This is a genomic window from Streptomyces sp. AC550_RSS872, assembly GCF_019049285.1.
GTDB lineage: Bacteria > Actinomycetota > Actinomycetes > Streptomycetales > Streptomycetaceae > Streptomyces.
Genome location: NZ_JAGMUL010000015.1, coordinates 284372 through 341842 on the forward strand (window position 1 = coordinate 284372; position 57471 = coordinate 341842).

Consider the following 57471-nt stretch of genomic DNA (forward strand, 5'->3'; position numbering starts at 1 on the left):
TCGCGGCCGTCCTGTGGACCGCCCTGCTGCTTCAGGCGTTCGGGGTGGCCTGGCCGTCGGCCGTGCTCTGTCTGGCCGCGGCCGGCCCAGCCGGGGCGGTGCTCCTCCTGGACCTGCCGCCAGGACCGGCAGTACTGCCCTGGGCCTGCGGTGCGGCCGCCGTCGCTCTCGCGGCCTGTGCGATACGCCTGCTCGGCAGGCCCTCCCCGCACTCCTGACCACGCGCACGACCCGCACGACACGCACGACACGCACAACCCCCATCGGACCGCAGACCCGCGCCCCGTCCGCGCCGGGTCTCCCGTCCGACGACCACGACGAAGGGACCAAGAGTTGACCTCCGCACCGCTCGCCGCCGTCACCGGAGCCGAAGGCTTCATCGGCTCGCATCTCACCGAGGCGCTCGTCGCCTCCGGCCACCGCGTCAGGGCCATGGCCCAGTACAACTCCTTCTCCTCCTACGGCTGGCTGGAGACCCTGCCCGCCGACGTCCTCGACCAGGTGGAGATCGTCCTCGGGGACGTACGCGACCCCGGCTCGGTGCGCGGCCTGCTCGACGGCGCCGACTGCGCCTACCACCTGGCCGCGCTCATCGCGATCCCGTACTCCTACCAGGCCCCGCACAGCTACGTGGACACCAATGTCACCGGCACGCTCAACGTGCTGGAGGCGGTGCGCGCGCTGGGAACCCCGCGGCTGGTGCACACCTCGACCAGCGAGACGTACGGCACCGCGCGGACCGTGCCGATCACCGAGGAGCACCCCATCAACACCCAGTCGCCGTACGCCGCTTCGAAGGCCGGCGGTGACCGGCTGGCCGACAGCTACCACGCGAGCTTCGGCACTCCCGTGGTGACGCTGCGGCCGTTCAACACCTTCGGCCCGCGTCAGTCGATGCGCGCCGTCATCCCCACCGTCATCGCCCAGGTGGCGGCCGGGCAGCGCACCATCACGCTCGGCGATCTGCGCCCCACCCGGGACTTCACCTTCGTCGAGGACACCGCGCAGGCGTTCCTCGCGGTCGGCACCGCTGAGGCCGAGCGGGTCGTGGGCCGCACCTTCAACGCCGGGACCGGCGGGGAGATCTCCGTCGGCGACTTGGTCGCGCTGATCGGCAAGGTCATGGACACCCCGCTCGACGTCCAGGAGGACTCCGCGCGCCTGCGGCCCGCGGCCTCCGAGGTGATGCGGCTCGTCGCCGACGCCACCCGACTGACCACGGCGACCGGCTGGCGGCCCGGCAGCACGCTGGAGGAAGGGCTCGCGCGCACCGCGCAGTGGTTCACCGACCCGGCCAACCTGGCCCGCTACAAGACCGGCATCTACAACATCTGACCCGACCGGCACGTATCGCAGGAGGTATGCCATGCACGCAGTGATCCTGGCCGGTGGAAAGGGCGTCCGGCTACGGCCGTACACCACCGCGCTGCCCAAGCCGCTCGTCCCCATCGGCGACCAGCACGCGATCCTGGAGATCGTGCTGCGCCAGCTGTCCAGCGCCGGCTTCACCCGCTGCACCATCGCCATCGGCCACCTGGGCGAGATCATCCGCGCCTACGTCGGCGACGGCACCCAGTGGGGCATGCACGTCGACTACGCCACCGAGGAGAGCCCGCTCGGCACCATGGGCCCGCTGCTCACCCTGCGCGACCGACTGCCGGAACACTTCCTCGTCATGAACGGCGACGTCCTCACCGACCTCGACTACGCCGACGTACTGCGCACCCACCAGGCGTCGGGCACGCCTCTGACCATCGCCACCTACGCCCGCAAGGTCCACATCGACTTCGGCGTGCTGACCACCGACGCCAGCCGGGTGGTCGCCTTCACCGAGAAGCCCAGCATCGACTACCGGGTCTCCATGGGCGTCTACGGCGTCTCCCGCACCACCCTCGACGACTACACGCCCGGGCTGCCGCTGGGCTTCGACGAACTGGTGATGGACCTGCTCGCCGCCGAACGCCCGCCGCACGCCTACGAGTTCGACGGCTACTGGCTCGACATCGGCCGCCCCGACGACTACGACCGCGCCAACGCCGAGTTCACCAGCCGTAAGTCGCTGCTGCTCAAGGGGGCCTGAGCGGCCATGCGCATCCTCGTACTCGGCGCCACCGGCTACCTGGGCACGCACCTCGCCGAGCACCTGCGCGCCCTCCCGGATGCGCGGGTCCTCGTCGGCGGTCGCTCACCCGCCGCCGACGTCACCGCGGACCTCGCCGCCGACCGCCCGCAGGACCTGGCGGCGGCGCTCGCCGAGGCCGCGCCCGACGCCGTCGTCAACTGCGCGGGCGCGACCGGCGGCGACGCCGTCACCCTCGCGGAGGTGAACGCCCGCGGCCCCGCCGTGCTGTGCGCTGCCCTGCGGGACGTGGCGCCCGAGGCCCGCCTGGTCCATCTGGGCTCGGCCGCCGAGTACGGGCCTGCCGAACCCGGCGTACGGGTGACGGAGTCGGCGCCGACCCGGCCGGCCGGACCGTACGGTGCGACCAAGCTGGCGGGCACGGTGGCGGTGACCGCTTCCGGGCTGGACGCGGTGGTGCTGCGGGTGGGGAACCCGGTCGGCCCGGGCGCCCCGCCCACCGGGCTGCCCGGCAGGGTCGCCGCGCTGCTCGCCGCCTCGCTCGCGGACGCCGGCCACGGCCCGGAGGCGGACCTGCGTCTCGGTGACCTGTCCGCTCACCGCGACTTCGTGGACGTACGCGACGTGGCCCGGGCGGCCCGGCTGGCGGTGACCGCCGAGGGACCGCTGCCGCCCGTGCTCAACATCGGCGGCGGCGACGCCCGTCCGGTGCGGGAGTTGGTGCGGGCGCTGGCGGACGCGGCCGGGTTCCGGGGCCGGATCGTCGAGGAGGCGACCGGCGGATCCGCCCGGTCCGCGCAGGTGTCGTGGCAGTGCTCGGACATCACGGCGGCCCGCGCCGCCCTCGGCTGGACGCCTGCCCACACGCTGGACGCCTCCGCGGCGGCTCTCTGGGCGGCCACCGGCCGACGAATCCGCCCCGCCGAGGGGGTACCGGCGCGGTGAGCCTGCTGATCCCGCTGTACGTGCATCCGGCCGAGGACCCGGCCGCCTGGCACCGGCTCATCACCTGCGCCGCACGCACCTACGCCGTCGTAGTGAACCCCGCGAACGGACCCGGCCCGGCCCCGGATCCGGCGTTCGTCGCGGCGGCGGAGGCGCTGCGCGCGGCGGGAGCCCGGCTGCTCGGCTACCTGGACACGGACTACGGCGCCCGCGACCCCGACGACATCACCGCTGATCTGCGCCGGCACCGGCAGTGGTACGCCGTCGACGGCTGCTTCCTGGACCAGGTGCCGGCGGCACCGCACGGCCTGCCGGACTGCCGCCGACTGGTCCGCTCCGCGCGGCGGCTCGGCGCCTCGACCGTCGTCCTCAACCCGGGCGTCCATCCCGCGCCGGGGTATGCCCGGCTCGCCGACCTGACGGTCACCTTCGAAGGACCCTGGTCCCAGTACGTGTCGGACTTCAGCCGCCCCTCGTGGACCACTCGCGTGCCCGCCGAACGGCTGTGCCACCTCGTCTACGGTGTGCCCGAACCGCTCGTGCCGCTCGCCCTGCGAACCGCGCGGGAGCGGGGTGCGGGCGTGTGCGGACCGGTGACGGGAGAACCGCCGAACCCCTGGTCCCGGCTGACGCCCGCGCTGGCGGAGGCGGACCGGTGAGGCGGGCCGTGCCGGCCGCCGTCGTGGCCGCCCTGATCACCTTGGCGGCGTGCTCGGGCAACCAGCCTCCCACCCCTGTCCCCGCCACGGCGCCCGCCCCCGACGCGCGGTGGCAGCCGCGCCCCGGGCTCGCATGGCAGTGGCAGCTCGATGGCAAGGTCGACCCGTCCGTCGACGTACCCGTCTACGACATCGACGGATTCGAGAACACCGCCGACGACGTGGCACGCCTGCACCGCGACGGCCGCAAGGTGATCTGCTACGTCAACGTCGGCGCCTGGGAGGACTTCCGCCCCGACCGACGCGCCTTCCCGCGCTCGATCCTCGGCAGGCCCAACGGCTGGCACGGAGAACGCTGGCTGGACATCCGCCGCCTCTCGCTCCTGCGCCCCCTCATGGAACGCCGGTTCGACATGTGCCGGGACAAGGGCTTCGACGCGGTGGAGCCGGACCTGGTCGAGGGCTACGGCAACGACACCGGCTTCCCGCTCACGGCGCGCGACCAGCTCCGGTACAACCGCATGATCGCCGCCATCGCCCACGAGCGCGGCCTCGCCGTCGGCCTCAAGAACGACCTGGCCCAAATCCCTTATCTGCTCGACGACTTCGACTTCGCAGTCAACGAGGAGTGTGCGCAGTACGACGAGTGCGCGCTGCTCGAGCCCTTCATCTCGGCGGGCAAGGCGGTCTTCCACGTGGAGTACGCGGAGCCCACGGCCCGGTTCTGCCCGACGGCCCGCAAGCTGCGCCTGTCGTCGATGCGGAAGAACCCGGAACTGGACACCTGGCGCAGGCCGTGCTGAGGAGCGGACCGCAAAGCGGCGCTCTACTGCCAGGTCGCGGTGTCCGGGTCGATGCCGTGGGCGCGCGCACTGGCGTCGACGGTCCGGCGGAACCATGTGGCGAGGCCGGGGCGGATGCCGTCGTAGTGGGCGGCGAAGCCAGGATCCGCCTCGTACATACGGCCGAGACAGACCTGCATCTGCCGGGTGAGGGGGAAGAACGAAGCGAACACCTCGCGGTGCCGCTCGACGAGTTGACCGGCTTCCGGGCTGCCAGGTGCGACGCCGGCGTCCATCGCATCCGCGAGGGTGCGGTCGAGGTCGGCCACGGCTTCGGTGACGGCCTGCCATTCCTGCGGGCCGCGAGCGGCCGAGAGTTCGGCGTACTGCTGCCACTGCGTGGTGTCTCCGTAGCGCTTACGGGCCTCGGCGGGCCAGTCCGGGTTCCACTCTGGGCCGAAGACCGCGGCCTGCTGCTCGACGGTCAGCAGCAGGCCGCGCTCGTGGGCGTCGATCATCCGGTCCAGCCCGGCACCGAGCTGCTGGAGGCGCTCGATCCGCTCGGTGACCTGGGTGCGCTGCGCGCGCAGCGCACCGGCCACGTCCGCGGTCGAGTCGTCCAGGACGGCCCCGATCCTGTCCAGGCCGAGACCGATCTCACGGTAGACGACGATGCGGTGCAGGCGCTCCAGATCACCGGCGGTGTAGAGCCGGTACCCGCCGGCCGTGCGCAGCGACGGCCGCGCCAGACCGATCTCGTCCCAGTGGTGCAGGGCGCGGACCGTCACGCCCAGACGTGCCGAGACCTGACCGACGGTCAGGCCGTCGGCGTCGGTGACATCAGACATGGTCCTCATTGTCGCCGGGACCGAAGCCGGGTGGGGTGATCCCGACGGCCGCGAGGTTGCGCGCCTCCTCGCCGGCCGGATCGAAGGGCTTCGCCGCGGTCATGACGATCCGTGCGTTCTCGGGGGTGATGACCTCCACGTCGCGGGTGGTCCAGGGAGTGTCCCGTGGACCGTCTACCGAGCCCGGGCGCACCGCACGACAGGACTCGACAAGGGAATCGACCTCGCTCAGCACGCACGCGAAAGTGAAGCTCATCGCCGGTGCCTGCTCGGCAATACGCTCCGCCTTGACGAGGAGTACGTCCTGGAACGCCCACCGGCGCAGATGCACCAGCGTGCCGGGGATGCCGAACAGCTCGAAGAACCCGAGCCCTCGAGTCCAGAAGTCCACCGACGCCGCCAGATCACTCGTGGGGATCGTCACGAACGCCGGCATTCCGTAGATGCCGCGGAACGGCTCCGGCGCCACCGCATCCGGGCCGGGAGCGGGCACGGGGCTCATCTCGAACGCGTTGTAGTAGTCGCTCATGCACCCCACGATCCGGCCTCACGCAGCGTGAGGGTCAAGTCGGATGCGGGCTCTTCGCCGACACGGCGTGGATCAGGTCCGCGAGCAGACGAATTCGTACGGGTAGTCCCGCACGTGCTGCTGCCACTCGGTTCGGGTGAGCTCCCGGCCGGCACGGGAGCAGATCGTCCTGATGAGGTCGTCCGGGTCCGCCTGCGCGGGGATGGTCCACTGCTGGATCCTTCCGTTGCTACCGATCGTCAGCAGACCGCGGTTATCGGGGCTGAAGGCGACACGGCTGATGCCGTCGGTGCTCGCGGTGAGCGTGCCGGCCGGCCGCCCGGCCGTGGGGTCCCAGAGCCGGACGGTGTTGTCGGCACTGGCCGTGGCCAGGGTGCGCCCGTCGGGGCTGAAGGCGACGCCGTGAACGGTTCCGGTGTGGCCCGTCAGCACGAGGGCCAGGCGGGGCCGGGTCCGCTCGGTGACGTCCCACAGGCGGACGGTACGGTCGGCGCCGGCGGTGGCCAGGGTGCGCCCGTCGGAGGTGAACGCCATGCCTCGGACGACATCGGTGTGGCCGCTCACGGCGGACGCCGGCCGGAGAGGGGCCGGATCGGTGACGTCCCACAGGCGGACGACGCCGTCGGTGCCCGCCGTGGCGAGGGTGCGCCCGTCGGGGGCGAACGAGAGGGCGGTGACCTTCTGTGTGCCCTTCTGCCTGAGCCGGATGACAGGACTGCCGAGGTCGGAGATGTCCCAGATCCGGACCATCCGGTCGTCGTCGACAGCGGCGAAGTGGCGTCCGTCGGGGCTCAACGCCACATGCTCGATCCTGCCCGACGCGGTAACCCTTGCCCGGCGCTTCGCCGTGGCCACATCGGCGAACTCGACGTCGTGGTCGGTCGTGGCGGCCAGCGTGCGTCCATCAGGGCTGAACACCATGTGTCCAACCGTTGCGGAAGCGCGGTAGACGGAAGTCAGGCTCGGCTTCTTCGGCCGGCTGATGTCCCAAAGGAGCACGCCGGCGTCCCTGTCGGCGACGGCCACCGTCCGCCCGTCCGGACTGAACGCGACGGCCGCGGCGCGTTCCTTTCCGAGGGAAATGGTGGCGGCCACCACCTCGCCGTACCGGCCGATGGCGGCGATCATGCTGTCACGGGCTTCCGGCGTCCCGGCGATGCGCCAGCCGGCCACCGAGAGCAGTCCGGCGAGTTCGGCGTCCTCACCGACCAACTCGCTCTGTGCGGCGACCCGTTGGGACACGGCTCTGCGGTGTTGGCCCTGCGCCTCCTCCTTCAAGGAATACGCCGCGCAGGCGGCGACGAGGGAGAAGGCCAGGAGGACGGCCAGGACGGAGGACAGAACGGCGAAGGACCGCCGTCGGCGGCGCGCCGACCGGCGCAGCTGCGCCGCCCGGGTGAGGGACGCCCTGAGGAAGGCGCCCTCCGCAGCGGACAGAACCCCCGGGTCCACCCCCTCCCGCACCCGGTCCAGGCGCGAGCCCTGATACAGGAAGTCGGGGTCCTGCTTGTTCTGCGTCCATTCCTGCGTCGCCTCGGCCAGCTGCGTCAGCAGTCCGATCTCAGCCCTGCTGCTCTCCAGCCAGGCGTTCAGACGGGGCCATGAGCGCAGCACCGTCTCATGGGTGATCTCCGCGGTCTCCTCGCTGACGGAGACCAGCCGGCTACGGGTGAGCGCCGTGAGGGCGGCACTGACGTCCTCAGGGGGCCTGCCCGTGTCCAGCTCCGACAGTTGAATACGGCGGCGTGTGATGACCCCGTCGCGGGGGATGGTCACCATCCGGCGCAGGATCAGCATGGCGGCCGTCTGCTGACCGGGCGTCAGTTCCCGGTACGCGGCCTCGGCACTCGCCGCGATGCTGTCGGCGAGCCCGCCGATCGCGGCGTAGGCGCGATGGGTCAGCCGGTTGCCCTCGCGGTGCTGCCAGGTTTGCAGCAGGGCGTGGGAGAGCAGAGGCAGCACCGCGGGCGCGAACCCGCTGCCGGTCTCCGCTGAGCGCAGGTCGGCCAGGATGTTGTCCACCAGGCCGACTTCGATGAGCAGGCCCGCCGCAGCGGCCGGGCCGGTGATGGTGGACCGCAGTTCGGACTCGGTCAGCGGCCCCACCACGAACGTGCCGGTCTGCATGACGCGGGCCAGCGGGGCGTAGGAGGCGCAGTGCCCGAAGAAGTCACCCCGCACACTGAGGATCACCACGGCCGGCGGGGCGCCTGCGGCGGCCGCACCCGCCATCGCACCGAGAGCGCTGATGAACGCGTCGCGCTGGAGCCGGTCAGGACAGCTGGTGAAGACCTCCTCGAACTGGTCCACCACCAGGACGAGCCGCCGGGAGCGCAGCGCCGGCCCGCCCGCGTCCGCGGCGCCCGGCCGGGCCGCCAGCGCCTGCCGAACGAGCAGCCGGGCCCTGTCCGGCTCGGCGTTCGGCTCGGCCAGGGCAGCCACGGCCTCGCCCTCCTCCAGGCCCGCCAGGGCGGCGAGCCCGGACGCCAACTGCTGGAGCGGTGCCGCACCGGGCGCCATGACCAGGTGAGGCCAGTCCCGCGACCCGGGGCCCAGGGCTCCTTTGGCCAGTTCGGGCAGCAGTCCGGCCCGCAGGAGTGAGGACTTGCCGGCCCCGGACGGACCCGTCAGTACCAGTATCCCCGCGCCGTTGACCGTCTCGGCGACCCGCGCGACGAGTTCGGCCGTCGCCTTCTCCCGGCCGTAGAAGACCCCTGCTTCCTCCGGGCCGTAGAAGCCCAGCCCCTGATACGGGCAGCGGTCGCGCCACTGCGCGGGCCTCGGATCCGGCTGACCCTGGGCAAGGTAGGCAACGCGCGCCCATGCCGCATGCCAGTCGGCGAGTTCGGACACCGCCACCTTGCACGCCGACAGGTACGCGTCGACGAACTCGAGCGGAGGCAGGCGACTCGTGCGGCCGAGTGTGTCGGACAGGGTGCTGCGGCGCAGGACGTGCCCCTGTCGCTGCGCCGAGCTTTCCAGTTCGCGCAGTGAAGGGCCGCCTGCCCGAAGCCGCTGGGTCTTCAGCGCCGCGTGGAAGTCCTGTACGGACATCACCGCACTCAGCGTCGGCGCCTCCCCGGGGGGTAGTTCCACACCAACGCCCCCCGCCGAACCGCCTGCGCCCCGCGCGTCCTTCGTCGGAGCAGGAAGGTCCGGCGCGGTGGTCGCCCGGGCGCCGACCTCTCCCCAGCGCTTCCGCCATGCGTCCAGATCGCCACCGCAGGCCTGGACGAAGGCGGCCGTGACCTCCCAGCTCGGAGCCTTGTGGCCACTGGCTGCCTGCGACAGCGCACTCGCCGAGGTATGAGCCCGCCGAGACAACTCCCGGTACGTCAGCCCCGCATCGTTGCGCAGCCGCCGCAGGCCCGCCGCGAAGTCCGCGAGTGGGCCTGCGTGCGGATCAATCGGATTCTCGGGGCGGGCCACAGCCCACTCCCCTCGCGTCAGTCATGCCAACGCTCCTGAGGCGCTCAGACGGCCCGCGGGCCGCCGACCCACCCCAGCCGTCGGCAGATGTCCTCGGTGAGCAGAGCGCATGCCGCGACGGCACTGATCGCGGCGCTCACCTCGTATCCGACGCACACCAGCACGATGAGCACGGCGAGGACCACCACAAGCACGAGGGGACGTACATGCGCACCCCACGGCCGCATGTTCTGGGAACTCTGGGATCGGGACATAGCGGGACGACCTCCTGGATGACTACTGGTCCAATGCCGCTCAACTCTCAAGCAGCGATGACTGGTTGCCCCCGGTCGGTCACTGTGAGCGACTGTTCCATGGTGGTGCCCTGATCGGTCCGGCGTCGACGCCAACCTGAGAAAATGACCCGTCAGAAGGGATTCGTGAACAACACCGCCGAGCTGCCCGCACCCCCGATGCCTCCGGACACCCGGCTGAACAACTGACGCTCCTCAGCTGCCGAACACCGGACACGGCTGCGAAACGCCGTGAACAAGTGTCGGTTCTCCCAGGTCAGAGTGCGTGCGGCATTGTTCGTGCGTCCGGCTTGATCGAAGAGCGTCCGCAGGACTTGGCAGCCCCGGCGCCCATGGCGACCGTGAGAGAACAGCGTTCAAGCCACAGACGACTCCGCTGGTCCAGGCCGCTCGCTCACGAGATCTCCCGTTGCCCCGGGAGATCTTGGCGTACGTCCCAGCCGTGCGCACGGAGAGGCCTTCTTCCGCGCCCGTGTCCTCGCCGGGACGTCCGGTCTGGAACACGTGCGGGCACTCCGTCGCGTCAGGCCCCTTTGGCGTCCGAGCCGTTGCCGTCGAGTGCTGCCCGGATCCGGCGGAGCCATTCCGTGCCCAGTCGGCGCCCGTTCGGGAGCCGGTCGTCCCGGTCCCAGCGCCATGTCGTGATCATCGCCAGGACGAGGAGCCGGCTCTCGCGCAGCAAGTCCTGATCGACACCCGGATAGTGCGCGCTGATTTCCTCGGGCGCGTGGGCGAGGTCGAATTCGACGGGGCCCCGGCAACACGTCTCGAGGTCGATGAACAGTGGCCCGTTCTTCGTGCCGAGCAGGTTGCCCGGGTGCGGCTCGCCGTGCAGGAGTTGCTCGGCGCCGCCGCGCTCGCCGACAGCTCGTTTCAGGCTGCGTAACGTGTCGCCGAGCAACTCCCGGTCCGCGTCGGCGAGCGCGGGAGTCTGCTCGCGGTCGGCCACCAGTCGTCGAGCCTGCTCGACCCGGTCCGTGAAGTGCGGCGTCGGGACATCGAGCTTGCGCATGCCGACATGCAGCCGCTCGAGCGCGTCGGCGTAGCCGGCTGGTGAGATCTCTCCGGGTGTCACGGGCTCGTAGTAGGTCCACAGCGTGACCACGAAACCGTCACGCTCATGGACGCGTGGCTCCACCCGAGGATCGAGAGCAGCCACCGGACACCCGGACTCGACCAGCCGCTGAGCAAGGTCGACTTCGAGCTGTGCGACCTGATTCCCGACGGGGGCCACCCGGGCCAGGACGTCACAAGGCAGCAGACGCAGAGTGAGCTTGTTCGAGTCGTGAAGAACGACCGCGCCGTCGGCCGTCAGGCCGGCCGACGGCGCGGTCGACATGGCCGCAGCCACCGCCCGCGACACCTCTGACACCTGCATCGTGCCGGGCCTTTCTCCCCTGAGCGCTGCCAAGACTCACCGAGCGGTACGACCCGCGCACCCTACCGAGGTGCGGTCGGGGCGGGCTGCTGGAGTGGCTCGGGGAGGGCGTGTTCGGCCCAGATGACCTTGCCCTGGGGGGTGTACCGGGTGCCCCAGCGCTCGGCCATCTGCGACACCAGGAACAGTCCCCGGCCGCCCTCGTCCGTCGTCGCGGCGTACCGCAGATGCGGTGAGGTGCTGCTGCCGTCGGCCACCTCGCAGATCAGGGTGCGGTCGCGGATCAGCCGTACGTGGATCGGGGCGGTGCCGTAGCGGATGGCGTTGGTGATGAGTTCGCTGAGGATGAGCTCCATGGTGAAGCCGAACTCCGACAGGCCCCACGCTTCGAGGCGCTGGGACACGGCGTCGCGCATACCCGAGACGGCGGCCGGGTCCGCTGGTACGTCCCATTCGGCGATCCGGTCCGGTGGCAGCCCCCGCGTGCGGGCGACGAGCAGGGCGACGTCGTCCTTGGGACGCCGGGGGAGCAGACTGTCCAGCACGTCCTGGCAGGTCTCCTCGGGCGGTCGGCCGGGGTGACCGGTGAGCGCCTCACGCAGCAGTTCCATTCCCACGTCCAGGTCGCGCCTGCGGTCCTCGATGAGACCGTCGGTGTACAGGACGAGCTGGGTCCCCTCCGCGAGGCACACCTCCGCGGTCTGGAACGGCAGGCCGCCGAGCCCCAGGGGCGGACCGGCCGGCACGTCCGGGTAGACGACCGTTCCGTCCGGCCGGACCAGCGCGGGCGCCAGATGCCCCGCACGTGCCACGACATACCGGCGCGTCACGGGGTCGTAGATCCCGTACAGGCAGGTGGCGCCCACGACGCCCGCCGCGCTCTCTGCTGCCTCCTTCTGGTCGATGCTCCCGACCAGGTCGTCCAGATGGCTCAGCAGCTCGTCGGGCGGCAGATCGAGGGCGGAGAAGTTGTGCACGGCGGTCCGTAGCCGTCCCATCGTGGCGGCGGCGTGCAGACCGTGGCCGACCACGTCGCCGACGGCCAGTGCCACCCGGCTCCCCGGCAGGGGAATCACATCGAACCAGTCGCCGCCCACACCCGACTGGGCGGGAAGGTAGCGGTAGGCGATGTCGAGGGCGTTCTGTTCGGGCATGGCCTGCGGCAGCAGGCTGCGCTGGAGGGTGACCGCCAGGGTGTGCTCGCGGGTGTAGCGGCGCGCGTTGTCGATGCTGATCGCGGCACGGGCCACCAGCTCCTCCGCCAGCGACAGGTCCTCCTCGTTGAAACGCTCATGCTGTCGTGCGCGCCAGAAGTTGGCCATGCCCAGCACGACGCCCCGGGCCTGGATGGGAGCGGTGATGAGGGAGTGGATGCCGTAGTCGATGATCGCCGTGGCGCGCACCGGGTCCTGCACGCGCCAGCCCGCGGCGGTCGGCAGGTCGCTCACCAGCTGCGAGCGGCCGCTGCCGTAGCCGCGTGCCTGGGGCGTGGAGGGCAGATAGTCGAAGAGGCGGCCCTGTTCGGAGAGCGGATGGTCGTCCCGGATGCCGCACACGGCCGCACGGCGCATGTCCGTCGCCGTGGGGGCCGGCTCCTCGCCGTGCAGGACCGCGTCGGCGAGGTCCACGGTGACGAAGTCCGCGAAGCGGGGAACGGGGACCCGCGCCAGCTCGTCGGCGGTGCGCAGCACGTCCAGGGTGGTACCGATGCGGAGCCCGGCGTCGTACAGCAGCCTGAGCCGCTCCCGTGCCACCTCCGCCCTGCCGGTCACCGCCTGGAGCTCGGTGGAGTCGCGCAGCGTCACCACCGTTCCCCGGGGGTCGCCCTCGCGGTCCGTGGGCCGCTGGTTGACCGCGAGCAACCGCTCTCCCGCGAGGTGCACCTCGTCGGTGGCCTCGCGCCCGGAGGCGAGCAGGTCCTTCGTCCCGGGATCGAGGCCCGGCAGTTCCGAGACGAGCCGTCCCTCGACGTCCGGCGGCAGCTCCAGCAGCCGTCTGGCCTCGTCGTTCGCCAGGATCAGCCGCCCGTCGGCGGCCACGATCAGCACTCCTTCCCGCACGGAGTGGAGCACCGTGTCGTGGTGCTCGTACATCAGGCTCATCTCGGCCGGGGCCAGACTGTGCGTCTGCCGTCGCAGCCGCCGGCCCACCAGGGCCGTCACACCGGTGGACAACACGAGCGCTCCGGCCCCGGCGCCCAGGATGATCGGCAGTTGCCGGGCCAGCTGGCTCTCGACGTTCTTGACCTTCATCCCGGCCGAGACGAGTCCCACCACCTCGCTGTCGGCGTTCTCGATCGGGACCGTGGACTGCACCTCGCGACCGAGCGGGCCGTTGACGCTCTCCACGTACGTCCTGCCCTCCAGCGACGGCCCGATCTCGCCCACGAACCGCTTTCCGATCCGGTCCGGCAAGGGGTGCGTGTACCGAATGCCGTCGGTGTCCATGACCACGATGAAGTCGACGCCGGCGGCCTTGCGTGCCGCCTCCGTGAGCGGCTGGAGGATCTTGCTCGGATCCGGGGTCCGCAGTGCCGCGAGGACGCCCGGTGCGTGCGCGAAGGTCTGCGCCACGGCCGTGGAGCGGCGCCTGGCCTCGGCGCTGGTGTCCCGCTCCGACTGGAGGATGAGGGCGAAGACCCCGCAGGCTACGAGCAGCACGACCAGGGTCACCTGGAAGACCAACACCTGCCCGGCCACGCTCCGCGTGCCCTTGCTGATGAGGCGCTTCACCGAGAGGTGCGGAAATCGGGCGAAACGGTTCGCCATGCGACCTTTTTAACACCGGTGATCCCAAGTGGCCAGGCCCGCACGCTCGACCTCGGCTCGGATGTCCGGTGCGTGATTTCCCCGCGCCCGATGTCTGCTTAGGTCGATATGATGCATTTTGTGATCATGTCTGGGTGGCTGTCGCGCCGCCGTCCTGCCTACGGCGGCCGATGGGAAGCCGCCCGGCTGTCACCCGTGGTCCTCACCGTCATCATCGTCGCCCTGGCGTCCTCGACCCCCAGAGACATCGCCTTCAGCCGCCTTCTGCCCGCCGCGCCCGCCCTCGCCGCCGCGATGTGGCCCGTGCTCCCCACGATCCTGTTGGGGATGTTCTGCTTCCTGTTCATGATCGTCCTCAGTCTCTTCCACACCGACCTCGGGACGCAGTACACGGCCGCCGCGATCATCGCGGTCACCCTGGCGGCCGCATACGGCAGCCATGTCCGGCTGCAACGAGAGGAGATCCTCTTCCAGGTCCGCCTCGTCGCCGACGCCGCCCAGAAGGTGCTGCTGCGCCCGCTGCCGCGCCGCATCGAGGACGTCGAGATCGAGTCGCTGTATCTGGCGGCCCAGGAACAGGCCCGGATCGGCGGCGACTTCTACGAGGCGATCGGCACACCGCACGGGGTCCGGCTGCTCATAGGCGACGTACGGGGCAAGGGCCTGTCCGCGGTCGGGGCCGCCTCGGCGGTGATCAGCTGCTTCAGGGAGGCCGCGTACGACGAGCCCGACCTGCAAGGCATCATCCACCGCCTGGAGACCACCATCACGCGCCACAGCGACGCGTTTCCCACCCAGGACCAGCCCGAGCACTTCGCCACCGCCCTCCTCGCCGAGATCCCGCACGGCGGCGGCCACATACGACTCCTCAACTGCGGGCATCCCCCGCCACTGATCTCCCATTGCGGAAAGGTCCGGGTCCTCGAGCCCACCCTCCCCTCACCACCCCTCAACCTCGCGGCCCTCATCGGTGACCGCTACTGGGTCGACATGGTCTCCTTCACCCCGGGTGACCAGCTCCTGCTCTACACGGACGGCGTGTCGGAGACCCGGGACCACACGGGCCAGTTCTTCCCCCTGCCGGACTGGATGCGCCGGCAGGGCCTGGAACAGCCCCGCGAACTCCTCGACCGCCTGCACCGGGATCTGCTCCAGCACAGCGGTGGAAGGCTCGACGACGACATCGCGGCGCTCGCGCTGAGGTGCTCGGGCGCGCAGGACCGGGGAGCGGTGGGCATCGAGGGCTGAGAGCCCGGCTGCGCCCAGCCTCCGCTCACCCGGGCAGCGTCTGGGTGACGCGCCACAGCCGCCGCGGTAGGTCACCCTCCTCGAAGGCGTGGACCTCCTGAAGGCGCCAGCCCTGCGCGAGGGAGTCGACCAGTTCACGGGAGAAGAAGTGGACGGCGAAGCCGCCGTGCTCCCAGATGTCGTCTCCGTGCCCCGCCCCCGTCCGGTAGTGCGCGTCCTCGGTGTGGCGGACGGTGTACACGAAGACGCCGCCCGGTCTCAGGACGCGGCGCACTTCGGCGAGCAGGGCGTGGATCTCGTTCGTGGACAGCGCCATGCAGAGCAGCATGTGCGCGAACACGCCGTCCACCGAGGAGTCCGCGAGCGGCAGCGGCTCGCGGACGTCGTGGACTGCCGTCGTGACCCGTTCGGCCAGGCCTTGGACGCCAGCGGCCTCGCGCAGTTGCTCCAGACCCACCGGGCTGAAATCGGTGGCCAGCACGGTGAAGCCCTCGCGTGCGAAGAACAGCGCGTCACGACCGTGCCCCGCACCCAGCTCGAGCAGGTCTCCGGTACGGGCGGCCCGGAAGACCGCGGCGGCGTGGACGGCGGGTTCGGACGGCTTCTCGCCGTACATGCCCGGATGTTCGCCGTACGTCTGCTGCCAGTGCTCACGCTGGACGTCGGCCAGTTCCTGCTCGGACTCCGGCATGCGCTCACCTCGTGTTGGTGCGGTCGCCGCTGTCCGGGCGCTGCGGATGGGAGGCCAGGACCGCGGCCTGGACGCGGCGGCGATCAGGGTGAGGATGTCTCGCTCGCGCGGCGACAGGCCGGCCGGCTCGGGTGCGACGGTCGGTGTCCCGGCGGGGTCGGCGCGCAGTGAGCGCATCAGGCGGGCCGTGGTCGCCGGGGCCGGCATGGACTGGCCCGAGGTGACCGTACGGACGGCCGGGACCAGGGCGGAGCCCCTGATCTGTTTCCGGACGGCCCGAGGCGCCGGCCATGACGGCATCGAGCAGAGAGTCCTCGTCGTCGAACGAGGACAGCATCAGACAGGCCGGCTCCGGCATCAGGCCGCGCAGCTCGCGGCAGACCGTGATGCCGTCGCCGTCCGGGAGACGTACGTCGAGCACGGCTACGTGGGGGCGCAGCGCCGGGCCGCGGGAGAGGGCGTGCTCGACGGTGTCCGCGTCGCCGACCACGGAGACGTCCGGCTCTGCGTCGAGCAGGCCGGTGATGCCGCGTCGTACGACCTCGTGGTCGTCCAGCAGGAACGCGCGGATCGGGTCCTGCTCCGTGAAAGGGCCTGTCTCGGTCATGACGATCCCTCGTTCCCCGGTGCCCCCCGGTCTGCGGACCACGGAATGCTCATGCTGCCGATCATCGCTCGCCGGGGCCGGACGCACCAGGGCCGACCGGCCCCACTCGCACTTGAGACGCGCCCTCACCGGCCCACCGCCAGGACCCCGGCGGCCTCTCCTGGCCACGGGAATCACGGCCGTGTCCCGGACCCGCCCCGCGAGCCCGACCACTCCCTCGCGCACAGGGACGTCGCCCGCCGAACCCGGCTCCGGGAAGACGTAGGGCACGATCTCGCGGCGAACCTCCTCGGCGATCCCGCCGTCGCAGCGCAGGAACACCTTCAGCGGGTCGGCTCTGCCACTTCCGCCTCACGGTCACCGGCAACGGCGTCGGCATCCCGGCCGACGGGGGCACCACGCTGGTGTGGTGGGCGCCGGTGCACCATCGTCACCACCCGGTCAGCAGCAGATGGTTGAGGAGCAGCGCGAGCAGCGCCTGGGCGATGAGCCACGCGCGGGGGCGGGCGAGGAACGCGCACGCCGGGAGCAGCCACAGCGCGAAGGGCAGCCAGATCCGTTCCGTCTCCGCCTTGCTCATGCCGGACAGGTCCGCGACCAGCAGGGCGAGCAGAGCGGCGGACAAGAGGAGGGCGAGGCGGGCCTCGGCGGCCCGGCCGGGGGCGCCGTCACGGGCACGGACGAGCACCGCACCGGTCCGGCGCAGTCCCACCGCCGTCGCCAGGCCCGTGATGAGCACGGCGCAGGCCAGGTTGGCCCACACCCAGTAGCCGTAGGGACGGGTGCCGCCCACGCCCTGGTGGTAGCGCGTCACCAGGAGCCGGTACGCCTCCCACCAGTCGAACCCGGCGAGCGTGAACAGTGCCGGGACCACGGCCAGTCCCGCGAGCAGCGGCACCAGCAGGACGGGCCGCTTGCGGAGCCCCTGTCGGCCGAGCCACAGCACCGCCGCCCCGATCAGCGCGACGAGCGTGAGGCCGTACGACAGATAGCAGGTCAGGCCGAAGAGCAGACCTGACGCCCCGGCCCGCCACAAGGACCGTCCGGTCACCGCCAGTGCCAGCAGCGCCACCGCCCATGCCGCCACCGCCGCGAAGTACGCGTCGGCCGAGGTCCCCATCCACACGGCGGCCGGCGCCAGCACGAGGAAGGGCGCCGCCCTGCGCGCGAGTGCCTCGTCGGCCAGAGCGCGGATCGTGACCAGCACGGCCACACAGGCCGTCGCCCCGACGGTGATGCACCACATCCCGGCCCAGCCCCCGCCGCCGAGCCCGATCCGGTCGAGCAGGACGAAGGTGAGCGGGGCGGCAGGCGGGTGACCGGCGATGTGCGCGGGCCAGTGGTCGGGGGAGCCGAGAAGGATGTGGTCGGTGAAGCCGTGCAGGGTGGCCGGGATGTCGTCGAAGCGGTCGATGACCTGGAGGTACTCGTGGCGGGTGGTGAGCCGGCCGGCGATGCCGCGGTGCCAGCCGTCGATCAGGGCGAGGGAGAAGATCCATGCCAGGGCGGTGGCCCAGGCCAGCGGGAGCAGGCTCCGCCAGGGGAGTCGGGCGGCGAGGGCGGGCCCGTACGCCACGGTGCCGATCGCCACCGCGACGGCCGCCGGAGTGCCCGGGCCCAGATGAGGGCCCCACGATGCCAGCACCGGGGGCCAGTTGACGAAGAGGGTGTGGCTGGTCGCCTGAATGTGGCGGCCGAGCAGCACGGCTGCCGTCACGAGCAGTACGGCGGCCACGGAGGCGTACAGGTCACGGCGCTGGGAGCGGGTCACGCCCGGAACGCTAGGCCGACAGGGCGGGCGTGGACCGCCGTCCGGGCCGGACGTCAGCGTTTCGTCATCGTTCACGCACCCGTTTCCGGGGTGGTCCGGGCCTACGGTCGGGCCATGCGAGACGATCCACGCGATCCGCGGCTCCCCTCCTCACCCGGCTTCTGGCGCAGCCCGCTGCGCGGCCCCTGGCTCACCTCGATGCTGGGCCTCGTCCTGCTCGTCGGCATCACCGTGCTGTTCGTGACCGGCCTGGTCTCCTACGCCGCCTACAACCCGAACCTGTCGCCGGTGAACGACAAGACCCCGGACAAGGGGATCCTCGGCTTCTACCTCTTCGCCTGGCCGACGAACCCGCACTGGCTGTACCGGCTCAACCAGGGCGTCCACGTCACCCTCGGCATCACCCTGATCCCCGTCCTGCTCGCCAAGCTGTGGTCCGTCGTACCGAGGCTGTTCGCACTGCCCCCGGCCCGCTCGCTCGCGCACGCCCTGGAGCGGATCTCCCTGCTGCTCCTGGTCGGCGGCGGGCTGTTCGAGTTCGTGACCGGGGTGCTCAACGTCCAGCTCGACTACGTCTTCCCCGGCTCCTTCTACCCCCTGCACTTCTACGGCGCCTGGGTGTTCTTCGCCGCGTTCGTCGCCCACGCGCTGCTGAAGATGCCCATCGCGCTGCGCAATCTGCGGCACCTGCGGGAGGAGAAGAACGACCTGGTGTCACCGCGCCCCACCGACCCGACCGTCTCCCGGCGCGGCGCCCTGTGGTTCGTCGGGGGCGGCTCGCTGCTGCTGTTCGCGACCACGGCCGGGCAGAACTTCGACGGTCCGCTGCGGCGCACCGCGCTCCTCGCACCGCACGGCGGCGGCGAACCCGGCAGCGGACCGAACGGCTTCCAGATCAACAAGACCGCCGCGTACGCCGGCATCGACGCGGCGGAGACGGGCACGGACACATGGCAGCTCGTGGTGAGGGGGCGCACCGGCACCGTCCGCCTGAGCCGCTCCCGGCTCCTCGAACTCCCCCTGCACAGCTCGGCGTTGCCCATCGCCTGCGTCGAGGGCTGGTCGACGTCGGACCAGTGGTGGCGCGGGGTGCGGCTGCGCGACCTCGCGGCGCTCGTCGGCCACGACGACCCGCCCGACCTGTTCGTCGAGTCCCTCCAGCGGCGCGGCGCCTTCCGGAAAGCCGCCCTGCGCGCCAACCAGGTGGCCGACCCGCGCTCCCTGCTCGCCCTGTACGTCAACGGCGAGGAGCTGTCCCCCGACCACGGCTACCCGGCGCGGATCATCGTGCCCGCCGCACCCGGTGTACTCAACACCAAGTGGGTGGCCCGGATGACGTTCGGAGAACTGTGATGCGCCGGCCGCGGATCCCTCTGGGAAGTCCCTTCCAGCTCGTGCTGCTCGCGTGCTCGTTCGCGCTCGCCGCCTACGCGGGGGTGAGGCTGCTCGCGGACGACTGGTTCGGCGTGGCGCTGTGGTTCGTGGGTGCGGCCGTGCTGCACGACCTCGTGCTGCTGCCGTTGTACGCGGCCCTGGACCGGGTGGTCGTGCGCGGGCTCGGCGCGACCGGCCGCCGGGACCGGGTGCTGTACGTGCGGGTACCGGCGGCCCTGTCCGGGCTCCTCCTTCTGGTGTGGTTCCCGCTGATCAGCGGCAGGGTGGAGCAGCGCTACGGGCCCGGCACCGGGTTGCCGGCGGATGTGTTCCTCGCCCGCTGGCTGCTGATCACCGCCGCCCTCTTCGCCGCCTCGGCGCTGCTGTTGGCGGTGCGACCGCGGCGCCTGCGCAGGGCGACGAAGCAGCGTCCGCCGGCCGCCCACTGACCTGCCCGCTCCCAGCCCTGTGCGTACCGGAACAGTGCCCGGGTGCCCAGTCGCGCCCAGGGGAAGTGGGCGTCGGCCCCACCGGTGGCGGTGAGGCCGACGACCTGCACCTGGGCGCGTTCGTCGACGTTCACCGGGGCGGTCTCGGCGATCAGCAGGCCGCCGGGGCGCAGGAGCGCGGCCGCCCGGTCCAGGAGGGCGCGCGGGTCGCCGCCGATGCCGACGTTGCCGTCCATGAGCAGGACGGTGCCCCAGCGGCCCTCGCCGGGCAGCGGCTCGAAGACCGAGCGCCGCAGCGCCGGGCCGCCGAGCCGGACGGTGCGGTCGACGGCGGCCGCGCTGACGTCGATGCCGAGAACGGTCCGGCCCCGGGTAGCGAGTTCAGCGACCAGCCGCCCCGGCCCGCACCCCACGTCCAGCACGGTGCCCTCGCACCGGTCCAGCACCTCCCGGTCGACCGCGTCGGCCCGGGCGCACCAGCGTTCCACCTCCAGCGGCAGCAGCCAGCCGTCGGCACGGCGCAGGAACAGCGGGCCGTGGCCGCAGCGCAGGGCGGCCGCGTAGGGGTCGGCGGTCGCCCAGGCGGCGGCGGTGGCAGGCACGGTGCTCATCGGGGGCCGGCCGGGGGCGCGGTCGGCCGCGCGGTCGGCCCGGAATCCCGACCGGAGTCCCGAGAGGAGTCGGCTCCCGCGACCGCCATGCACCGGGCCAGTCGTACGGCGAACCGGCTGCGCGGGGCCAGCGCGGCCACGGCGTGGGCGTCGGCGGCGGTGTCGATGTCGCGCAGCCGCGGCAGGTCGCGCACCCGGAGCCCCGCCCGGACCAGCCGTCGGCGTTGCAGCGCGCCCGTCATGGCGGTCGACATGGGCACGCCCCGCAGCAGACCGGGGTCGGGCTGGGCCAGTCCGAGGGCCCAGAAGCCACCGTCCTCGGCCGGACCGAACCAGGCGTCGCAGTCGGTGAAGTCGACGTCGAGCAGTTCGGGTGTCACCTGGGGGGTGTCCATCCCGATGAGCAGGGCCGGGCCGTCGCAGCCCGCGAAGGCGTCGGCCAGGCGCTCGTCCAGGCCGCCCGCGCACTGCGGTACGACGTCGAAGCGGGGCGGCAGCCAGGCGCCGGGGGTGCCGTCGAGGACGAGGACCCTCCGGTCGGCGGGCACGGCCGCCACCGCGTGGAGCGTGTCGGCGAGGGCCGCCTCGGCCAGCCCGGCCGCCTCCTCGGGCGTGAACGGCGGGGTGAGCCGGGTCTTGACCCGGCCCGGTCGCGGCTCCTTGGCGATGACGAGCAGCGTGGTCGACGCACTCAACGGACGGTCCCTCCTCCATGCGCGGGCGTCTCGCCCAGGACACGGCTCATGTCCCGTACGGCCTGCCAGGTGCCCCGCCAGGTGCCCGTCACCTTCGAGGCCCCGGAGCGCGGCAGATACGGCACGTCGTGCTCCGTGATCCGCCAGCCGGCGTCGGCCGCGCGTACGACCATCTGGAGCGGATAGCCGCTGCGCCGGTCGGTGAGGCCGAGGGCGAGCAGCGGCTCCCGGCGGGCGGCGCGCAGCGGACCGAGATCGTGCAGGCGCAGTCCGGTACGGCGGCGCAGCATCCGCGCGAGCGCGAGATTGCCGACGCGGGCGTGCGCGGGCCACGCGCCCCGTCCCTGCGGGCGTCGCCGGCCCAGCACCAGATCGGCGTCGCCGCCTCGCACTTCGCGTACGAAGGGAACGAGCAGCGACGGGTCGAGGGAGGCGTCGCAGTCGCAGAAGCACACCACGTCGGCGGTGGCGGCCCGCAGCCCGGCGTGGCAGGCGGCGCCGAAGCCCCGGCGCGACTCGTGCACGACGGTCGCGCCGAGCGCGTGGGCGAGGGAGGCCGAGCCGTCGGTGGAACCGTTGTCGACGACGAGTGCGCGCCAGCCCGGCGGGATCCGTTCGAGGACCCAGGGAAGGGCCTCGGCCTCGTTGAGGCAGGGCAGCACCACATCGACGTCGGAAGGTGTCGTCGTCACGGTTTCACCCTACGAACGCGAAGGGGACATACCGGACTCCCGCTCCTTACGAAACGCGGACGTCGAAGGCCGAGGCGATGGTAGTCGCGGCATCGGAGGCGGCCCGGTGCGAGGCTGGGGGCATGCAGCAACAGCCGTACGAGCCCTCGGGGGCTCAAGCCCGCGAAGAGGCCCCCCGGATCCTGGTCGTCGACGACGATCCGACCGTGGCCGAGGTCGTCGCCGGGTATCTGGACCGCGCCGGTTACGCCGTCGACCGGGCCGACGACGGTCCGACCGCCCTCACCCGTGCCGCCGCACACCGGCCGGACCTGGTCGTCCTCGACCTGATGCTGCCCGGCATGGACGGCCTGGAGGTGTGCCGCCGCATCCGCGGGCAGGGCCCGGTGCCGGTCATCATGCTCACCGCCCGCGGAGACGAGGACGACCGCATCCTGGGCCTGGAGGTCGGCGCCGACGACTACGTCACGAAACCCTTCAGCCCCCGTGAGCTGGTGCTGCGGGTGGAGTCGGTGCTCCGCCGCAGCCGGCCGGCCGACACCGGGCACCGGCTGCGCGCGGCAGGCCTGACCCTCGACCCGGCAGCCCGCCGGGCCACCAAGCACGGCGCCGAACTCGCCCTCACGCTCAGGGAGTTCGACCTGCTCTCCTTCTTCCTGCGGCATCCGGGGCGGGCGTTCGGCCGCGAGGACCTGATGCGCGAGGTGTGGGGCTGGGACTTCGGCGACCTGTCGACGGTCACCGTCCATGTACGCCGCCTGCGCGGCAAGGTCGAGGACGATCCGGCCCGGCCCCGTCTGATCCAGACCGTGTGGGGCGTGGGCTACCGCTTCGAGCCCACGGAAGGGGAGACGTGATCATGCGTGACACCCTGCTGATCGCCCTGTACGCCTTCGCCGGCGCGGCCGCCACCGGTCTGGCCGGAGCGGGCGTACTGCGGCTGATCCGGCGCCGCTCCCTCACCGCCTCGCTCACCGTGGTCGCGGCGGTCGGAGTGGTCGCGATGCTCGCGGGCACGCTCGCCGTCGCCTGGGCGATGTTCCTCTCCCCGCACGACCTGACCGTGGTCACGACCGTCGTCGCGATGGCGGCCGTCGTCTCCCTGGCCACGGCCCTGCTGCTGGGCCGCTGGGTCGTCGCCCGCAGCCACGAACTGACCGTGGCCGCACGCTCCTTCGGAGACGGCGGCGCGTTCACGGCCCCCGTCGAGCCGGCCACCGCGGAACTGGACACGCTCAGCCGCGAGTTGGCCGCCACCAGCGCCAAGCTCGCCGAATCCCGGGAGCGGGAACGCGCGTTGGAGACCTCCCGGCGTGAACTCGTCGCCTGGATCTCGCACGACCTGCGCACCCCCCTGGCCGGCCTGCGCGCCATGTCGGAGGCCCTGGAGGACGGCGTCGCCGCCGACCCCGACCGCTATCTGAAGCAGATGCGCACCGAGGTCGAACGCCTCAACGACATGGTCGGCGACCTCTTCGAGCTCTCCCGCATCCACGCCGGCACACTCCCCCTGACCCTCGCCCGGATCTCCCTGTACGACCTGGTGGGCGACGCGCTGGCGGGAGCCGACCCGCTCGCCCGGGAGCACGGGGTACGCCTGGTGGGCGGCCGGATCGAGCCGGTACCGGTGGAGGTGGACGGCAAGGAGATGAGCCGGGTGCTGGGCAACCTGCTGGTCAACGCCATCCGCAGGACCCCGGCCGACGGCACGGTCGCCATCTCGGTGGAGCGTTCCGCCGAGGGCGTGGTGCTGTCGGTGACGGACGGCTGCGGCGGAATCCCGGTCGAGGACCTGCCGCGCGTCTTCGACACCGGCTGGCGCGGCACGCACGCCCGGACGCCCCCGGCCGGGGCGGGGCTGGGCCTCGCCATCGTCCGCGGGATCGTGGAGGCGCACCGGGGCCGGGCCACCGTACGCAACATCCCCGGCGGCTGCCGCTTCGAGGTGGTGCTGCCCGCCGCCGCTTCCTGAACACGGGCAGCACCACCGGTCCACAGGGGCATAGGGGGTGTTTTGAAAGCCCCGCACAGCACCCGCGGCGCCCGGCACGCACCCTCGCCGCACCGGCCAAAGGCCCAAGTAGCTCCGCTACGAGGGCCTTCGTCCGGCACGCCGAGGGCACGCACCGAATACCGCGGGCACCGCACGGGACTTTCAAAACACCCCCTACGCGCCGCGCATCCCGGCCCGCGCGAACTCCGTCATGCCCTCCTCGAACCCCACCTCCGGCTTCCAGCCCAGCGCGTCGCGCAGCCGCGACGAGTCCGCCGTGATGTGCCGTACGTCCCCGAGCCGGTACTCACCGGTGACGACCGGCTCGGGCCCGCCATGGGCGGCGGCCAGCGCGCGCGCCATCTCGCCGACGGTGTGCGGCTCACCGCTGCCGGTGTTGTACGCGGTGAGCACACCCCGGGCGGCCGCCGCCTCCAACGCCACCGCGTTGGCCGTCGCCACATCCCGGACGTGCACGAAGTCCCGCCGCTGCCGCCCGTCCTCGAACACCCGTGGGGCCTCGCCCCGGGCGAGCGCCGAGCGGAAGAAGGAGGCGACACCGGCGTACGGGGTGTCGCGGGGCATTCCCGGGCCGTACACGTTGTGGTAGCGCAGCGACAGCGCCGATCCGTCGGTGCAGCGGGCCCAGACGGCGGCCAGGTGTTCCTGGGTGAGTTTGGTCGTCGCGTACACGTTCCGCGGATCGGCCGGGGCGTCCTCGCCGACCAGACCGGGGGAGAGGTCGTCCCCGCACACCGGGCACGTCGGCTCGAACCGGCCCGCGTCGAGGTCGGCGACGGCACGCGGCCCGGGCCGTACGACACCATGACGCGGGCACGCGTACCGCCCCTCCCCGTAGACGACCATCGACCCGGCCAGCACGAGATGCCGTACGCCCGCCTCCGCCATGGCGGCGAGCAGCACAGCGGTCCCCAGGTCGTTGCGCGAGACGTACTCCGCCGCGTCGGCGACCCCGTTGCCGAGCCCCACCATCGCGGCCTGATGGCACACGGCGTCCACACCGCGCAGAGCTCGACCCACGGCCACCGGGTCCCGCACATCGGCGCCGGGATCGCCGCGCACATCGAACACGACAGGCTCGTGCCCGCGCGCCGCGAGCGCCTCGACCACATGGGACCCGATGAACCCGGCACCGCCGGTGACCAGTACACGCATACGCCCACGCTAGGTCGGTACGGCCGGCGCGCCCCGGTTCCACGCCCGCACGTCATGACTCCGTAAGGCATGCGAGGGCGCGTCGGACCGGGACAAAGCAGAAGTCCCGCGAGACGCTGCCCGCATGACCACCTCACCCTCCACCGACACCCCGTACCGCTACGACGACCTGACCGCCCTGTACATCAACTGCACGCTCAAACCGTCCCCGCAGGTCAGCCACACCCAGGGCCTGATCGACAAGAGCCGGGCCGTCATGGACGCCGGCGGTGTGAGAACGGACCTGATCCGCGCCGTGGACCACGACATCGCACCCGGCGTCCACCCGGACATGACGGAACACGGCATCGCCACCGACGCCTGGCCGGGCCTGTACGAGAAGGTGATGGCCGCGGACATCCTGGTGCTCGCCGGCCCGATCTGGCTCGGCGACAACAGCTCGGTCACCAAGCGGATCATCGAGCGTCTCTACGCCTGCTCGTCACTGCTCAACTCCCAAGGGCAGTACGCCTACTACGGCCGGGCCGGCGGCTGTCTGATCACCGGCAACGAGGACGGCGTGAAGCACTGCGCGATGAACGTCCTCTACAGCCTCCAGCACCTCGGCTACACGATCCCGCCCCAGGCGGACGCCGGCTGGATCGGGGCGGCCGGCCCCGGGCCGTCGTATCTCGACCCGGGTTCGGGCGGCCCGGAGAACGACTTCACCAACCGCAACACCAGCTTCATGACCTGGAACCTGATGCACATCGCGGCCCTGCTGAAGCGCGCCGGCGGCATTCCCGCGTACGGCAACCAGCGCTCGCAGTGGGACGCGGGTTGCCGCCCGGGCGCGGACAACCCCGAGCACCGCTGACGCCCCCGCTCCCGGCGCACGTGCAGTGGGCCTGTTTGACCTTGACACGGTGACAAGCCCTTCACTTGCCTGCCGAGGAGGTGGTCGCGATGACGATCACGGGACAGGACACGAACGCGGTACGAGCGCTCCAGGGATTGGAGGACGGCCGCTCGTCCGTACGACTACGGGCCGCACTGGAGGCCGGCACGAAACCCGACCCGCGGTTCGTCGGCAAGCTCATCGAGCGATGCGCGATCGAGCCCGAGTTCTTCGTCCGCGACATGCTGACCTGGGCGCTCACCCGCCACCCGCTGTCCCTGACACTTCCCGCGCTGCTCCGCGAAGTCCGCTCGGAGCGTGCGCAGGCACGCAGCCAGGCGTTGCACACGTTGTCCAAGATCGGGGACCGGAAGGCGTGGCCGGCGATCACACGTGCGCTCCTGTCCGACGCCGACGACGAGGTCGCGCGCAGCGCCTGGCGGGCGGCGGTCGTGCTCGTGCCGGAAGGCGAGGAGCCCGGGCTGGCCACGGCCTTGGCGGCCCAGCTCGGACGCGGTGGCCGGGAGACCCAACTCAGTCTCAGCCGGGCGCTGGTCGCGCTGGGCGAAGTGATCGTGCCGGCCCTGCTCGCCGTGACGACGTCGGCGCCCGACCCACGCGCACGCGCGCACGCGCTCGCCACCCAACGGCTGCTGCGCGACCCGGACACCGGATTCGAGTACGCGATCGAGGAGGCGAAGCGCGTCGTGGCCCTGGGCGGGTCCGGCCAGGAGGGACAATAGGACGTGTTGATCGGTGAGATGGCGCGACGGTCCGGGGTCAGTGCCCGCATGCTCCGGCACTACGAGTCGCTGGGGCTGGTACGTCCTTCGGGCCGTACCGGCTCCGGCTATCGGGAGTATTCCGCGGAGGACATCCAGCGGATCTTCCACATCGAGAGCCTGCGGTCGCTGGGTCTGTCGCTGCGTGAGATCGGCCGCGCACTCGACGACCCCGGCTTCACCCCCTCCGCACTCGTCGGCGACCTCATCCGCCAGACCCGCGACCGCATCGCGGCGGAGAGCGAACTGCTCACCCGACTACGCCGGATCGATGCCGCGGACCCCGCCGGCTGGGAGGACGTCCTCCAGGTCGTCGCCCTCCTCCAGGCACTTCAGTCCAACAGCGCCGACGCGCGCCAGCGCGCCGCCCTCTCCGCCGCCCACGATCTTCCGGTCCCGGTGGAGGCCCTGGTCGAGGCAGCACTGAACGAGACGGAGCCGAACGTCGCCGGAGCCCTTCGATGGGCCCTGGCGCGATCGGACGACGCCGGCACGGCACTCCTGGCGGAGGGCCTCGGCTCACCGGTGTACGCGGTGCGCGAACGCGCCGTACAGGCCCTCGTCGAGATGCCGAGTAAGGAGGCGAACGCGCACCTGCGCGATGCCCTCGCGCACCCCGACGTCGTGGTCCGCGGCCATGCGGCCCTGGCACTGGGGGCACGAGGCGTGGCCGATGCGGTCCCCACGCTCATCGACATGATCGTGGAGGGAAGGAACGACACCGACGCAGCAGACGCACTCAGCGTGCTGGCGAGCGACACCGAGGCGGCGGATCAGCTCGCGAGCCGACTCGTCGATCGCCTCGCCCACGACGCGACGCAAGCGCCCGCCCGCGGACGGCTGACCCAGGCCCTGGCGGGCATCCCGGGGGCGAGGGCGTCGCGTGCCCTCGTGGAGTTGTCGCACGACGTGGACCGTGCTGTTGCGTTGACTGCGACGTACCTTCTTCAGCTGCGGGACGTACGGTGATCCACCGGCCTCACTTCAGGTGCCGGTCCAGGAACCGGCACCCGTCCTCCAGCTCGAACCACGGGGTGCCGGTGTGCCCTCCCGGATTGGCGTGCAGCGTCTTCTCCTTGCTGCCGAAGGCGTCGAACAGGTCCAGGGCCCGTTGCCGGGGGTTCCCTTCGTCGTCCCATTGCAGCAGGAACAGCAGCGGAATGGTGACCTGCCGGGCCTCCTCGCGCAGGGCACGGGGCACGTACCCCCCGGCGAAGAAGCCCGCGGCCGCGATGCGTGGCTCGGCCACCGCCAGCCGAATGCCGAGGGCGGTCCATCCCCCGGAGTACCCGACCGTGCCGCCGATTCCGGGCAGCTCAAGGAGGGCGTCCAGAGTGGTCTGCCATTCCGGGACCGCGTTCTCGACCAGCGGGCCGACGAAGGATTCCAAGATGCCGTCGACCGGTTCGCCGGCCTGCATCGCCCGCCGGAGGTCGGCACGGACCTGCTCATCGGCGGCGGAACGGGGACGGTCACCGCACCCGGCGGCGTCGATCGTGGCCACCGCGAAGCCGCGCGCCGCGGTGTAGCGTGCCCGGGCCACCAGCCGGGGGTCCGCCTTGGGCAGGCCGTTGTTGTGGGCCATCAGGACCAGCGGGGCCGGTTCGGATCCAGGCGTCCACAGGGTGCCGGGGATCTCGCCGAGGGTGAATTCGCGTTCGAGTACGCCGTCGTCGAGGCGCATTTCAGAAGTGAACTGCACGGTCGTGCCTTTCGGGAGGGCTTTTGAACGGCGCTCCCGGACGACCTATCGCCCGACCGTGACCCCGGAGGGGAGCACCCATGTCGATACTGCGTTCACGGGTACCACCTCCTCGTTCTCTCGCACGGCCGCCGGGAGGTTAGCAACGGTCGCCGTGGTCCGCCAACGGGTTATTGCGGAGGCTCCGTGGCCCCACGCCGCCCCACCACGGAGCCGAGCGCACCCTCGCGGCGACCGCCCGGAAACAGCAGCTCGCACTCCATGAACTCCCTCCCCACGGCGCGGGGATTCCGTACGATCCCCGCAAGGAGCGCGTGCTCCACCGCCGTCGACCGGAGGGGCTCGTCTTGGCCGGGAGCGAAGACTCCGAGCGAGGACTCGCCGACCTTCTGGACGCACCTGACCTGGAGGCGGTCACCCGGGCATCGGCGGGACGGGCGGATGCAGGGGAACTGGCCCGGGCCGTGGATGATGCCCGGCGACGGGTCGCCGTCGTCGAGGTGGAGGGTCGGCCGGTCGGCACAGGCGTGCTCGTCCAGCCCGATGTGCTCCTGACCGCCGGCCATGTACTGCGCCACGCCCTCGTGCCGGGGCGGCGGCCGAAGGGTGCCACGGCGGCCCGCTTCGACTTCCACGGGCGGGCATCGGCGGGGCTGTGCGGGGCGGGGATCACGGTGCGGCTGACCGAACTCCTCGGTGGTGGACCGGACACCGAGGACGGATTCGCGCTGCTGCGGACCGACGGGCCGGTGCCGCCCGCGGAGTGCTGCGAGGGCTCTGCCGTTCCGCGCGGGCACTACGCGCTGGACCCGGCGCCCTACGATCTCCGTGCCGGGATCCCGCTGCTGCTCCTGCACCACCCTCTCGGTACACGCCTGCGCGCGGCGGTCCCGGCGGTGACGGAGTCGGACTCCGAGGGCGCCCACATCCACTACCGGAACGTCCGCACGGCGCGCGGATCGGGTGGGGCGCCCCTCGTCGACGTACAGGGACGGCTCGTCGGCATCCACGAGGACATGGCCGGAGCGGTCGGCCGGGGCCCTACGGCGGCCGCCGTCGCGAGCGCGGTGAAGAACGGGCCGCACCCCTGGATCGCGGACCTCGCGGCCGTGGTCCCCGGTCCCACGCACGGCCCCGCGATCATGCTGAGCTGGGTGGCGGAAGACAGGAGTTGGGCGCAACGGGTGCACGCCATCCTTGCCGAGGCAGGGCACCGGGTGTTCCTGGAACCCGACTCGGGCGTGCCAGGACACCGCACCGTGCGGGAACACGTGGAGGGGGGCGGCCGGGTGTTCGCCGTCGTCAGCCCGGCCTATCTGGCCGACTCCGCCAAGACCGCCGAGCGTGACTTCGTCGTCCACGACCTCGACCACGCGACCGCGCGCAGCCGACTCGTACCCCTGCTGGTGGAGGGCGAGGCCACGGGCAGCGTCGCCCTGCTGTCACCCGTGGACCTGCGCGGTACACAGGACACGGACCTGCCCGGTCGCCTCACGTCCGCCGCCCCTCCAGCGCGCGCCCCACTGCCCGCCGCGGCCGCACCGGACACCGCCGGGGCCGCGCGGGACGCCGTACTGGCATTCCGGCCCGACGATCCACTGCCCCGGCTCCAGCGGCTCAGCGCTCGGGCCCGGCGCGCGGCCGGAACCGTCTCGGGCACGGTCTTCGCCGACGGCGAGCACAGCCAGTTCGAAGCGGGCCTGTACGTCACGCGCGACCTGGAGGAGGAACTGCTCGAACTGCTCGACGCCGACCGCGACACCCCGCTCGTCGTCACCGGCGACGCCGGCTGCGGCAAGACCAGCCTGCTGTGGAGCCTGGCCAGGCGCCGGTGCGAGCCGGGCGGAGAGGTCTTCTTCCTCAAAGCGACCTGGCTCGTGCCCGACGACACCGGCACCACCCGGGTCGACCAGGAGATGCTCCTCGCGTCGATCGCACAGGCACGGCGGGACGGACGGACGGTGACGGTCCTGATCGACACCGTGGACGTCGTCGTGAACAGCGACTCCGCGTGGGACACGCTGGTAACCGTCGTGGAGTCGGCGGCGGCGGACGCCGCTGTCGTCCTCACGTCCAGGGTGGCTGAGGCGAAGGAACTGCCCTCGTCCTGGCGGCAGCGGGAGCTGTCCGACTACTCGACGCAGCGCGGGCCGGACGCGTACGCGACGAGCGAGTTCGACCGCGCGGTCCTGGCCCACAGCGCCTTCTTCAGCAGCGATCCAGAGATCCGCGAGGACCTGATCACCGGAATGCTGACGATCGCGGCCCGGGACATCTCCCTCAACCCGCTGTGCCTGCGCCCGCTGACCCTGCGCATGCTGTTCGAGATCTACACCCCGGCCCGGGTGCCCGACGTGGTGGACACCACCGGCCTGTACGAGGCGTACTGGGAGCACCGGGTGGCCCGCGACCGCCGCTCCTGGGACCGCACCGGCATCCGGGCGGAACACGAGCACGAGCACGAACAGGAACGCGACCTCGGCGCCGCCGCCATGGCCCTGGCACTGGAGATGCTCCGCACCGGCGTCCCCGAGGCGCGCGTCGACCGGGTCCGGCTGCCCGACTCCCTGACCTCCCAGGACCTCGGCCGGGACATCGCCCTCCTGGTCCGCCGGGGCGTGGGCCAACTCTCGGGCGGCGTCTTCCAGTTCTTCCACCAGACGTTCTTCGAGTACGCCGCGAGCCGCGCCCTCGTCCACCGGCGCGGCGGCGCCGGACTGCGCGCCCTGGTGCGCCATCTGCGCGGCCTGCCCGGTGACGACTACTTCCTGCTGGCCGTCCTCGAACAGGCGTGGCTGTGCGCGGACCGGCCGCAAAGCGTCGCGCCGGCCGCCGAGAAGGTACTGGGAGAACTGCTGCGGGAGTTCGCCCGGGCCACCGACGACACACGAGACCCGCTCGGCGATCACCCCGTAGTCCGTTACGGACTGCGCCGCGCGGTCCTGTCCGTGTGCGCCCAGAGCTCGCTGCTGACCGACGAGCTCATGCCGGATCTGCTGCGCCTCCTCGGCTCGGCCGACGGACTGCCGCTGCCCGCCCTGCGCCAGTTCCTGGCCCTGCTGCCGTCGCCGGCCCGGCCCTACGGCCGCCGTGACATCGCCGTGCTCACCACGGCCTCCCGCCGCTCCGACCTGGCCTGGATCACCGTGCTGGAAGTCCTGGAGCGGCTGCTGCCCAGGGACTCGGCGCAGGTCCTGGACACGGTCGCCGCGCTGGAACTCGTCGAACGCGCCGTCGCGGGCGAGGAGTTCTTGTCGACCCGCGGCGAACTGGCCAGGTTCCTCGTCTCCCTGCTGCGCTGGGAGCCGGAGCAGGCCGGCCCGCTCGTGACCGAGGTGGCCGCGGCCGCCCTCGACCGCTCCGGGTTCCAGTACGTCGCCCAGATGCTGACCAGGATGGCGACCCTGGCCGATGGCGACACCGACCCCTCCCACTGGGCCGACTGGGCGAACGCCATGATCGGGGACACGACCGTCACCTCGACCGTCCTCATCAGGGCACACACGGCCGTACTGCTGCCACACCTGCACACCCTGGACCTGCCCGAACTGGTCGACAGGCTCACGGCACTCGTCACCCGGCTCCGGTCCGGGACCGAGCCCACCACCGCCGACCGCTCGCTGCTCGGGGGGCTCCTCACCGCCATCGCCACCGCGAGCCCGGCCGACGCCGACCCGGCCCCGGTCGTGGACCTGCTGGTGCGGATCACCCGCCGCGAGCACGTGACCGACCTCTCGCACGGCGCTCTGGTCAGGCTGCTCGCCTCCGACACCCCCGTCGGCAGCGCCGTCCGCGACCTGGCCGTGCAGTGGCTCCGGGACGGCATGCCCGTGAAGGGAGAGGACGACAACCTCGCCGAGGCCCGCGCCAAGGTCGTCCGTACGGCCCTCGGCCAACTGGACCTGCCGCTGCCGTATGTCGCCGACGTGGCCGGCCGGGCGGCCACGTCGTGGACAGCCGGGACCGTCGACCCGAAGCTGGTCTGGCAGGGCCGGGAATGTCTGCGCCCCCTGCTCGTACGCGGCGCCGCCGCCGGCATCCCCGAGGCCGGTGAGGTGCTCCAGGAACTCCCCGGCGGTTTCCGGGTGTCCGGCCCCGACATCACGACGTGGGCGGACCCCTTCGGACGGCACACCCCCACCGCACACGAGACCGGAGTGCTGGCCGACCTCCTGCTGCGGATGGGCGAACTCGACCGGCTGCGCACCCTGCTGGCCCAGAACGTCACGCTGGAGGCCGGCACCCTCGACCGCCTCACCCGGTCCACGCTCACCGACCTGCGGGCCCAGGTGCCGAAGACCCGGCCCCGCACGATGAACCAGCAGACCCGCACCGGTCTGAGATCCCTCACCTCGCGTCTCGCCGCAGTGGCACACACCGGCGCCACTGTCCCGCTCGCCTGGCCCGAACTCTCCGGCTGGATCCGCCGTGTCCCCGACGGCCCCGCGGTCGGCTGGCTCGTCGAACTCGTCGGCGCCGGACTGACCCGCGAGGCGTACCCGCCCGACGAGGCCCTGCGGCTGCTGCGCGGCGTCTGCGGCGCCGAAGGCGACACCACCGCGGGCCCCGACAGCACCGCCACCATCGACTGCGTCGGAGAGGACGGGCGCAGGGCCCGGCGCTGGTGCCTGTGGTGGTACGGCGTGCACGGCACGGTGGACGACGTCGAGGAGATGTTCCGCCTCGCGTTCACGGAGCCGGTCGACGAGGACGGCCTCATCGAGATCTCCGAAATGATCGTCGGTGACATCCGGACAGACCCGCTCACCGGCGACGACGCCCTCGACCTGCTGCTCCGCATGGGCCGCGGCCTCAAGAACGGAAGACTGGGATCAGCACCGCTCAAGAAGGTGGCCCGGGCGTGGCGCGCCGCCATGCGGACCGTCGTACCGGGCTGCGGCGTCGCCGGGCATCTACGTCTGTTCGAGGAACTGCCGCTCCTGGAGGACAGGTTCGCGGCGCGTCTGCTGCACTACGTGCCGGTCAGCCGCAACCGCCGGGTACAGACCGCGCTCGACGCCGTCGCCGTACAGCCGGGGTTCGGCTCGCAGGTGCAGAAGGCGGTCCACAAGATCCTCGACGAGCGTCGACGGGCGGCCTCGGAAGGCGGCTGGCCGCACCTCTTCAGGGACCTTGAGCACTCTGACCTGTAGCACTCTGGAAGACACCCGTCCGAACCGGGAGAATGACGTCACAACGACGACGTCACACCGACGCCGTCGGACGGGGGACCGACGGAGGGGGCGGCGGTGGCGGGGGTCACGCTGAACGTGGCGATCGGACTGCTCACCAGCATGCTCAGCGCGGTGTTCGTCTGGCTGTGGCAGCGCGGGCGGAACACACGGGCGCTGCACCGCAAGGCCCGGTTCTTCGGCATGCGGCCGGGCGAGACGTGCATTGTCGTCATGAACCACAAGTGGGACCGGCCGGGAGTGGCCGCGCACCACGACGTGCAGGCCATGGTCGAGGCCGTCGTGCTGGCCCGCGAACTGGGCTGCGAGGTGTCGATGCGCGTCAGCGGCGACTTCCGCGACAGCAACGGACCCTGCGCGGAGTTCTGCATCGGCGGCCCGGAGAACGGCTCCAACGTTCGAACCGCCGGGCACCTGGAGCACAACCTCCCCGGCATCGAGGTGCGGTCCTTCAGCGACCGGCCGGACTCCATGGCCTTCGTGGTGGGGGAGGAGTCCTTCCCGTGGGACCGCGGGCGGCGCGAGCACGTGCTCGTCGCCAAGTTCCGGCCGTCGTCCGCGACGCGACCCGTGTTCGTCGTCTGCGGCCAGAGCGCCGTCACCAACCACGCGGCGATGGTCTTCCTGCGCCGCTCCTACCGGGAGCTGTCCGCCCGGCTCGCGAGCACGGAACGCTTCTGCCTCGTCCTGCGGGTCGACGCGATCGACACGTACGGCGTCCATGGGACCACGCTCGCGCGGGATGTCTCGGCGTCGGCCTTCGAACCCCGGCCCGGCCTGCGGCCCGCGGCGACCGCCTGACCCGGGATCAGTCTCCGGCTCCCATCACACACATGCCGGCCCAGTCGTACGGGCCGAGCTCGGGATGCCGGTCGCGCAGGGCCCGCGCGGCCGTCCGCAGCGCCGACCGCGCCGGCATCCCCTCGGCGACGTACCGCAGGGTCTCCGCGGCGATGCGGGCGGCGGCCTGCTCACCGATCCGGCCGACACCGGCGACGACCGTCCGCGCGCCCCCGAGAAGCCCTCCGACGGCGAGACTCAGCGGGTCCCGGCCGTAGCGGCTGGCCGCGGTGGCGCTCCAGCAGCCCACGAGCAGCAGCAGTTCGGGCAGCGGCAGGGTGGCCAGCGAGTCCAGGGTGACCCCGGACGGGCCCAGGGCCGTATCGCCCGGGGCGGCGCCATGACCGCTGACATAGAGCAGGGCCGGGTCCGGGAGATCCGCCACGTCGGCCAGGCTGCCCAGCGGCCGGTGCCCGCCGGGCCAGGTGTCCAACGCCGCCCGCTCCCGCGAGTGCGCGGGCAGCGCGTCGTCCAGAAGGCTGCCCGCCACCCCCGCACCACGCCCCGTCGGAGCGGCCCGCCGGGCCCGGTCACGGACCAGGCACAAGGTGCGCAGGCTCGGTGTCAGCGTCACCTCCGCCACGTCCACCAGTGCGGTGTCGCCGCGCAGCAGAGCACCGTACGGCACATGCCACAGACGGGGATCCGGGCAGATCACGACCGAGCGCGGAGCTTCGGGCGTGCCCTGCCAGATCTCCGGGGCGGGCAGCAGCATCTCGCCCAGCGCCCGCCACACGGCCCGTGCCATGCCTCGTGGCGGCAGCGGGGTACCGGCGGCCATCCGCCCGATCCACGTGTTCAGCCGCGCGGGCACCGGCTCCACCGTCGCGCGCCATCGGCCACCCCGCTCGCGTACGGCTGTCGACGACCACCAGCCCGTGGTGCCGTGGCCCAGCTGCACCATCACGACCACGTCCGCGAGCGCGTCCAGGTCCTCGGGCGACGGCAGCCCGCCCGGCAGGGGCAGGACAGCGACCTCGTCGGCGCTCCCGCCCGCCAGCACCCGCGCCACATCCGAGCCCAGCTCGAACAGGTCGTGCAGCCGGTCGTCGTCGGCCGGTGGGGGCAGCAGCGGCAGTCCGGTCAGCGAGCGGGTCAGTGAACTACCGTCCAGCAGCATCCGGTTGAGCACATCGGCCCGGCCCAGCTCCATGACCTGGGCGACGGCGCCGTGATCCGCGACGGCGGAGTGCAGCCGAATCGCCGCGGCGTACACCTCCTCGCGCTCCGCGTGCACACCCCAGCGGGCCTCAGGGGCACTCAGCAGATCGCGTTGCAGTTCCGCACCGGTGAGCGCGCCACGTCCGGCGGCGAACCAGACGGCGGAGGGCAGCACGGACTCGTCGGAGATGGACAGCGCCTCGTGGAGGGCCTGCCAGGTGCGCGCCAGATCCTGACGGTCCGGGCGGCAGGCGGTCGAGAGGATCACGCCCAGATGGGCTGCCGCCTCGCGCTGGTCCCCGCCGGAGGCGAGCAGGGCGCGCGCCAGATGCCGCCGCCAACGCAGGGCTTCGAGGGAGCCGTCGTCCTGCTGCCCCTGTCCGGCACGCCGGGCCGTGGCCGCCGCGCCCGCGAAGTCCCCGGCCGCGTACTGGATGTCGGCCCGCTCCAGCAGGACCTGGCCGACCCTGGAGTGCTCACCGGCCTGTTCGCACTCCTCGGCCAGTTCGTCGGCCAGCGCCAGGGCGTCCTCGGTGCGGCCCAGCGCTCTCAGACAATCGATCCGGGAAATCCGGGTGATCACGAGGTTGTCCGCGCTCACCCCGGTGAACAGGGCCTCGGCGCGCAGATATGCGGCAAGACCCGTCCGCGGATCTCCGACCATGACGTACAGCCGCGCCTCGCGTACGGCGATCATGCCGCGCGTCAGATCGTTCACCTCGCCCTCGTGCCTCTCGGCCAGGGCCCGGGCCTCGGCCAGCGTCGCGAGCGCGAGGTCCAGCCGTCCCGACAGCCGTTCACCGAGGCTGCGTTCGAGCAGAACCTGTACGTGGATCAGGGCCATCCCGGGCCGGTCCGCGAAGGCTCGGCACACCTCGAGCGCCTGCTCGCAAGAGGCGATGCCCTCCTGGTACTCCCCGGTCAGCCCCCGGAGCGTGGCCAGTTCACGCCAGGCGACCGCGTGCGCCCTGGCCGTCGACTCCTGGAGAGGGCGGGCGAGTTGGGCGTGATCCCATGTCTCGGCGACCACGAAGCCGCCCCGCAGCCGGTGTCGCATGGCCAGCAGGCTCGTCACAGCGACGACCTTCGCGTCGTCGCCCGCCCGGACGGCGACCACGCGGGCGGCCAGCAGCAGCCGAAGGCTCCGCCGATACCGGCCCTCCCGCCACGCGTCATCGGCCAGATCGCTGTAGAACCCGGCGAGTTCGCTCCACCGCCCGAGCTTGTGCAGTTCGTTCGCCGCCCGGGCCGCGCGCTGCCAGATCTCCGCATCCGCCGGCTCGCCCGGTATGCCGCGGAACACGGCCCGAGGCGCCAACAGGGCTTCCAGGAGCGGGGTTCCGGGACGTGATGTCACGTGGTCATGCAATCACGCGGAGTTGGCGAAGGGAGGGCGAAACCGTGGTTCTCTGACATCATCAGGGCATGGTCGAAGCGGTGCTCATGTCTCTGATCGTCCAGTCCGCCTCGGGCCTGATCGGCGAACAGATCAAAGTCCTCTACACACGTTTCCGGGATTCGGGACTCTCGGCGAAGCCCGGCCTCGACCTGGGCGATCGCGGCCCCGAGCAAGCGGGCGGACATGTCGTCACCGCTGTCGTGGTCAACGCGTTCGGCGTGGCGGGCGAGGACGGCGAGCGTGAACTCGGCCGCGCGTCCCAGGAGATCGCGCGATGGCTGGCGTCGGCTCCGCCCGCGGTGGCGGGCTCGGTCCGCGTCGAACTGGTCAACCGGGAGACGGGCGCCGTGGCGCGGATCGACAGCGAGACCCCCGCCGAGGCCGCCGCGCTGCTGGGCCCGGTCCTCGGCAGCGAGTGGGTGAGCGCGCCCATGGTGTGGAACGGCGCGGAGTGGACCGAGGAGACGGAGCCGGAGCCGGAGACCTCCGGAACCGCCCTGTCCAAAGGCCCCTCTGGGCAACGGGTGTTGGTGGTCGCCGACGAGTGGCTGCCCTCCAAGGGAGGTCTGAGCGCGTTCAGCCGCTACCTGTGCCGGGCGTTCACCGCCCTGGGCCTGGAGACGTACTGCCTGGTGCCCGAGCCCTCGGCGAAGGAGACGGAGGACGCCGACCGGTACGAGGTACCGCTGGTCGCCGCACCGGTGGAGGAGGGGCGGCCGCGCCAGGAAGGCCTCATGCTGAAGCCGGAACTGCCCGGCGGGGTGGAGCCGGACATCATCGTCGGACACAGCTTGATCACCGGTTACCACGCGCGAGTGATGCAGCAGCAGCACTTCCCGAACGCACAGCGGGTGCACTTCATCCACATGTCCGCCGACGACACCCAGTTCCACAAACAGCACGAGCCCGGGACCACCGTGGACGAGGCGGCGGTGGCCGAGGAACGCGGGAAAGCCGAGGTAGCGCTGGCACGGGGTGCGAAGCTCACGGTCTGCGTCGGACCGCTGCTGCACGACTGGTTCGCCCGCCATGTGCACGAGAGGGAGGGAATCCCGTCCCCGGTACGGCTCGACCCCGGCTTCGACGCCCCCGACGGATTCAGCGCGCAGCCTCGCACCCGACCGCCGGGCACCCCCAGGATCCTGCTCTTCGGCCGACTGTCCGACGAGGGGATCAAGGGAGTCGACCTCGCGGCGCGCGCGGTCGGCGCGGCCATGAGCGGTCGCAGCCCGCACCGTGAGGTGGAACTCCTGGTCCGCGGGGCGAAGCCCGGGGAGGGCAGGGCGCTCAAGGAACGGCTGGAGGACATCGCCGACTGCCCGGCGGTCAAGGTGCTGCCCCGGAACTTCACCGACGATCTGGCGGCCATCCGGGACGACCTGCGCACCTCCAGCCTGGTCCTGATGCCCTCACGGGTCGAGGGGTTCGGCCTGGCCGGCCTGGAGGCGATCACCTCGGGCACCCCCGTCCTGATCAGCGGCGCCAGCGGTCTGGGCCGGCTCCTGGAGGAACTGCTCTCCCAGGACATGCCCGAGATGATCAACCGGCTCGTGGTGCCGGTGCGGAACGGGAAGCGGCACGAGGACGCCAACGTCGACGACTGGCGTATCGCGATCACGTTGGCCCTCGGCAACCTGCATGCCGCTTTCGCCGACGCCGCCACCGTACGCTCGGCGCTGGCCGAGAAGCGGACGTGGGCCATGGCGGCCACCCGGCTGCTGGAAGAACTCAAGCACTGACATCGTCGGCGGAGAGCTCCCGCCATGACCGGTCAGGGGTGCGACGGTGCCGCCACTCAATGGAGGACGGGCCGGTAGACGAGCTCCTGGATGTGACCGTCGAGCGTCCTGTTCTCGAGCAGCTCCAGGTCGAAGTCGGCCGCGCCCCGGAAGATCGGGTCCGACCCGGTCCGACCGGTGATGACCGGGAAGAGCGTCACCTGCAAGCGGTCGACCAGGCCAGCGGCCATGAGCGCCCGGTTCAACGACAGGCTGCCGTGCGAGCGCAACGGCACTTCGGACTCCTCTTTGAGCCGGGCGACGACATCCACGGCGTCACCGCTCACAAGGGTCGCGTCCGGCCAGTCGAGTGGGCCTTCCAGGGTCGTCGAAACGACCGTCGTCGGCAGGTTCCTCATCCGGGTGACCCATGGGGCACGCACGTCGGACTCCTCGGTGCTCTCGGCCAGCATCTGCGCGAAGGCCCGATAGGTGTGGGCACCGAACACCATCCGCTGCTCCTCGCCGTACACGGCGAGGCGGTGGTCGAGCAGCTCGGGGCCCTGCTTACCCCAGTAGCCGGTCCAGTCACCGCCGGCGGCGCCGTAGCCGTCGAGGCTGCAGAACACGTCGAAGGTGTAGGTGGCGGTCATGGCGTTCCTCCTCAGGTGCGGTTCATCGCTGCGTAGACCCAGCGTGCTGCCGAAACTCATCGCTGTGCGGACCACAAGCGGCGCTGACGCTCGAATGGCACCTCATCGAGGATTCACCAGCTGATGGTGGCCGCCACCGGCAGGTGGTCGCTCCCGGTGGCCGGCAGCACCCACGAACTTCTCGGCTCCACGCCGCGGACCAGGATGTGGTCGATCCGCGCCACCGGAAACGTCGCCGGCCAGCTGAACCCGAAGCCGTCCCCGGCCTCGTCCTGGGCCGAGCGCAGCTGCGAGGTGAGACCGTCGAACGCCCGGTCGTCCACGGTGCCGTTCAGGTCGCCGAGCAGCACCACCCGCTCGTTCCGCTCGGCGGCAATGGCCCTGCCGAGCGCGTCCGCTCCGCGATCCCGGCTGTCCGTCCAGAAGCCGTTCCGGGGAAACACCCGTACGGACCCCAGGTGGGCCACGTACACCGCCAGCGGACCCTGCTCCGTGGCCACCGTGGCGCGCAGCGCCCGGGCGTAGGCCAGCTTGACGTTGGCCGGCTTGGTGGCCGCCAGCGGCCCGTAGTCCATCTCGATGTCGACCGCGCGGGTGTCCGACAGAGGCAGCTTGCTCCACAGTCCGACCGTGCCCTGCACCGTGTGATACCGGTACGCCTTCGCCAGTACCTTCTCGTACGTGCCCCTGGCCTCCTGGGTCACCTCCTCCAGGGCCAGCACATCCGCCCCGGAGGCGGCCAGGTCGCGGGCTGTTCCGACCGGGTCGGGGTTGTCGGCGCCGACGTTGTGGCCGGCGACGGTGAGGTCGCCGCCGGTGTGGGACTTGTCGCCGAGGAGGCCGCCGAAGAGGTTCAGCCACACCATGACCGGCAGCAGCAGAGCGACCACTGCGGAGGCGGAACGGCGCCACAGCGCGGCGGCCAGCAGCACCGGGACGCACAGGCCGAACCAGGGCAGGAAGGTCTCCACCAGGCTGCCCAGGCCCCCGCGGTCCGTGATCCGCGCGTGCAGAAGCATGAGCAGGCCGAGCAGCAGCGCCAGCGCGGCGAGCACCGGCCCGCGCTTCCAGGGCCCCGGCCGGAAGCCGCTGCGGACCGTCCGACGGATGCGCGCACGCCGGCCGGCGGAGCCGGTACCCCGGCGGCCGACGTTCCGTTGCCCGGCCTGCTCCGCCGTGTCGACCTGCACCATCGCCTGTCCTCGCTCACTGCCGGTCACTACTGGATCCTCGGGTCATGGGTGGGGTCGGCATACATGCGCGGGCAACCACGATCGATCGCATCGGTGCGCAGTTCGTCATGCCATGGTTCGTTCCGGTAGATCCGGCACAGCCCGTACTCGGCACCGCGCCCGGACAGCCACGCCGTCGCATCGGAGTGCCCGACAGCCTCCTCTTCGGACCCGTACCGCGGCCCGGTGGAGGGCCTTGAGCAGTCCCGGGTCGAGGTTGGCCAAGGAGCACCGCGGATCCGACTGCCGGGCGGACGCCCAGGCGTCGGCGAATCCGGCGGGCCGTTGTTCGTGGGGACGATGGCGGTCGAGTCATAGCGCCAGTCAAGGCAGCGCGGCGTTGCGGGCGCGTATGCGGTTTTCGATACGCCGACAATATGCGCCGACTCGTAGCATCCCTGCATGCGCGTGCTGATTGTCGAGGACGAGCCCTATATGGCAGAAGCCATTCGCGACGGCCTACGCCTGGAGGCCATCGCGGCGGACATCGCCGGTGACGGCGACACCGCCCTGGAACTCCTGGACATCAACACCTACGACATCGCCGTCCTCGACCGCGACATCCCCGGACCCTCCGGTGACGAGATCGCCGAACGCATTGTCGCCTCCGGCAGCGGCATGCCGATCCTCATGCTCACCGCAGCCGACCGTCTCGACGACAAGGCCTCCGGCTTCGGACTCGGCGCCGACGACTACCTCACCAAACCCTTCGAACTCCGAGAACTCGCGCTCAGGCTCAGAGCACTCGACCGCAGACGCGCCCACAGCAGGCCGCCGGTGCGAGAGATCGCAGGTCTGCGGCTCGACCCGTTTCGCAGAGAGGTCCACCGGGACGGCCGCTACGTCGCGCTGACCAGGAAGCAGTTCGCGGTGCTCGACGTCCTCGTCGCCGCCGAAGGCGGTGTCGTCAGCGCCGAGGAACTCCTGGAACGGGCGTGGGACGAGAACGCAGACCCGTTCACCAACGCCGTACGCATCACCGTCTCGGCACTGCGCAAGCGTCTCGGCGAACCGTGGATCATCGCCACCGTGCCAGGCGTCGGTTATCGGATCGACGCGCAGCCGGAGGCCGGACGCGGGGGAGGAGACCGTGCATAGAGAGCCCGGGATGAGCGTTCGCCTCAAACTCACCCTCAGCTACGCCGGATTCCTCATGCTCGCAGGCGTTCTCCTGCTCGCGGCCGGGTGGGTGTTCCTGGATCGTGTGGCCCACCCCGGGCTCATCTTCATGCCCGACTACCGCTTCGCAGTCGTGCGTCAGTTCGCTCCGATCGCGGCCTCGGTGCTGGCGTTCCTGCTGGTGTTCGGTCTCCTGGGAGGATGGTTCCTCGCCGGTCGCATGCTCGCGCCCCTGACGCGCATCACCTACGCCACACGCATGGCCGCGAACGGGACGCTCTCCCACCGTATCCGGCTGCCGGGCCGCGAGGACGAGTTCCGCGAACTGGCCGACGCCTTCGACACGATGCTCGCCCGGCTCGAAGCTCACGTCGCCGAACAGCAGAGATTCGCGGCCAACGCCTCTCACGAGCTACGCACTCCGCTCGCGATCTCGAAGGCACTCCTCGACGTGGCCCGCACCGACCCGGACCACGACACCGGTGAACTCGTCGACCGCCTCCACGCCGTCAACACCCGAGCGATCGACCTCACCGAGGCGCTGCTCCTGCTCAGCCGCGCCGAGCGGCGGACCTTCACCCGAGAACCTGTCGACCTGTCCCTCCTGGCGGAAGAAGCCACCGAAACCCTTCTCCCTCTCGCCGAGAAGCACGGTGTCACCATCGAGACCCGCGGCGACGTCGCGCCCACGGCCGGCTCGCCGACGCTCCTGCTGCAGCTGACCACGAACCTCGTGCACAACGCCATCGTCCACAACCTGCCCGAACAGGGCACGGTGTGGGTCTCAACCCGTGCCCGCCCGGACACGGTGACGCTCACGGTCGAGAACACCGGCGAGAGGCTGACCCCAGAGCTGGCCTCGACCCTCACCGAACCGTTCCAGCGAGGCACCGAACGCATACACACCGACCACGCGGGCGTCGGCCTCGGCCTGGCGATCGTCAAAACCATCACCCACGCACACGACGGAACCCTCACCCTCACCCCGCGCTCTGAGGGCGGGGTCCACATCACCGTGGAACTGACGGCGACAGCGCATGCCGGCGTGGGCCAGCCCGACGCCCTTCAGCGGTACCACCAGCGTCTTCGCACCGGAACCTCTGAATAGCGCACTTTCGGCATCCTCGCTGCACGACGAGCGTCCACTCGGACATCTTCAAGACGGCAGGCAACTGGTACGGAGGCGAGTTCGCGAGCCTGCTCTCGGTGCCGCGGTGTTCGGCCCCGGCCATGCGGTCGGGCCGAGGGCTTCTCCAAATCTCGATGTCGCGGTCGGCGTCGACTGCGCCGGTACACGCGTGAGGACGATCCCGAGTGGGTCGGTGAACCGCTGTCGTGGGAAGGCCTGCGTGTCGACGACGAGGACTTCGATCCGGAGTATGACGACGCCGAGCCCAACGAGGGCACGGCGGATGCCTTCACTGCTTGCTCCCCTCTGCCGGTGGTTCCCCACCGGACAGGGCCGACTGAGGCCGCAAGAGCGGGGCCATTTGAAGCCGTTGATGCCACCGTTCCGGCAATTCGTATATGCGAACCCGAGGTCAGGCGGAGGCGGGCACGGACGCTCCCGGCCCGCTGCGGGCTTTCTCGTCCTGCATCCTGGTCAGCGCGAGGACGAAGAGGATGGCCAGGACGGCGGCGACGACGTCGACCGCGTCCGCGAACAGCACCTGCCCCATGGCCCGCCGAATCTCTGCGGCTGTCTCGGCATTGCGGTACGAGGTGGCGGAGATCCGGCCGGCAAGCAGGCTGATCACCCAGGCTGTCCACCAGCCGTTCAGGAGACCGTGCGGCCGGGCCCTGTCCCAGGGCCCGCTGGCTTCCCAGATGTCCAGCGCGATGCGGCGGGGGAACCACAGGTTCACGACCGGCACGAACCAGCCGCCCACGGCCCAGCCACGCTTCTTGCGGTGCCCGAACGGATCGAACACCTCGGCGTTGACCCGCACCCGGTGGAACCAGACGAGGAAGACGACCGCCGTGGAGAGAAGGGCGGCCGTCTGTGCGACACCGGCCGCCGCGTAGAGGGAGTCCGCCCGATCGGCTCTGCGCTGCACGGCCTCGCTGTAGTCGCCGTCCATGAGGGCGCCCAGCACGTCGTACGACATGACGTCCACCCAGACGGCGAACAGGTCGGTGGCGATGACCAGGCCGAGCAGCACGGCGACGGCCCTGCCGAGGCCGACGGGCGAGCTGAGCCAGGCGTTGTGGCCGTGCGGCGGCGCCATGAGCGGCGCTCCGGCCGCGGCACAGGGGGCGCAGATGACCCCGTCCGGTGCCGCCTCGAAACGACGGCATCGCGTGCACAGCATGGTGGAGTAGTCCCCCCGTGTCAGGTGTCCAAGAGAACCGTGCACGGTCCTCCCCAGAACCTCACGCACGGTATGCGGAAGATACGGGTCCCCACGCCCGTACGTCTACCGCTTTCAACTGCGGCTTTCCACCGTCCTCGCCATGGGATCTGCTCGTCCGCGGCCGCAGGGAGGAGCGCGGCAAGAACCGGAAGGAGACCCAGAACTCAACCTCTGGTTCAGCCCTGTTCGGCCTGCCGAACCTCCTTCTCCATCAGCGTGAAGGACTTCGGTGCCCCGCCCGGCTGCGGCTTGCCCTCCTTGTGGCCGACGGTGCGGTAACCGGCTTGGCGGTAGTAGGCGTTGAGCGGTTCGTTACCGGCAAGGCAGTCCAGGCGCACGCAGGTCCGTCCGACTGCGGCCACGCGGCGTTCCGCAGCCCGCAGCAGCAGCCGTCCCGTCCCCGGCTCGGCGAGGGTCCGGTCCACCATGAGCCGGTGCACATATCCGGCCACAGGCGGCTGAAGACCCCAGGCGGCCTCGTCCTCCCACCACAACTCCCAGGCCCCGGCGATGTTCCCACCGGCCTCCGCGAGCCAGATCTCGCCCTGCGCCATGACCCGAGCGAAGTGGTCCTCGTCCAGCTCCCCCGGCTGCCACTGCCCTGTGATGCCGCGCGTCCGCATCCAGCGTGCCGCGTCGTCGCGAAGACGAACGAGGGCGGTGAGATCGGCGGCAGCGGCGGTGCGGAAGCGTAGATCATTCACCCGGGGATCTTCGCACGGCTGTCCGGCAGCGGGCACGCGGGCGGCGGCCAGGCCGACGCTACGCCCCAGCAGCCGGTGCCGGTGACGGTGCCGGCTTGAGGGGCTTGCGCCGGAGGTTGGGCATGAGGTCGGGGAACTTCTCGATGACTTCGGGGGTACCGGGACTTCGGGGGTACCGGGGAACGCGGGGACCAGGTCGCGGTCGCCGTAGATGTACACGGCGGGCGAGGTGACGACGGCGCCGTGCCACGCGGCAGCCAGTTCCCAGTTGCGGTCGAGGTTGCGGTACCAGTTGAGGGCTCCGGTGAAGCCATGCGAGAAGCTTTCGGTGAGCGCGTCGAGGCCGTACTCGGTGAGCCACGCCGGCAGTACCTCGGGGTCCTGCACGGCCGCGAGCCGGCCGCGCTCGGGTCGTCGATCAGCGGCTGATTGCCCTCGGCGGTGCCGGGAGCGTCGCCCCGGACGCCGAGTAGAAGAGCTTCCGGCCCACTCGTGCCCCGGCAGCATCGGACAGCGGGAGTGGCCTTGACGCATTGGCACCGGTGAAGAACTCCATGTCGGTGCCGCACACGCCGACCTCGACTTCCTGCTCGGATCCAGCGGTTCGGAGGTGAGCCGCGAGTCGCACCGACCGCGGAACCGCCCACCGGCCGGACGGGGAAAAGGAACAGGTCCGTCAGGCCCCCGTGGTGCGGGCCTGACGGACCTGAGTGGACCGGATCTGCGGCTACGACTGGGTCAGGCGACGATGCCGCAGTCGTCGATGACGATCTTCGTGCTCGTCGCGCCGGAACGGCTGCCCAGGGCCTCGACCGCCTTGACGACGTCCTCGCCTTCGACGACCTCACCGAAGACGACGTGCTTACCGTCCAGCCACGGCGTCACCACGGTGGTGATGAAGAACTGCGAGCCGTTGGTGGCCGGGCCCGCGTTGGCCATGCTGAGCAGGAACGGCCTGTCGTGCTTCAGCTGGAAGTTCTCGTCGGCGAAGGTCTCACCGTAGATGCTCTTGCCACCGGTGCCGTTGCCGTTGGTGAAGTCGCCGCCCTGCAGCATGAACTCCGGGATGACCCGGTGGAACGGGGAACCCTTGTACCCGAACCCGTGCTGACCGGTCGCCAGCTCACGGAAGTTGCGTGCCGTCTTGGGCACGACGTCGTCGAACAGCCGGAAGACAATGCGGCCGAGATCCTTGCCACCAGCCGAAACCTTGAAGAACACGTTCTCGCTCATGACCTTGATTCTCCACAAGAGGCGGGCTCAGGTCGAACCGGCGGGGTGTCGCATGCGGCGAACGGGGCCCCGACCGTCGTTTCAGCCGCCGAGCAGGGGCGCCGAGAGACGGCAGTGCACGGGATCGGCATGCGCGGGGTCCAGGGCGTTGAGGACGAGCTGCATGGCGTTGGAGTCGTAGGCGACCGAGATGTGCTCGGAGAGGTCCTGGGGACAGATGTCCTGGATCGTGATGTTGCGTACCTTCGCGCCCGGCCCCGCCGTGAGGAACTGGTTGTGGTACGGCGTGACGACCTCGTCGTACCGGGTCGCGATGACCGTGTAGTCCACGCCCGGCTGGGTGTCGCCGCCCCGGTCCAGTCTCCTGTGCACCTCGGACCCCACCATCTGGTCCGCGTACGCCTGCCCCGCCACGGCGGACACGGTCTGGTTGAGGCCGAGCGCGGTGGTGAGGGTGCCCAGACCGGACACGGTGGCGCCGTGGTTGGACGGGGCCAGGCCGACGAGCCTGCGCACCTTGTTGCGCGACGGCTTCGCCGGGTTCGTACCCCCTTCGAAGCGCAGGTACCAGCGAGGCAGCACACCGCCGCCCTGGGAGTGCCCCACCAGGTCGACCTGCCGGGCACCGGTCGCGTCGAGCACCCGGTCGACAAAGCGGGCGATCTCGCGGGCCGAGTCGGGGACATGGCCCGTGGCCTTGAACGGAATTCCCGGTCTCCCGCCGTAGTTCGGCGCGAAGACGCAGTACCCCTCGTCCTTCAGCAGGGGTGACAGCATGCCCCAGTTCATGTGAGCGTTCGTCAGGGTCGCGTGCAGCAGGACGACGGGGCGCGGGTGGGCGGCGGTCGGGCGGCACTTCCAGTCATTCGCACCAGGCGGCGGGGCGTCCGGCTGAAGGGTTCCCCGGATGAGGGCCGCGGGGGCGGCGACGGCCCCCTCGGGCGGGGCCGGGCCGTCGGCCGCGCCCGCGGTGCCCGGGAGACCGAGTGCCAGAGCCGTGACAGCGCCGATCGTCGCCCACCAGGTGATCAGGCGGGAACGCTGTACAGGCCGGGCAGGGCGATGGGACATACTTCCGCTCCTCGTCAGGGTCGGTCACGAACGGACGACCAAGATCCTCGAGGAACGACAGCCGTGGCCGTGGCCGAACCGCACCGGAGACCCCCGTCCGAGTAGCGGCTTTCATTCGTGCGGCTCTGCCCCGCGGGCTACCAGGTCTGCTTCCGTATGACGGCGATGACGCAGCCGTTGGGGTCGCTGAACCGGAAGACCAGGAGGGACCGCTCCTTCAGGCAGTGAAAACACGTTGCCGCTCACCGGTCCCGCTGACACGATCGCGGGCGTGATCCTCACTTCGCGAACCCGGGACTGTGTGATCGTGACGGGGATGCCGGGGGCGGGGAAGTCGACCGTGACCCGGCTCATCGCCGAGCGCCTGCCGCACTCGGCCCGGCTCGACGGCGACTTCGTCGGCAGGCTGATCGTCAGCGGTCGTGTCGGGGCCCTCGGCGAACCCGCCGAAGAGGCGGCGCGGCAGGTGGAGCTGTGCAACCGCAACCTGTGCACCCTGGCGAACAACTTCTCCGACGCGGGCTTCACGCCCGTGATCGACTGGGTGATTCCCGACCGCGAGCAGCTGGACTTCTTCCTTTCCCTCCTCCCGGCTCGACGCGTCCTGTTCGTCGTCCTCGCGCCGGGCATCGAGATGTGCCGGTACCGCAACACCATCCGTGATCCACGGGAGCAGTTCGCCTTCGACGGCTACGAGGATCTCGAAGCCCGGATGCGGCGCGAGCTCGGCGATGCCGGATGGTGGCTGGACAGTGCGGCCCTCACCGCCGAGGAGACCGCCGACCTCATCCTCCGAGAAGCCGGCCGGCACGCCCTGGTGAGCCGTCTCTGACAGCCGTCCCACGGATGAGGAACGGCCTGACAGCTGACAATGCCTGCGGTCGGACCGCGTGAAACCCGTGAGGCTGGGGACTTGGCGGTTAGGCCGGGCTGAGCTGCGTTCCCTTGGGGGCCGGCCCGGCCAGGCTCCTCTGGTTCAGACCACGTGCCGGGGGAGCCGCCCGCCGCGGGTCAGTACAGGCTGCCGTACTCACAGATCCGGCGGGCGACCTCACGGAGCTTGACGTTGTGCTCCTGCGAGTATCGGCGCAGCGTGTCGAATGCCTGCTTCTCGGTGAGGTGGTGGCTGCCCATGAGGATGCCCATGGCCTCGCCGATCATGTGCCGGGTGGCGACGGCGCGTTCCATCTGGGAATGCGTGCGCGCGCTCGAGAAGGCGACGGCGGCGTGGGAGGCGAGCAGCCAGCCGGCCAGCTCGCTGACCTCGGTGAACGCGCCCGGCTTGCGGGAGTAGACGTTCAGCGCGCCGAGCTCTTCGTCCTCCGTGTACAGCAGGAAGCCCATCATGCTGCCCACCCCGAGCTGATGGGCCTGAGGCGCGAAATCCGGCCACCGCGGCTGTTCCCGGGTGAAGTCCGGAATACGGAAGACCCGCTCGCCCTCCCTGGTACGGGCGGCGTCGAAGCACGGCCCCTCGCTCAACCGCTCCTGAAGCCGGTCACTCGCCGTGACCAGCTCGTCAGTGGGCGCCAGCGTGAGCCCAGTCCATCGCGTCCTCCACCTCTCGGTGCGCCGGGTCCAGTCGTCCACCCGGCATGTCACGCAAGCCTTGCAGCAGGTGGGGGAGGGGCTTGGGGCAACCTGGTCGGGTCACGGCTCGGCCGGGTGGGTGTCACGCCGCATCGCCCGCCGGCACGAGTGGCCGGCAGGCCAGGGGGCGGAGCTCCTCGCCGCGGGGCTGTGTCACGAGGACCAGCTCATGAAGCACGCTCACCCATGGAGACACCGGGAACCCTTCCAGCGGTCATCGCCCGAACCCTGCGAACTCCTCTCAGACCCCCTGGTACAACCTCCGGTCGGCTCACCTGTCCAACTCATCGGGGGTGTTCATGGGAGTGGAACAGCAAATCGCCTTCTTCCTGCGGGAGTTGAAGGACGGCGACACCTGGCGGCGAGCGGCCGCGGCGAAAGGCCTGGGCAGGGTCGGACGGGACGAGCACGCGTGGGTGCTCGTCGCATCGGCCGATGACCGGACGCCCGAGGTGCGGGAGGCCGTGGCCGTGGGGCTCGGCCGACTGGGGGTCGCCGAGGCGGGCCGTGTGGTGCTGCCCGCCCTGATGGACGACGAGGACCCGTGGGTACGGCGCCGGGCCTCGCGTGCCGCCATCCTGCTCGGGCTCGACTGCCCGGCGATCGTGGACGCCCACACGCGCCTGCTCCGCGATCCTGACCGGCACCTGCGGATCAACGCCCTCGATGGCTTGGAAGCCCTGGGCGTGCCGGGGCACGTGCCCGCGCTTGTGGCCCTTCTGGGCGACCCGGATCCAGCCGTGTGGGGACGCGCCCGCGTCCTGCTGTACCGCCTCCGGGACGACCCGGCCGTCCGCGCCGAGGTGGTGCGTACGGCCGAGCAGGGCGCGGGCGACGCTCGCGTGCGGGCTCTCGAACTGCTTCCCGCGCAGTGGACCGGCCGCCTCCATGACGCGCTGGTCGCGGGGCTCCACGATGCATCCGCCCAGGTGCGCAGCGCGGTGGCCGCCCGGTTGTTCGACGTCGAGGCCACCCGGACGCGGGACGCCTTGGTCGAGGCGCTGGAGGCGGAGCGGGAGGCGAGCGTCGCGGCCGCGCTGCTGCGTGGGCTCGGTCGGCGCGGCGAGGATCGCGTGGCAGGGCCCGCGACACGATGGCTCGGCGATGCCGCCGCCGGTCCCTCGGCCGCGTATGCGCTGGGAGCCGCCGCGACCCGGGCCGCGGTCGGGGTGCTGCGTACGGCCGTCAACGACCTCGCGCTGCCCGGTCGTACCCGTGCGGCGGTCGCGAAAGCCATCGGGCAGGCGGGCCGGTGGGACGCCGTCTGGCTGCTGCTTCCGCTGCTGGACGACGTCGACGGCGAGGTGCGCGCGGGTGCGGTCGACGGCCTGGACGCGCTGGTGGACGACGGGCTCCGACCCTGGGAACGCCGTTCCGTGGCCGGGGCGTTGGTGGCCCACCTCGCCGCCGACCCCACCACGGTCTGGAAGACGCACAACGCGCTGATCGGCCTCGCGGAAGCCCTGCCCGGCCTACGGCGGATCGTGGACCGGACCCCTACGGCCGAGGTCCGGGCCGCCGCGCTCTCGCTCCTCGACACGCACAACGCGACCGACGACGACACCGGAGCCGACCTGGCCCGGTTCGTTCACGCCCTGGACGACCCGGACGAGACGGTCCGCTTCCACGCCACGGAAGGACTGGCCCACTGGCTGGCGGACACCAGGACACGGCCCCCGGACCAGGAGCGGTTGCGCGCCCGGCTCAGCGCCCTCGCCTCGGACGACTCGGAAACGGCACCGGCCCGCGCGGCGGCGGACGAGGCGCTTCGAGCGCTGGACGACCGCCGCCTCTGAGGGACAAGGGACATCAGCCCTCCGGCACGGCGTCGCCCGAGGGTGCGTTGCCACGGCCGTAGTGGTGCGTGGTGAACGTGTGGAGCAGGCCCGTGCCCAGCAGATGTTGACGATCGCGAAGATGCCGTAGGCCAGCGAGCGCCCCGATGTTCACCGCGAGTCCCCAGCGGCCCAGCGTGAACTCCCCCGCAGGATGCCGGCCCTTGAGCCGGGCCCGCAGCGCGGCCAGGACCACCATCCGGAGCGAGGCGTAGATGCCGAGGATCGCGAACGAGACGATGTTGGTGAGGGCGTCCTCGGAGAACAGCGAGGCGAACGCGATGAGCAGCGGCACCACCGCGGCCACCAGCAGGGCACAGCCGGGGACCGCGCGGGCGTGCGCGAACCGCCGCAGCGGCTGTGCCCGACGATCATCTCGTCACGGGGAGGTGGGCACACGAGGCGGCCGAGTCGACGGCCGCCGCCACCCGGGCGGCGCGCTTCCCGCCGAGCGGCATCCGTATGCCACCGCTGCACATCCCGTACACGACCGCTCCCTGGCCCCACGCCCCGGTCCTACCGCTGCTGCCCGCCCTGGCGAACCTCGAGAACCGGCTCGTCACCCTGCGGTCGGACCTGCGAGCGATGAACGACGGCACGCCACTCTGAGGCGCGCATCTGCGTCGCCACCGCCGCACGGGGCGCAGGCCCGGGCGATCGACAGGCTGTTCTCGTACAGGTGATGCCGGGTGATCCGACCGTCCTCGACGGTGAGGTGCAGCGCGAACGGCCCCTCGAAGCTCTTGCCCGTGGCGCGTACGGTCCCGGACAAGTGCCCCATCAGCACGGCATCGGTGCCGTCGACGAGAAAAGTGTCGACGCAGGCGCGCGCGTCCTCGGGGACGGTGTGCTCCGTCAACTCGGTGAACTGGGCGGCGCATTCGGCGGCGGTGGACCGTGGCCGGATCCACGGGACACCGGGGTTCTCGGCGAGCACCCAGTCGACGTCGTCGGCGAAGAGCGAGACGAGCCGTCCGGTGTCGCCGGCCAGGCGGGCGGCGACGAACTCCTGCACGACGGACCGGGTGACCTCGGCGACGGACGCCATGGCAGACGCTGAACCGGCCGTGGACGGGGTGCACTTGACGGACATGGCGCTCAGCTCTCCTCGCGGCTGCGGGCGGATTCCGGGGGGACTCGCGTACGCGTCGGCATCGGGTCCGGTGTCGGTGTGCCCGATCCTGCCCGGGGGAGGGGGGAGCCGTCGATTACCTGGGAGGTCATGGCAGGGGAGGACTCATGGACGCAGGTGGTCCAAGAGTCCGTCGGGCGTGGGGTAGGCGGATTCCTGGGGGAGAAGCCGCTGGGCGGCGTCCAGGTCCCCGGCCCTCACATGCCGGTGAATCTGGTGCGCGAGGTGCGTGATGTCGGTGATGGAGACCGTCCACGCATCCGCGTAGCGGTGCGCGGCCTCGCCGGAGAGCCCGAGCTGTAGCGAGCGGTGGTTCAGGGGCCGCAAACGCAGGTCGCGCTCGGGGTCCCATTGGACGCGGGCCGGGGCCCGTTTCATCTGCCGCTTCCACGCGCTTCGGTCCGAGTGCAGTCCGTGCTCGTAGTGGGACAGACACGCGTGCTCCAACGCCCACTCGAAGCCGTCGCGGGCGATCTCGACCGCGAGGACGGTTTCCTGGCCCTCCTTGGTGCCCCACCCGCAGCGGTACATCATCCAGAGGAAAGACGGCTTGATCCACGTCATCCGATCACGCTTCCAGGCCGCCGGGAATCGGCCGGCACCGGCTGCGGGCAGGCCGATCTCCGTGGCGTAGGCCTGGTAGACGGTGATCGTGGAGTCGGTGTAGCGGGCGCGGATCTGGTACTTGAGTTCTGACACAGGCACAGCCTGGGACTTCAGTCCGACGCGCGCCATCGGATTAACCGGGCCACTTCCCGGAACGGGAAGATGCGAGTTCCGCAACGGCCGCAGCACGCCGAAGCGCACCGCTCATCCGTACGGCGGAGCGGCCGCACCCCGCTGCCCCCTCGCCCGCGCCGGTCGCCGGGCAGGCCACGGGCCCCGATGTGAGACTGCTGAACGAGGTGACCGCAACCGTGTCCCGCGGTGCCGGTGAGAGGAGGCGAGGTGATGACGTCGGAGCCCGGTGACGGTGTGCTGGAGGAGTTCCTCGCCGATCCGGCGAACTCGGCGCTGGACATCTCCACCGCGGTGGCCCGCTGCTGCAAGGCCCTGGGGCTTCAGCAGGCGGTGATCTACCTCGCCGACCTTCAGCAGCGCCGGCTGATCCCGCTGACCGACGTGTCCAGCGCACTGCCGGTCGACGACTCGCTCGCCGGCTGGACCTATCGCACCCAGTCCCTGCGCGTGGAGGAGTCCGAGGGCGGCCTGACGACATGGCTCCCGCTGCTGGACGGCGCGGAGCGGCTCGGCGTGCTCGCTGTGCCTTCCGCCACCCTCACGCCGGCCTCCCTGCGCCGCAGCCGTACGCTCGCCGCGCTGCTCGCCATGATGATCACGTCCAGGCGGGCGTACAAGGAGTCCTTCGTACGACGGACCCGCACCGAACCGATGCAGTTGCCCGCCGAGATGCTGCGAGCCTTCCTGCCGCCCCGCACGATCGGCACGGCACACGTCGTGTCCACGGCTCTGCTGGAGCCCGCCTACGAACTCGGCGGTGACGCCTTCGACCACGCCCTCACCGACACCACCCTGCACGCCGCCGTCCTCGACGCCATGGGCCACAACCTCGCCTCGGGACTGACCACCGCGGTGTCGCTGTCCGCCTGCCGCAACGCGCGGCGCACCGGGGCCGACCTGCCGGAGCTGGTGGAGAGCGTGGACGAGGCACTGTCCCGCTGGCTCCCCGACCAGTTCTGCACCGGCGTACTCGCCCAACTGGACCTGGCGAGCGGCGTGCTCCGCTGGACCAGCTGCGGACACCCCGCGCCCCTGCTCATCCGTGACCAGCGGCTGCTCGTCGACGCCCTGGAGCGGGAGCCCGATCCGCCGATGGGACTGCCGTCCCTGCTGGCCGACTCCTCGCGGCGGACGCACGAGGTCGCCCTCCAACCAGGCGACCGGGTGCTGCTGTACACCGACGGCGTCACCGAGTCCCGTACCCGGGACGGTGGCCTGTTCGGTCTGGAGCACTTCGCCGACTACATCATCCGCGCCACCGCCGCGGGCGAACTGGCGCCGGAAACCCTGCGGCGGCTGATCCACTCGATCCTGGACGCCCAGCCCGGGCGGCTCCGGGACGACGCGACGCTGCTGCTGTTCGAGTGGCGGCCGCCGACGCGGTGACGGCGGGACTCCGGCCGATCTTCTTTTAGCCGGGCCTCGCTTCGAGGAGGGAGAAGGGCTCGGCGTCGGCGAGCGGGGTGCTCGATGTGAGGACGAGGCCGGCCCGACGGCACAGGTCCTGGAAGTCCTGGCGGGTGCGTTCCCGGCCGCCGAGGTTGACGAGCATGTTGAGGTCGCTCAGGTAGGTGACCGCGTCATCGGCGATGCCGGTCCCGGTGTGGGTGTCGGCGACTTCGGGGAGCACGGGTTCCACGACGAGGAGGAGGCCGTCGGGCGGGAGGGCGTCGCGGCAGTGGCCGAGGATGGTGACTGCTTGGTCGTCGGTCCAGTCGTGCAGGACGCTCTTCATCAGATAGAGGCCGGATCCCTCGGGGACGGAGGTGAAGAAGTCCCCGGCGATCAGGGAACAGCGCTCCTTCAGCCCGTGCCGCTCCAAGGTGGAGGGGGCTTGGGCCAAGCCCTCGGCGGTGTCGAAGACCACGCCGGTGAGGTGCGGATGCGCGGTGAGTACGCCGGCCAGCAGGGTCGCGTCGCCCCCACCGACATCGGTGACGGTGGTGAACCGGCTGAAGTCGTAGGCGTGCGGCAGGGCCGCGGCGGTCTCGGACACAGCCTGGCTCATGGCCGCGTTGAACTCGGCGGAAAGTTCGGGGCTTTGGCCGAGGTGGCTGAAGAAGTCGGTGCCGAAGACGGTGTCGAAGGCGGGCCGGCCGGTGCGGATGCTGCCATCCAGATGTTCCCAGGCGCGAACGACGGCCGGTTCGGTGAACACCCGCACGAACGAGGCGACGGAACCGACGTGCTGGCGGTGGAGGAGTGCGCCCGCACCGGTCACCGAGTAGGCGCCGGGGGTGGGTTCGTTCAGGAGGCCGAGGCTGGTGAGCGCGCGGAGCAGCCGGGTCATGGGCTGCTGCTCGGTTCCGGCCTCGGCGGCGACGTCGGCGGCGGTGCGCGGTGTGTTGCCGATGCGCTCGACCACCCTCAGCCGGACGGCCGCGCGCAGGGTCTGCGCGGCCATGGTGCCGAAGACGAGCCGGACGATCTGGTCACGGTCGGCTGTGCTCGCTGCCGGGGCATCGGATTTCGCCACGGATGTCTTCCCTTCCTTCGGTGGGGCCTTCGGTGGGGTCCCGTTTCGGTACGGGTGCGCGTCAGCCGGCGGTCGTGGTGCTGCCGGCAAGGGCGCCCGGTGTGCATCCGGCGTGCGTGAACACGTCGCGGTGGAGGTGGGATTGGTCGGTGTAGCCGCAGGCGAGAGCGACGTCGGCGGGGCTTTGACCCGAGCTCAGCGCCCGGGCGGCATGGTCGAAGCGGACCAGCATGGCGGCGCGCTTGGGGGTGAGGCCGACCTGGTCCGTGAACCTGGACCACAGTCGCTTACGACTCCATCCGCAGGAGGCGGCGAGGTCATCGACGCGGACCCGGCCGCGGCGGGCGACGATGGTCTCCCAGGCGGCGGCGACCTCGGCCGTCATGGGCGGCGCGTCAGCGGCCCGCTCGGCGAGGAACTCGTCGGTCAGCGCGAGGCGTTCCTGCCAGGTCCTGGCCTCGGCCAGCAGATCGCGCAGACGGCGCTCGTGGCGCCCCCACAGGTCCGCGAGACCGGTGACGGACCCGTCGAGCTCTCGCGGGGAGACGCCGAGGACCCGGTAGGCGGCTCGCGGCGAGAGACGCATCTCGACGCACTCGACGCGCCGGCCGCGAATACGGGCCTGACCGGGCGACAGCGCGGCGACCAGGCTGTTCAGCGGCTGTCGCCCCGTGGCACCATCCACGCACAGCGGCTCGTCGCCGAGTCCGACGACGACGATCACGGCGGGCTGGGGGAGGACGTGCAGATCCAGTCCGGCGGCGATCCGGTCGCGGAACCCGGCCATCCGGACGCCGTCCAGCGACGTACCGCCGAGCGGGTGGGCGACTTCCCAGCCGCTCGCGGCATCACGATCCGTGGGCGCGGGCGCCATGTCGTAGCTGCGCATGCCTCCACGGTCGCCGACGTCGGGGTGTCCTGTCTTGGACGAATGTTCCCCGGGCACCTTCGGTGCGTTCACGCCATACTTTGGTCGGCCGCGCCGAGACCGAAGACGGATGTCCCGGCACCGGCCGCCTTCCTAGCGTGGCGGTGTGACGACGACTGACGCCGAGACCGCAGACAGCACAGGAGCTCCCGACGGCACAGGAGCCTCCGACAGCACAGGAGCCTCCGACAGCACCGGGGCCGCCGAGAACGCCGGGAAGGCCCGGCCGCCGCGCGGGGCCGTGCGCAGTGGGGAGCGAGCCCTCGCACCCGATCTCGCGCGGGGCATCATGCTCTTGCTGATCGTCGTGTCCAACACCGCGTTCCACCTCTGGGCGGCGCGCCACGGCCCCTCGGGATGGCAGCCGGTCGACGGTTCCTGGGCGGACCGGGCGGCGCAGTTCACCATGATCACCGTGTTGGATCTGCGGGTGTACCCGCTCTTCGCGTTCCTCTTCGGCTACGGCATGATGCAGCTCTACCAGCGTCAGGTCGAGGCCGGGGCCCGCGGGCGCGCCGCCGTCGGGATCCTGCGCCGCCGCAGCCTGTGGCTGATCGTCATCGGGCTGTCGCACGCCACGCTGCTGATGGCCGGTGACATCGTCGGCTACTACGGGGTGCTGAGCCTCGTCCTGGGCCTGCTCTTCGTCAGGCGCAGCGAGCGTGCGCTGAAGTGGTGGATCGGCGTCGCGGCCGTACAACTGCTGCTGATCTCGGCGTTGCCCGTCGTCACGGCCTTGCTGCGGGGCGAGTTGGGGTCCCTGGGGGACGCGGCGGCGGAGCCGGTCTTCGCGGCGTACGCGTCGGGTGAGGAGAGCTTCCTCGTGGCGGTCGGCACCCGGCTGACGACCGGCCTGTTCGTCACCTTCGTCGCCGCCCCGCTCGCCCTCGTCGGCGGCGGCTACCTGGTGTTCCTCCTGGGCTTCTGGGCGGCGCGCCGACGCGTCCTCGAGGAACCCGGGCGGCATCTGCGCCTGCTGCGCCGCACCGCGGTCGGCGGGATCGCGATCGGCTGGCTGGGCGCCCTGCCCGCCGCGCTCGCCCACGTCGGCGCGGTGGACGTGCCGGACGACGCACAGAGCGCGGAAGGGGTACTCACCGTGCTGCGGGACGTCACGGGGAACGCCGCCGGGATCGGCTACGTCGCCGCCGTCGCGCTCTTCGCCCACTGGTGGACCCACGCCCGCCCCGGCGACCGGAGCCGATGGGGCGGAAAAGCCGTCGTCGCGGTTTCGGCGGTGGGCAAGCGGTCGTTGTCCTGCTACCTCGCCCACTCGCTGATGTTCTCCCCCCTGCTCGCGGCCTGGGGCCTCGGCCTCGGCGAGCACCTGACCAGCGCCACCATGGTGGTCTTCGCGGTCGGCGTCTGGCTGGTGACGGTCGTCGGCGCGTACGCACTGGAACGCGCCGGGCGACGGGGGCCGATGGAGACGCTTCTGCGACGGCTGGTGTACCGCACCTGATACGGACGCGGATACGTGAGGTACCCGCGTCCGCGACGGCTCGGGCCGCTCAGCCCGCGTACACCCGGCCCTCCTTGATGACGAGGTGCGTCGGGTCGGAGCAGCCGAGGGACGGGGTGAGCAGCAGACTCACCGTCAGGGGTGCCGGTTCGGTGCTCGCGGTCGAGAACTCGCAGACCGCTCCCGTGCCGGTGAGCGGGTACCAGAACCAGCCGTCCACCTCGCCCACGGTCACACGGTCCGACTCCTTCC

Annotated in this window: 49 protein-coding genes and 3 pseudogenes (2 of these 52 only partly in view); 23 read left to right on the forward strand and 29 right to left on the reverse strand. The window is 71.5% G+C overall.

Annotated features, from left to right (window positions below):
* The 6 genes from KUM44_RS07615 to KUM44_RS07640 all read left to right on the forward strand — a co-directional run.
* Positions 1–218, forward strand: partial view of a hypothetical protein gene (locus KUM44_RS07615; RefSeq protein WP_217206986.1) — the end only. It extends 1198 nt beyond the left edge of the window; the window shows 218 of its 1416 coding nt (coding positions 1199–1416); the start codon falls outside the window, past its left edge; it ends in the stop codon at positions 216–218.
* 115 nt (positions 219–333) lie between these two features.
* Positions 334–1335 carry a GDP-mannose 4,6-dehydratase gene (locus KUM44_RS07620; protein ID WP_217206987.1) on the forward strand — a complete coding sequence of 334 codons (1002 nt, stop codon included), beginning with the start codon at positions 334–336 and terminating at the stop codon, positions 1333–1335.
* 31 nt (positions 1336–1366) lie between these two features.
* Positions 1367–2080, forward strand: a complete 714-nt coding sequence (locus KUM44_RS07625) for a nucleotidyltransferase family protein (protein ID WP_217206988.1) — start codon at positions 1367–1369, stop codon at positions 2078–2080.
* A gap of 6 nt (positions 2081–2086) precedes the next feature.
* On the forward strand, positions 2087–3025 hold the full coding sequence (locus KUM44_RS07630; protein ID WP_217206989.1) for an NAD(P)-dependent oxidoreductase: 939 nt from the start codon (positions 2087–2089) through the stop codon (positions 3023–3025).
* Positions 3022–3684: a spherulation-specific family 4 protein gene (locus KUM44_RS07635; RefSeq protein WP_217206990.1), complete on the forward strand. Its 663-nt coding sequence runs from the start codon at positions 3022–3024 to the stop codon at positions 3682–3684. Before KUM44_RS07630 ends, KUM44_RS07635 begins: the two co-directional genes overlap by 4 nt.
* The gene (locus KUM44_RS07640; RefSeq protein ID WP_217206991.1) at positions 3681–4487 is read left to right on the forward strand and encodes an endo alpha-1,4 polygalactosaminidase; all 807 of its coding nucleotides are present in this window, start codon (positions 3681–3683) and stop codon (positions 4485–4487) included. Before KUM44_RS07635 ends, KUM44_RS07640 begins: the two co-directional genes overlap by 4 nt.
* A 23-nt stretch (positions 4488–4510) precedes the next feature.
* Here the strand turns inward: KUM44_RS07640 and KUM44_RS07645 are convergent, their stop codons facing one another.
* From KUM44_RS07645 to KUM44_RS07670, 6 genes are all read right to left on the reverse strand, one after another.
* Positions 4511–5314 carry a MerR family transcriptional regulator gene (locus tag KUM44_RS07645; protein WP_217206992.1) on the reverse strand — a complete coding sequence of 268 codons (804 nt, stop codon included), beginning with the start codon at positions 5312–5314 and terminating at the stop codon, positions 4511–4513.
* On the reverse strand, positions 5307–5843 hold the full coding sequence (locus tag KUM44_RS07650; RefSeq protein WP_217206993.1) for a VOC family protein: 537 nt from the start codon (positions 5841–5843) through the stop codon (positions 5307–5309). Before KUM44_RS07650 ends, KUM44_RS07645 begins: the two co-directional genes overlap by 8 nt.
* A gap of 72 nt (positions 5844–5915) precedes the next feature.
* Positions 5916–9272: a WD40 repeat domain-containing protein gene (locus tag KUM44_RS07655; RefSeq protein WP_217206994.1), complete on the reverse strand. Its 3357-nt coding sequence runs from the start codon at positions 9270–9272 to the stop codon at positions 5916–5918.
* Between the two features lie 44 nt (positions 9273–9316).
* Positions 9317–9526 (reverse strand): hypothetical protein, encoded by a 210-nt coding sequence (locus KUM44_RS07660; RefSeq protein WP_217206995.1) that lies wholly within the window; start codon positions 9524–9526, stop codon positions 9317–9319.
* Between the two features lie 562 nt (positions 9527–10088).
* Positions 10089–10943, reverse strand: a complete 855-nt coding sequence (locus KUM44_RS07665) for an aminoglycoside phosphotransferase family protein (protein ID WP_217206996.1) — start codon at positions 10941–10943, stop codon at positions 10089–10091.
* A gap of 62 nt (positions 10944–11005) precedes the next feature.
* Complete coding sequence (locus KUM44_RS07670; protein WP_217206997.1) at positions 11006–13711, reverse strand: SpoIIE family protein phosphatase; 2706 nt, start codon at positions 13709–13711, stop codon at positions 11006–11008.
* A 126-nt stretch (positions 13712–13837) separates the two neighbouring features.
* Here KUM44_RS07670 and KUM44_RS07675 point away from each other — a divergent pair, with 126 nt between their 5' ends.
* Positions 13838–14959, forward strand: coding sequence for a PP2C family protein-serine/threonine phosphatase (locus KUM44_RS07675; protein WP_254389159.1), 1122 nt, complete (start codon positions 13838–13840; stop codon positions 14957–14959).
* 25 nt (positions 14960–14984) lie between these two features.
* Here KUM44_RS07675 and KUM44_RS07680 read toward each other — a convergent pair whose 3' ends face one another.
* From KUM44_RS07680 to KUM44_RS07690, 3 genes and pseudogenes are all read right to left on the reverse strand, one after another.
* Positions 14985–15650 carry a class I SAM-dependent methyltransferase gene (locus KUM44_RS07680; RefSeq protein ID WP_217206999.1) on the reverse strand — a complete coding sequence of 222 codons (666 nt, stop codon included), beginning with the start codon at positions 15648–15650 and terminating at the stop codon, positions 14985–14987.
* Between the two features lie 4 nt (positions 15651–15654).
* Positions 15655–16257 (reverse strand): annotated as a pseudogene (locus KUM44_RS07685) (response regulator transcription factor).
* A gap of 430 nt (positions 16258–16687) precedes the next feature.
* The gene (locus tag KUM44_RS07690) at positions 16688–18028 is read right to left on the reverse strand and encodes a hypothetical protein (RefSeq protein ID WP_217207000.1); all 1341 of its coding nucleotides are present in this window, start codon (positions 18026–18028) and stop codon (positions 16688–16690) included.
* A gap of 114 nt (positions 18029–18142) precedes the next feature.
* Here KUM44_RS07690 and KUM44_RS07695 point away from each other — a divergent pair, with 114 nt between their 5' ends.
* Positions 18143–19381: a molybdopterin-dependent oxidoreductase gene (locus KUM44_RS07695; protein ID WP_217207001.1), complete on the forward strand. Its 1239-nt coding sequence runs from the start codon at positions 18143–18145 to the stop codon at positions 19379–19381.
* A gap of 316 nt (positions 19382–19697) precedes the next feature.
* Here the strand turns inward: KUM44_RS07695 and KUM44_RS07700 are convergent, their stop codons facing one another.
* Genes KUM44_RS07700 through KUM44_RS07710 form a run of 3 tightly spaced genes read right to left on the reverse strand, consistent with a single transcriptional unit; the run spans position 19698 to position 21849 of the window.
* On the reverse strand, positions 19698–20462 hold the full coding sequence (locus KUM44_RS07700; RefSeq protein ID WP_217207002.1) for a bifunctional 2-polyprenyl-6-hydroxyphenol methylase/3-demethylubiquinol 3-O-methyltransferase UbiG: 765 nt from the start codon (positions 20460–20462) through the stop codon (positions 19698–19700).
* Positions 20459–21157: a DUF2064 domain-containing protein gene (locus tag KUM44_RS07705; RefSeq protein ID WP_217207003.1), complete on the reverse strand. Its 699-nt coding sequence runs from the start codon at positions 21155–21157 to the stop codon at positions 20459–20461. Before KUM44_RS07705 ends, KUM44_RS07700 begins: the two co-directional genes overlap by 4 nt.
* The gene (locus KUM44_RS07710; RefSeq protein WP_217207004.1) at positions 21154–21849 is read right to left on the reverse strand and encodes a glycosyltransferase family 2 protein; all 696 of its coding nucleotides are present in this window, start codon (positions 21847–21849) and stop codon (positions 21154–21156) included. The genes KUM44_RS07705 and KUM44_RS07710 overlap by 4 nt, the downstream gene beginning before the upstream one ends.
* Before the next feature lie 122 nt (positions 21850–21971).
* On the opposite strand from KUM44_RS07710, the gene KUM44_RS07715 reads away from it, so the two are divergent.
* Together KUM44_RS07715 and KUM44_RS07720 are read left to right on the forward strand one after the other, a co-directional pair.
* On the forward strand, positions 21972–22706 hold the full coding sequence (locus KUM44_RS07715; protein WP_217207005.1) for a response regulator transcription factor: 735 nt from the start codon (positions 21972–21974) through the stop codon (positions 22704–22706).
* Positions 22707–22708: 2 nt separating this feature from the next.
* Complete coding sequence (locus KUM44_RS07720) at positions 22709–23821, forward strand: sensor histidine kinase KdpD (RefSeq protein WP_217207006.1); 1113 nt, start codon at positions 22709–22711, stop codon at positions 23819–23821.
* A 195-nt stretch (positions 23822–24016) separates the two neighbouring features.
* Here the strand turns inward: KUM44_RS07720 and KUM44_RS07725 are convergent, their stop codons facing one another.
* Positions 24017–25018 (reverse strand): NAD(P)-dependent oxidoreductase, encoded by a 1002-nt coding sequence (locus KUM44_RS07725; protein WP_217207007.1) that lies wholly within the window; start codon positions 25016–25018, stop codon positions 24017–24019.
* Positions 25019–25142: 124 nt separating this feature from the next.
* Between KUM44_RS07725 and KUM44_RS07730 the strand changes: the two genes are divergently transcribed.
* The 3 genes from KUM44_RS07730 (at position 25143) to KUM44_RS07740 (ending at position 27646) form a co-directional block, all read left to right on the forward strand.
* Positions 25143–25874, forward strand: a complete 732-nt coding sequence (locus tag KUM44_RS07730) for a flavodoxin family protein (protein WP_217207008.1) — start codon at positions 25143–25145, stop codon at positions 25872–25874.
* 89 nt (positions 25875–25963) lie between these two features.
* Positions 25964–26638: a HEAT repeat domain-containing protein gene (locus KUM44_RS07735; protein WP_217207009.1), complete on the forward strand. Its 675-nt coding sequence runs from the start codon at positions 25964–25966 to the stop codon at positions 26636–26638.
* A gap of 3 nt (positions 26639–26641) precedes the next feature.
* Entirely contained in the window at positions 26642–27646 is a 1005-nt protein-coding gene (locus KUM44_RS07740; RefSeq protein WP_217207010.1) for a MerR family transcriptional regulator, read from the forward strand.
* Positions 27647–27656: 10 nt separating this feature from the next.
* Here the strand turns inward: KUM44_RS07740 and KUM44_RS07745 are convergent, their stop codons facing one another.
* On the reverse strand, positions 27657–28379 hold the full coding sequence (locus tag KUM44_RS07745) for a dienelactone hydrolase family protein (RefSeq protein ID WP_217207011.1): 723 nt from the start codon (positions 28377–28379) through the stop codon (positions 27657–27659).
* A gap of 347 nt (positions 28380–28726) precedes the next feature.
* On the opposite strand from KUM44_RS07745, the gene KUM44_RS46730 reads away from it, so the two are divergent.
* Positions 28727–33532, forward strand: a complete 4806-nt coding sequence (locus KUM44_RS46730) for a TIR domain-containing protein (RefSeq protein ID WP_217207012.1) — start codon at positions 28727–28729, stop codon at positions 33530–33532.
* 96 nt (positions 33533–33628) lie between these two features.
* The gene (locus KUM44_RS07755) at positions 33629–34372 is read left to right on the forward strand and encodes a hypothetical protein (RefSeq protein ID WP_308402526.1); all 744 of its coding nucleotides are present in this window, start codon (positions 33629–33631) and stop codon (positions 34370–34372) included.
* A gap of 7 nt (positions 34373–34379) precedes the next feature.
* On the opposite strand, the gene KUM44_RS47130 is transcribed toward KUM44_RS07755, so the two are convergent.
* Positions 34380–36929, reverse strand: a complete 2550-nt coding sequence (locus KUM44_RS47130; RefSeq protein WP_217207013.1) for a CHAT domain-containing protein — start codon at positions 36927–36929, stop codon at positions 34380–34382.
* Positions 36930–36997: 68 nt separating this feature from the next.
* On the opposite strand from KUM44_RS47130, the gene KUM44_RS07765 reads away from it, so the two are divergent.
* Positions 36998–38710, forward strand: a complete 1713-nt coding sequence (locus KUM44_RS07765; protein WP_217207014.1) for a glycosyltransferase family 4 protein — start codon at positions 36998–37000, stop codon at positions 38708–38710.
* 56 nt (positions 38711–38766) lie between these two features.
* Here the strand turns inward: KUM44_RS07765 and KUM44_RS07770 are convergent, their stop codons facing one another.
* Positions 38767–39342, reverse strand: a complete 576-nt coding sequence (locus tag KUM44_RS07770; RefSeq protein WP_217207015.1) for a dihydrofolate reductase family protein — start codon at positions 39340–39342, stop codon at positions 38767–38769.
* A gap of 113 nt (positions 39343–39455) precedes the next feature.
* Positions 39456–40535: an endonuclease/exonuclease/phosphatase family protein gene (locus tag KUM44_RS07775; protein ID WP_217207016.1), complete on the reverse strand. Its 1080-nt coding sequence runs from the start codon at positions 40533–40535 to the stop codon at positions 39456–39458.
* A 441-nt stretch (positions 40536–40976) separates the two neighbouring features.
* Between KUM44_RS07775 and KUM44_RS07780 the strand changes: the two genes are divergently transcribed.
* Positions 40977–41672, forward strand: coding sequence for a response regulator transcription factor (locus tag KUM44_RS07780; protein WP_217207017.1), 696 nt, complete (start codon positions 40977–40979; stop codon positions 41670–41672).
* 10 nt (positions 41673–41682) lie between these two features.
* Entirely contained in the window at positions 41683–42801 is a 1119-nt protein-coding gene (locus KUM44_RS07785) for a HAMP domain-containing sensor histidine kinase (protein ID WP_254389162.1), read from the forward strand.
* Positions 42802–43234: 433 nt separating this feature from the next.
* Here the strand turns inward: KUM44_RS07785 and KUM44_RS07790 are convergent, their stop codons facing one another.
* From KUM44_RS07790 to KUM44_RS07810, 5 genes and pseudogenes are all read right to left on the reverse strand, one after another.
* Positions 43235–44005 (reverse strand): DUF4328 domain-containing protein, encoded by a 771-nt coding sequence (locus tag KUM44_RS07790; RefSeq protein WP_217207019.1) that lies wholly within the window; start codon positions 44003–44005, stop codon positions 43235–43237.
* 218 nt (positions 44006–44223) lie between these two features.
* Positions 44224–44751 (reverse strand): N-acetyltransferase, encoded by a 528-nt coding sequence (locus KUM44_RS07795; protein WP_217207020.1) that lies wholly within the window; start codon positions 44749–44751, stop codon positions 44224–44226.
* A gap of 97 nt (positions 44752–44848) precedes the next feature.
* Positions 44849–45235, reverse strand: a pseudogene (locus KUM44_RS07800) (alpha/beta hydrolase); the annotation flags it as partial.
* Between the two features lie 254 nt (positions 45236–45489).
* Complete coding sequence (locus KUM44_RS07805; protein WP_217207021.1) at positions 45490–45984, reverse strand: peptidylprolyl isomerase; 495 nt, start codon at positions 45982–45984, stop codon at positions 45490–45492.
* Between the two features lie 81 nt (positions 45985–46065).
* Complete coding sequence (locus tag KUM44_RS07810) at positions 46066–47055, reverse strand: triacylglycerol lipase (protein ID WP_217207022.1); 990 nt, start codon at positions 47053–47055, stop codon at positions 46066–46068.
* A 271-nt stretch (positions 47056–47326) separates the two neighbouring features.
* Here KUM44_RS07810 and KUM44_RS07815 point away from each other — a divergent pair, with 271 nt between their 5' ends.
* Positions 47327–47887: an AAA family ATPase gene (locus KUM44_RS07815; protein WP_308402527.1), complete on the forward strand. Its 561-nt coding sequence runs from the start codon at positions 47327–47329 to the stop codon at positions 47885–47887.
* A 179-nt stretch (positions 47888–48066) separates the two neighbouring features.
* Here KUM44_RS07815 and KUM44_RS07820 read toward each other — a convergent pair.
* Positions 48067–48591 (reverse strand): annotated as a pseudogene (locus KUM44_RS07820) (GAF and ANTAR domain-containing protein); the annotation flags it as partial.
* Between the two features lie 359 nt (positions 48592–48950).
* Here KUM44_RS07820 and KUM44_RS07825 point away from each other — a divergent pair.
* Positions 48951–50441: a HEAT repeat domain-containing protein gene (locus tag KUM44_RS07825; protein ID WP_217207024.1), complete on the forward strand. Its 1491-nt coding sequence runs from the start codon at positions 48951–48953 to the stop codon at positions 50439–50441.
* Positions 50442–50454: 13 nt separating this feature from the next.
* On the opposite strand, the gene KUM44_RS07830 is transcribed toward KUM44_RS07825, so the two are convergent.
* Positions 50455–50787: a hypothetical protein gene (locus tag KUM44_RS07830; RefSeq protein WP_254389164.1), complete on the reverse strand. Its 333-nt coding sequence runs from the start codon at positions 50785–50787 to the stop codon at positions 50455–50457.
* Positions 50788–50840: 53 nt separating this feature from the next.
* Here KUM44_RS07830 and KUM44_RS07835 point away from each other — a divergent pair, with 53 nt between their 5' ends.
* A complete protein-coding gene (locus KUM44_RS07835; protein ID WP_217207074.1) occupies positions 50841–51089 on the forward strand; it encodes a hypothetical protein in 249 nt (82 codons plus the stop codon).
* Here the strand turns inward: KUM44_RS07835 and KUM44_RS07840 are convergent.
* The gene (locus KUM44_RS07840; RefSeq protein ID WP_374202019.1) at positions 51040–51573 is read right to left on the reverse strand and encodes a nuclear transport factor 2 family protein; all 534 of its coding nucleotides are present in this window, start codon (positions 51571–51573) and stop codon (positions 51040–51042) included. The two genes, KUM44_RS07835 and KUM44_RS07840, sit on opposite strands and share 50 nt — an antisense overlap.
* A gap of 144 nt (positions 51574–51717) precedes the next feature.
* Positions 51718–52347: a DUF4291 domain-containing protein gene (locus tag KUM44_RS07845; protein ID WP_217207025.1), complete on the reverse strand. Its 630-nt coding sequence runs from the start codon at positions 52345–52347 to the stop codon at positions 51718–51720.
* 216 nt (positions 52348–52563) lie between these two features.
* On the opposite strand from KUM44_RS07845, the gene KUM44_RS07850 reads away from it, so the two are divergent.
* A complete protein-coding gene (locus tag KUM44_RS07850) occupies positions 52564–53739 on the forward strand; it encodes a PP2C family protein-serine/threonine phosphatase (protein WP_217207026.1) in 1176 nt (391 codons plus the stop codon).
* A gap of 25 nt (positions 53740–53764) precedes the next feature.
* On the opposite strand, the gene KUM44_RS07855 is transcribed toward KUM44_RS07850, so the two are convergent.
* Both KUM44_RS07855 and KUM44_RS07860 read right to left on the reverse strand, forming a co-directional pair.
* The gene (locus tag KUM44_RS07855) at positions 53765–54829 is read right to left on the reverse strand and encodes a methyltransferase (RefSeq protein WP_217207027.1); all 1065 of its coding nucleotides are present in this window, start codon (positions 54827–54829) and stop codon (positions 53765–53767) included.
* A gap of 61 nt (positions 54830–54890) precedes the next feature.
* Positions 54891–55718 carry an AraC family transcriptional regulator gene (locus tag KUM44_RS07860; protein ID WP_254389165.1) on the reverse strand — a complete coding sequence of 276 codons (828 nt, stop codon included), beginning with the start codon at positions 55716–55718 and terminating at the stop codon, positions 54891–54893.
* Between the two features lie 328 nt (positions 55719–56046).
* Between KUM44_RS07860 and KUM44_RS07865 the strand changes: the two genes are divergently transcribed.
* A complete protein-coding gene (locus KUM44_RS07865) occupies positions 56047–57219 on the forward strand; it encodes a DUF418 domain-containing protein (protein ID WP_217207071.1) in 1173 nt (390 codons plus the stop codon).
* Positions 57220–57268: 49 nt separating this feature from the next.
* Here the strand turns inward: KUM44_RS07865 and KUM44_RS07870 are convergent, their stop codons facing one another.
* Positions 57269–57471 carry the 3' end of a hypothetical protein gene (locus KUM44_RS07870; RefSeq protein ID WP_217207028.1) on the reverse strand. It continues 247 nt past the right edge of the window, so 203 of the gene's 450 nt are visible here — the last part of the coding sequence; its start codon lies beyond the right edge, outside the window; the stop codon is at positions 57269–57271.

Coding starts and splice junctions, on each gene's coding strand:
- KUM44_RS07625 (WP_217206988.1), top strand. CDS start 1,367: ATGCACGCAGTGATCCTGGCCGGTGGAAAGGGCGTCCGGCTACGGCCG.
- KUM44_RS07630 (WP_217206989.1), top strand. CDS start 2,087: ATGCGCATCCTCGTACTCGGCGCCACCGGCTACCTGGGCACGCACCTC.
- KUM44_RS07645 (WP_217206992.1), bottom strand. CDS start 5,314: ATGTCTGATGTCACCGACGCCGACGGCCTGACCGTCGGTCAGGTCTCG.
- KUM44_RS07650 (WP_217206993.1), bottom strand. CDS start 5,843: ATGAGCGACTACTACAACGCGTTCGAGATGAGCCCCGTGCCCGCTCCC.
- KUM44_RS07660 (WP_217206995.1), bottom strand. CDS start 9,526: ATGTCCCGATCCCAGAGTTCCCAGAACATGCGGCCGTGGGGTGCGCAT.
- KUM44_RS07665 (WP_217206996.1), bottom strand. CDS start 10,943: ATGCAGGTGTCAGAGGTGTCGCGGGCGGTGGCTGCGGCCATGTCGACC.
- KUM44_RS07670 (WP_217206997.1), bottom strand. CDS start 13,711: ATGGCGAACCGTTTCGCCCGATTTCCGCACCTCTCGGTGAAGCGCCTC.
- KUM44_RS07675 (WP_254389159.1), top strand. CDS start 13,838: ATGTCTGGGTGGCTGTCGCGCCGCCGTCCTGCCTACGGCGGCCGATGG.
- KUM44_RS07680 (WP_217206999.1), bottom strand. CDS start 15,650: ATGCCGGAGTCCGAGCAGGAACTGGCCGACGTCCAGCGTGAGCACTGG.
- KUM44_RS07695 (WP_217207001.1), top strand. CDS start 18,143: ATGCGAGACGATCCACGCGATCCGCGGCTCCCCTCCTCACCCGGCTTC.
- KUM44_RS07700 (WP_217207002.1), bottom strand. CDS start 20,462: ATGAGCACCGTGCCTGCCACCGCCGCCGCCTGGGCGACCGCCGACCCC.
- KUM44_RS07715 (WP_217207005.1), top strand. CDS start 21,972: ATGCAGCAACAGCCGTACGAGCCCTCGGGGGCTCAAGCCCGCGAAGAG.
- KUM44_RS07720 (WP_217207006.1), top strand. CDS start 22,709: ATGCGTGACACCCTGCTGATCGCCCTGTACGCCTTCGCCGGCGCGGCC.
- KUM44_RS07725 (WP_217207007.1), bottom strand. CDS start 25,018: ATGCGTGTACTGGTCACCGGCGGTGCCGGGTTCATCGGGTCCCATGTG.
- KUM44_RS07730 (WP_217207008.1), top strand. CDS start 25,143: ATGACCACCTCACCCTCCACCGACACCCCGTACCGCTACGACGACCTG.
- KUM44_RS07735 (WP_217207009.1), top strand. CDS start 25,964: ATGACGATCACGGGACAGGACACGAACGCGGTACGAGCGCTCCAGGGA.
- KUM44_RS07765 (WP_217207014.1), top strand. CDS start 36,998: ATGGTCGAAGCGGTGCTCATGTCTCTGATCGTCCAGTCCGCCTCGGGC.
- KUM44_RS07770 (WP_217207015.1), bottom strand. CDS start 39,342: ATGACCGCCACCTACACCTTCGACGTGTTCTGCAGCCTCGACGGCTAC.
- KUM44_RS07775 (WP_217207016.1), bottom strand. CDS start 40,535: ATGGTGCAGGTCGACACGGCGGAGCAGGCCGGGCAACGGAACGTCGGC.
- KUM44_RS07780 (WP_217207017.1), top strand. CDS start 40,977: ATGCGCGTGCTGATTGTCGAGGACGAGCCCTATATGGCAGAAGCCATT.
- KUM44_RS07785 (WP_254389162.1), top strand. CDS start 41,683: ATGAGCGTTCGCCTCAAACTCACCCTCAGCTACGCCGGATTCCTCATG.
- KUM44_RS07790 (WP_217207019.1), bottom strand. CDS start 44,005: ATGCTGTGCACGCGATGCCGTCGTTTCGAGGCGGCACCGGACGGGGTC.
- KUM44_RS07805 (WP_217207021.1), bottom strand. CDS start 45,984: ATGAGCGAGAACGTGTTCTTCAAGGTTTCGGCTGGTGGCAAGGATCTC.
- KUM44_RS07810 (WP_217207022.1), bottom strand. CDS start 47,055: ATGTCCCATCGCCCTGCCCGGCCTGTACAGCGTTCCCGCCTGATCACC.
- KUM44_RS07840 (WP_374202019.1), bottom strand. CDS start 51,573: ATGTCCGTCAAGTGCACCCCGTCCACGGCCGGTTCAGCGTCTGCCATG.
- KUM44_RS07845 (WP_217207025.1), bottom strand. CDS start 52,347: ATGGCGCGCGTCGGACTGAAGTCCCAGGCTGTGCCTGTGTCAGAACTC.
- KUM44_RS07850 (WP_217207026.1), top strand. CDS start 52,564: ATGACGTCGGAGCCCGGTGACGGTGTGCTGGAGGAGTTCCTCGCCGAT.
- KUM44_RS07860 (WP_254389165.1), bottom strand. CDS start 55,718: ATGCGCAGCTACGACATGGCGCCCGCGCCCACGGATCGTGATGCCGCG.
- KUM44_RS07865 (WP_217207071.1), top strand. CDS start 56,047: ATGCTCTTGCTGATCGTCGTGTCCAACACCGCGTTCCACCTCTGGGCG.